The organism is Flintibacter faecis (assembly GCF_014287875.1).
Classification (GTDB): Bacteria; Bacillota; Clostridia; order Oscillospirales; family Oscillospiraceae; genus Lawsonibacter; species Lawsonibacter faecis_A.
Window position 1 is genome coordinate 1 of the sequence record NZ_JACOPN010000005.1, and the last position, 57,671, is coordinate 57,671.

The 57,671-nt window shown below is 64.3% G+C and carries 44 protein-coding genes, 1 rRNA gene and 1 other annotated feature (1 of these 46 running past the window's edge); of the genes, 20 read left to right on the top strand and 25 right to left on the bottom strand.

All coding sequences use genetic code 11. From position 1 onward, the window contains the following. From H8S55_RS07920 to glf, 7 genes are all read right to left on the bottom strand, one after another. Positions 1–102: ribosomal RNA gene (locus tag H8S55_RS07920) — 16S ribosomal RNA — on the bottom strand; the annotation flags it as partial. Positions 103–693: 591 nt separating this feature from the next. Beyond that, positions 694–1,746: a GerAB/ArcD/ProY family transporter gene (locus tag H8S55_RS07925; RefSeq protein WP_186878541.1), complete on the bottom strand. Its 1,053-nt coding sequence runs from the start codon at positions 1,744–1,746 to the stop codon at positions 694–696. A 24-nt stretch (positions 1,747–1,770) separates the two neighbouring features. Further along, complete coding sequence (locus H8S55_RS14495; RefSeq protein ID WP_207721809.1) at positions 1,771–2,820, bottom strand: Ger(x)C family spore germination protein; 1,050 nt, start codon at positions 2,818–2,820, stop codon at positions 1,771–1,773. Continuing rightward, complete coding sequence (locus H8S55_RS07935) at positions 2,817–4,331, bottom strand: spore germination protein (RefSeq protein WP_147563822.1); 1,515 nt, start codon at positions 4,329–4,331, stop codon at positions 2,817–2,819. Before H8S55_RS07935 ends, H8S55_RS14495 begins: the two co-directional genes overlap by 4 nt. Before the next feature lie 883 nt (positions 4,332–5,214). After that, positions 5,215–7,815, bottom strand: a complete 2,601-nt coding sequence (locus tag H8S55_RS07940) for a cation-translocating P-type ATPase (protein WP_186878543.1) — start codon at positions 7,813–7,815, stop codon at positions 5,215–5,217. 127 nt (positions 7,816–7,942) lie between these two features. Beyond that, positions 7,943–8,971, bottom strand: coding sequence for a glycosyltransferase (locus H8S55_RS07945; RefSeq protein ID WP_186878544.1), 1,029 nt, complete (start codon positions 8,969–8,971; stop codon positions 7,943–7,945). 59 nt (positions 8,972–9,030) lie between these two features. Next, positions 9,031–10,194 carry a UDP-galactopyranose mutase gene (gene glf / locus H8S55_RS07950; RefSeq protein ID WP_186878545.1) on the bottom strand — a complete coding sequence of 388 codons (1,164 nt, stop codon included), beginning with the start codon at positions 10,192–10,194 and terminating at the stop codon, positions 9,031–9,033. Positions 10,195–10,404: 210 nt separating this feature from the next. Continuing rightward, positions 10,405–10,635 (top strand) — a binding site (T-box leader). A 613-nt stretch (positions 10,636–11,248) separates the two neighbouring features. Between glf and ileS the strand changes: the two genes are divergently transcribed. The 10 genes from ileS (at position 11,249) to H8S55_RS08000 (ending at position 22,043) form a co-directional block, all read left to right on the top strand. Then, positions 11,249–14,020: an isoleucine--tRNA ligase gene (ileS, locus tag H8S55_RS07955; protein ID WP_186878546.1), complete on the top strand. Its 2,772-nt coding sequence runs from the start codon at positions 11,249–11,251 to the stop codon at positions 14,018–14,020. Between the two features lie 148 nt (positions 14,021–14,168). Beyond that, the gene (locus tag H8S55_RS07960) at positions 14,169–14,993 is read left to right on the top strand and encodes a purine-nucleoside phosphorylase (RefSeq protein ID WP_147563594.1); all 825 of its coding nucleotides are present in this window, start codon (positions 14,169–14,171) and stop codon (positions 14,991–14,993) included. Positions 14,994–15,020: 27 nt separating this feature from the next. Then, positions 15,021–16,325: an amidohydrolase family protein gene (locus tag H8S55_RS07965; RefSeq protein ID WP_186878547.1), complete on the top strand. Its 1,305-nt coding sequence runs from the start codon at positions 15,021–15,023 to the stop codon at positions 16,323–16,325. A gap of 44 nt (positions 16,326–16,369) precedes the next feature. Continuing rightward, complete coding sequence (locus tag H8S55_RS07970; RefSeq protein WP_207721810.1) at positions 16,370–18,037, top strand: putative polysaccharide biosynthesis protein; 1,668 nt, start codon at positions 16,370–16,372, stop codon at positions 18,035–18,037. 90 nt (positions 18,038–18,127) lie between these two features. Then, entirely contained in the window at positions 18,128–18,931 is an 804-nt protein-coding gene (gene mazG / locus H8S55_RS07975) for a nucleoside triphosphate pyrophosphohydrolase (RefSeq protein WP_186878548.1), read from the top strand. Positions 18,932–19,007: 76 nt separating this feature from the next. Further along, on the top strand, positions 19,008–19,301 hold the full coding sequence (locus H8S55_RS07980; protein ID WP_494545935.1) for an HU family DNA-binding protein: 294 nt from the start codon (positions 19,008–19,010) through the stop codon (positions 19,299–19,301). 475 nt (positions 19,302–19,776) lie between these two features. Then, positions 19,777–20,019 (top strand): RNA-binding S4 domain-containing protein, encoded by a 243-nt coding sequence (locus tag H8S55_RS07985; protein WP_186878549.1) that lies wholly within the window; start codon positions 19,777–19,779, stop codon positions 20,017–20,019. After that, positions 20,016–21,164, top strand: a complete 1,149-nt coding sequence (locus H8S55_RS07990) for an FAD:protein FMN transferase (RefSeq protein WP_366467640.1) — start codon at positions 20,016–20,018, stop codon at positions 21,162–21,164. The genes H8S55_RS07985 and H8S55_RS07990 overlap by 4 nt, the downstream gene beginning before the upstream one ends. Next, positions 21,161–21,538 carry a NusG domain II-containing protein gene (locus H8S55_RS07995; RefSeq protein WP_186878550.1) on the top strand — a complete coding sequence of 126 codons (378 nt, stop codon included), beginning with the start codon at positions 21,161–21,163 and terminating at the stop codon, positions 21,536–21,538. Before H8S55_RS07990 ends, H8S55_RS07995 begins: the two co-directional genes overlap by 4 nt. Then, on the top strand, positions 21,513–22,043 hold the full coding sequence (locus tag H8S55_RS08000) for a Gx transporter family protein (protein ID WP_243200527.1): 531 nt from the start codon (positions 21,513–21,515) through the stop codon (positions 22,041–22,043). The genes H8S55_RS07995 and H8S55_RS08000 overlap by 26 nt, the downstream gene beginning before the upstream one ends. A 105-nt stretch (positions 22,044–22,148) precedes the next feature. Here H8S55_RS08000 and secG read toward each other — a convergent pair whose 3' ends face one another. From secG to mnmG, 3 genes are all read right to left on the bottom strand, one after another. Continuing rightward, on the bottom strand, positions 22,149–22,379 hold the full coding sequence (secG, locus tag H8S55_RS08005) for a preprotein translocase subunit SecG (protein ID WP_227147136.1): 231 nt from the start codon (positions 22,377–22,379) through the stop codon (positions 22,149–22,151). A gap of 149 nt (positions 22,380–22,528) precedes the next feature. Further along, positions 22,529–23,422 carry an MBL fold metallo-hydrolase gene (locus H8S55_RS08010; RefSeq protein ID WP_147563601.1) on the bottom strand — a complete coding sequence of 298 codons (894 nt, stop codon included), beginning with the start codon at positions 23,420–23,422 and terminating at the stop codon, positions 22,529–22,531. 18 nt (positions 23,423–23,440) lie between these two features. Further along, positions 23,441–25,327 (bottom strand): tRNA uridine-5-carboxymethylaminomethyl(34) synthesis enzyme MnmG, encoded by a 1,887-nt coding sequence (mnmG, locus tag H8S55_RS08015; RefSeq protein ID WP_186878551.1) that lies wholly within the window; start codon positions 25,325–25,327, stop codon positions 23,441–23,443. Positions 25,328–25,901: 574 nt separating this feature from the next. Here mnmG and rpsO point away from each other — a divergent pair. Both rpsO and H8S55_RS08025 read left to right on the top strand, forming a co-directional pair. Further along, on the top strand, positions 25,902–26,168 hold the full coding sequence (gene rpsO, locus H8S55_RS08020) for a 30S ribosomal protein S15 (protein ID WP_147563604.1): 267 nt from the start codon (positions 25,902–25,904) through the stop codon (positions 26,166–26,168). Positions 26,169–26,355: 187 nt separating this feature from the next. Next, a complete protein-coding gene (locus H8S55_RS08025) occupies positions 26,356–28,506 on the top strand; it encodes a polyribonucleotide nucleotidyltransferase (protein WP_186878552.1) in 2,151 nt (716 codons plus the stop codon). A gap of 259 nt (positions 28,507–28,765) precedes the next feature. Here H8S55_RS08025 and H8S55_RS08030 read toward each other — a convergent pair whose 3' ends face one another. The 12 genes from H8S55_RS08030 to H8S55_RS08085 all read right to left on the bottom strand — a co-directional run bounded on the left by H8S55_RS08030 (position 28,766) and on the right by H8S55_RS08085 (position 43,118). Continuing rightward, positions 28,766–30,619, bottom strand: coding sequence for a glycoside hydrolase family 13 protein (locus H8S55_RS08030; RefSeq protein ID WP_186878553.1), 1,854 nt, complete (start codon positions 30,617–30,619; stop codon positions 28,766–28,768). Positions 30,620–30,681: 62 nt separating this feature from the next. Next, positions 30,682–31,620, bottom strand: a complete 939-nt coding sequence (locus H8S55_RS08035; protein WP_147563607.1) for a uridine kinase family protein — start codon at positions 31,618–31,620, stop codon at positions 30,682–30,684. Positions 31,621–31,657: 37 nt separating this feature from the next. After that, positions 31,658–33,163, bottom strand: a complete 1,506-nt coding sequence (gene hemZ, locus H8S55_RS08040; RefSeq protein ID WP_243200528.1) for a coproporphyrinogen dehydrogenase HemZ — start codon at positions 33,161–33,163, stop codon at positions 31,658–31,660. A 637-nt stretch (positions 33,164–33,800) separates the two neighbouring features. After that, positions 33,801–34,415 (bottom strand): MBL fold metallo-hydrolase, encoded by a 615-nt coding sequence (locus tag H8S55_RS08045; protein ID WP_186878554.1) that lies wholly within the window; start codon positions 34,413–34,415, stop codon positions 33,801–33,803. 110 nt (positions 34,416–34,525) lie between these two features. Then, complete coding sequence (dtd, locus tag H8S55_RS08050) at positions 34,526–34,960, bottom strand: D-aminoacyl-tRNA deacylase (protein ID WP_186878555.1); 435 nt, start codon at positions 34,958–34,960, stop codon at positions 34,526–34,528. 20 nt (positions 34,961–34,980) lie between these two features. Next, entirely contained in the window at positions 34,981–37,221 is a 2,241-nt protein-coding gene (locus H8S55_RS08055; protein WP_186878556.1) for a RelA/SpoT family protein, read from the bottom strand. 44 nt (positions 37,222–37,265) lie between these two features. Next, complete coding sequence (gene recJ / locus H8S55_RS08060; RefSeq protein ID WP_186878557.1) at positions 37,266–39,329, bottom strand: single-stranded-DNA-specific exonuclease RecJ; 2,064 nt, start codon at positions 39,327–39,329, stop codon at positions 37,266–37,268. A 252-nt stretch (positions 39,330–39,581) separates the two neighbouring features. Continuing rightward, positions 39,582–40,013: a flavodoxin gene (locus H8S55_RS08065; protein ID WP_186878558.1), complete on the bottom strand. Its 432-nt coding sequence runs from the start codon at positions 40,011–40,013 to the stop codon at positions 39,582–39,584. 79 nt (positions 40,014–40,092) lie between these two features. Then, on the bottom strand, positions 40,093–40,662 hold the full coding sequence (locus tag H8S55_RS08070; protein WP_186878559.1) for a DUF3793 family protein: 570 nt from the start codon (positions 40,660–40,662) through the stop codon (positions 40,093–40,095). A 346-nt stretch (positions 40,663–41,008) separates the two neighbouring features. After that, positions 41,009–41,596, bottom strand: coding sequence for a signal peptidase I (gene lepB, locus H8S55_RS08075; protein WP_227148139.1), 588 nt, complete (start codon positions 41,594–41,596; stop codon positions 41,009–41,011). Between the two features lie 125 nt (positions 41,597–41,721). After that, positions 41,722–42,762, bottom strand: coding sequence for a M56 family metallopeptidase (locus tag H8S55_RS14500; RefSeq protein WP_186878560.1), 1,041 nt, complete (start codon positions 42,760–42,762; stop codon positions 41,722–41,724). 2 nt (positions 42,763–42,764) lie between these two features. Further along, on the bottom strand, positions 42,765–43,118 hold the full coding sequence (locus H8S55_RS08085; RefSeq protein ID WP_186878561.1) for a BlaI/MecI/CopY family transcriptional regulator: 354 nt from the start codon (positions 43,116–43,118) through the stop codon (positions 42,765–42,767). A gap of 884 nt (positions 43,119–44,002) precedes the next feature. On the opposite strand from H8S55_RS08085, the gene H8S55_RS08090 reads away from it, so the two are divergent. The 5 genes from H8S55_RS08090 to H8S55_RS08110 all read left to right on the top strand — a co-directional run bounded on the left by H8S55_RS08090 (position 44,003) and on the right by H8S55_RS08110 (position 49,737). Next, a complete protein-coding gene (locus H8S55_RS08090) occupies positions 44,003–44,779 on the top strand; it encodes a TIGR00282 family metallophosphoesterase (RefSeq protein WP_186878562.1) in 777 nt (258 codons plus the stop codon). Positions 44,780–44,801: 22 nt separating this feature from the next. Beyond that, positions 44,802–45,545 carry a PaeR7I family type II restriction endonuclease gene (locus H8S55_RS08095; RefSeq protein WP_186878563.1) on the top strand — a complete coding sequence of 248 codons (744 nt, stop codon included), beginning with the start codon at positions 44,802–44,804 and terminating at the stop codon, positions 45,543–45,545. A 74-nt stretch (positions 45,546–45,619) separates the two neighbouring features. Beyond that, positions 45,620–46,411, top strand: a complete 792-nt coding sequence (locus tag H8S55_RS08100) for a DNA-methyltransferase (RefSeq protein WP_366467651.1) — start codon at positions 45,620–45,622, stop codon at positions 46,409–46,411. 39 nt (positions 46,412–46,450) lie between these two features. Next, the gene (locus H8S55_RS08105) at positions 46,451–47,533 is read left to right on the top strand and encodes a metallophosphoesterase family protein (protein WP_186878564.1); all 1,083 of its coding nucleotides are present in this window, start codon (positions 46,451–46,453) and stop codon (positions 47,531–47,533) included. Further along, on the top strand, positions 47,530–49,737 hold the full coding sequence (locus H8S55_RS08110; protein WP_186878565.1) for an ATP-binding protein: 2,208 nt from the start codon (positions 47,530–47,532) through the stop codon (positions 49,735–49,737). The genes H8S55_RS08105 and H8S55_RS08110 overlap by 4 nt, the downstream gene beginning before the upstream one ends. 232 nt (positions 49,738–49,969) lie before the next feature. On the opposite strand, the gene typA is transcribed toward H8S55_RS08110, so the two are convergent. Together typA and H8S55_RS08120 are read right to left on the bottom strand one after the other, a co-directional pair. Next, complete coding sequence (gene typA, locus H8S55_RS08115; protein ID WP_186878566.1) at positions 49,970–51,802, bottom strand: translational GTPase TypA; 1,833 nt, start codon at positions 51,800–51,802, stop codon at positions 49,970–49,972. 312 nt (positions 51,803–52,114) lie between these two features. Continuing rightward, on the bottom strand, positions 52,115–52,678 hold the full coding sequence (locus tag H8S55_RS08120; protein ID WP_186878567.1) for a hypothetical protein: 564 nt from the start codon (positions 52,676–52,678) through the stop codon (positions 52,115–52,117). Positions 52,679–53,269: 591 nt separating this feature from the next. Here H8S55_RS08120 and H8S55_RS08125 point away from each other — a divergent pair. After that, entirely contained in the window at positions 53,270–53,542 is a 273-nt protein-coding gene (locus H8S55_RS08125) for a hypothetical protein (protein ID WP_186878568.1), read from the top strand. 199 nt (positions 53,543–53,741) lie between these two features. Further along, the gene (locus H8S55_RS08130; RefSeq protein WP_186878569.1) at positions 53,742–55,268 is read left to right on the top strand and encodes a peptidoglycan DD-metalloendopeptidase family protein; all 1,527 of its coding nucleotides are present in this window, start codon (positions 53,742–53,744) and stop codon (positions 55,266–55,268) included. A 79-nt stretch (positions 55,269–55,347) separates the two neighbouring features. On the opposite strand, the gene H8S55_RS08135 is transcribed toward H8S55_RS08130, so the two are convergent. Continuing rightward, positions 55,348–56,022: a FadR/GntR family transcriptional regulator gene (locus H8S55_RS08135; RefSeq protein WP_186878570.1), complete on the bottom strand. Its 675-nt coding sequence runs from the start codon at positions 56,020–56,022 to the stop codon at positions 55,348–55,350. A 141-nt stretch (positions 56,023–56,163) separates the two neighbouring features. On the opposite strand from H8S55_RS08135, the gene ilvD reads away from it, so the two are divergent. Next, positions 56,164–57,671, top strand: the 5' portion of a protein-coding gene (gene ilvD, locus H8S55_RS08140; RefSeq protein WP_186878571.1) for a dihydroxy-acid dehydratase. Its footprint extends 154 nt past the window's final position; the window shows 1,508 of its 1,662 coding nt (coding positions 1–1,508); it begins with the start codon at positions 56,164–56,166; the stop codon falls past the right edge of the window.

Below are 57,671 nucleotides of genomic sequence, written 5' to 3' on the forward strand. Positions count from 1 at the left end.
GTCTTCTTGGCCGAAACCTCAAACACAGGAGTTCCGTTCGACTTGCATGTGTTAAGCACGCCGCCAGCGTTCATCCTGAGCCAGGATCAAACTCTCAATAAAATGGTATTTAAATGACCTCAAAGAAGCCAATCAAATCGATCTTATTGAAGCGTTCCTTGCTTCAAAGAAAATAAATTGACGTTGTTCCTTACAAGCTCTTTTCAAAGCTCTTTAAAAACAACCATCACCTTTTGGTGCTTCGTGTTTGTCACGTTGTTTAATTTACAAGGTACACGCTGCGTCCTGCAGCGGTTTTTAATGATATCACTTCGTTTTCCTTTTGTCAAGAACTTTTTTCAGAAGTTTTTCAACCTCTTCTCAAGTCCTCTCATCCGCCAGGTCCTTGAAGTTTTATCACCGTCGCTCTCGCAAGCGACTTATTTAGGATACCATACTCAGTTTGCCTTGTCAAGAACTTTTTCAAGCTTTTCAAGCTGTTTTGTTCTCGCTTCAGCTACTGTATTCGGTTTCCAAACGGGCTTTTGCTTGGGAACAGGTCCCTTGCTCAAAGCGCTTGCTTATATTATCAGAACCAGTCCCGTTTGTCAACTGTTTTTTTACAGGTTTTTTCCTCTTTTTTTACGTTTCTCCAGAACCGCCCCAATCTCCCGTTGATTCTCCCGCTCCACGCCTTTGTTTTCCCTCTGTATTCTACCCACTCTTGTGCACTTTTATCCATGTCCCCAGCAAAATGGGCATGACCAGTCCAGACCAAAGGTTCGCCCACAGGGCCAAATGCTCCAATCTCTCCATCTGCCGTCCGGGCAAGAACAGCGCTATCCCCGTGGCTAGTACCACTGCCGTTCGCCCTGTCCATTTTTCCTGCCGTTGCGGCGCGGCGGCCGCCAGCATGGCCCGCAGGGCAAAGGTCAACAGGCACGCCATGGTCACGTCCGCTATCACCCACAGGGCGGCTACCACGCTCTCCACCCGCTGAAAAGCCCCCTCCACCCCCACGCTCTTGGCCAGAGCCAGAAATGGGCTGTCCAGCCGCCCGGCCAGGGCGGGGCCCAGGCTGCCCAGGATCACCCCCTGGGTCAGGGCAAGGATCACACAGCCCAGGGCCGTCCGGCGACAGCTGCCCTTTCCATCCGATGGCATCTCCTCTGTGAGAAACGCCCAGCAGCTCCCCCAACCCAGCACCCCTGCCGCCGCGAAGCCGCTTTGAAGCACGGGCACAACGTCTCCCGTCCACAGGGGCAACAGCCGGACGGCCCGCACCTGGGGCAGGGACAGCAGGAGGATGGCTCCCCCCGTCACCGCCAGTACCAAGAAAAATAGCTGTCCTGCCCGGGCAAAGGCGGCCAGACTGCCCCCGGCCAGCCAGAACACCATTCCCGCCGCCGCCAGCAGGAAATAGGGCATCGCCCCATCCCGATAGCCGGAGGACAGCATCCGCCCGGCGCACAGCCGCAGCCGCAGGGCCAGCAGGGCCAGTGCCCACACCAAATATAGAAAGAGCACTCCCCAGCCAAACCGCGGCCCCAGACCGTCTAAAATTCCCCGGGCCAGGCCCTTATCCCCCGCCAGACGGGTGAGCAGGCACACGGACAGCAGGACCAGCGGGAGGGCCGCCAAGGGAGCCAGCCACGCCCCCCGGCCCGCGGAGAGGACCGCACCCGGCAGCAGCTCCGCCGCCGGGGCCAGCACCCCCGCCCACACCAGGACGGCCAGCTGCGTTCGGGACAGCGCACCTTTCTTCATTTCCGCTCCCTCCTCACATTTCCATCAGCCCCCGGGCAGGTCCGCCCGCACCGTCACCTCCGGTTCCAGTCGGGAGAACACCTCCGGCCAGTCCGACTCTAAGCTGCTCCACAGTCCCGGGTCGGACAGGGCGGCCCGGGGGCCCAGCTCGGCGCAGTCCGCTTTCCAGGCCCGCATCTGTTCCAGTGCCGAGGTGACCTCATGTTCCGCCAGCGATTCCAGACGTCGGCAGACCGTCTCCCGCTCCGTCTCGGACAGGGGGCCGTTTCCTTCCGCCAGCTCCGCCGTCACCCGGCAGGTGAGCCTCAGCCGTCCCTCCGACCCGGCAAACCGGCTGACCGTCTTGGCTCCGATGATCCGCGCCGCCGCCCGGCCACCGGGCAGGGCGATCTCCACCACCTCCGTCAGGGGGTGTCCCAGCAGCAGCGCAAGGCCCCTGGCGCTCTCTCCCTCTAAATACCCCGCCAGCTTGTCCCCGGCAAAGACGGCATAGCCCGCCGCCGTCAGCTCCGCCTCCCCCACGGTCAGGGCGGGAGCATAGGCGCACCCCCGCTCCAGCAGCTGGGTGTACATCTCCCCCACCCGCCGGGGCCGAATCGATAAGCCCCTCTCCCCGTCTGCGGCCAGGGTGGCCAGGCGGCTCTCCACCCCCCGGTCGCCCCCGGCTTCCAGAGCCGTCCGGGCAGTGTCCCCCCGGACGACCCACAGCCGGGCTGCCAGACTCAGCTGGGCATCCCGGGCCACATAGGCGAAGATATCCTCCACTCCCCGGCGGCTCTGTCCCTCCCCCAGCAGCAGCTGATCCACATAGCCAAAGAACACATACCGGTCGCTGCGGCTCTGGATGGCCTGAGCGGCGGCGCTGAGCGAACTGCCCTCCCCCCGCCACAGCCGGGCGGGCTGCTCCGGCGGCTGGGGGCCGGTGGCGGCGCTCATGGCCGGACCGCTCTCCCCCCGGTCCACCCCCATCACCCGCAGCAGGGCCATGTCCCCCATCTCGCGGGGCCTTGGGAGGGCACCGCATACAGCCAGCAGCAGGACTGCGGCCAGGGCCAAGCTCACCCCCCGCCTCACCGCTGGTTTCTCCGGTTCCGGGTGCGCTCTGCCCCGCCCCGCCATTTCAGGGTGGGCAGGGGCGGACGGATCAGGTCGGGCCCGCCCAAGTGTCTCCCCGGTCCGGCGGTAAAGGGGGCCAGATAGGCCACGCCAAAGCTCTCCAGCCCCGCCAGGTGATAGAGGAGCGCCACACAGCCCAGCACCAGGCCGAACAGTCCGCCCAGGCTGGACAGCACGGTCAGCCCAAAGCGCCACAGCCGCAGGGCGTTGCCAAAGTCCTGGGCGGGCATGGTGTACCCCGCCACCCCGGCGATGGCCACCGCAATGAGCACCGCCGGAGAGACGATATGGGCATCCACCGCCGCATTGCCCACCACCAGTCCGCCCAGAATGGACACCGTGGAGCCGATGGGCCCGGGCAGGCGCAGCCCCGCCTCCTGGATGATCTCAAATGCCAGAAGCATGATGAGTACCTCGAAGATGGTGGAGAAGGGCACCTCCTGCTTGGCGGCGACGATGGACAGGGCCAGCTTGCCTGGGATGGCCTCCGGGTGATAGGTCACCATGGCGATATACAGCCCCGGCAGCAGCAATGTGACGGCGGCGCAGAAATAGCGGATCAGCCGCAGCGCTGAGGCGGCCATCCAGTGATAGGCCCGATCCTGCCCCGTCTTGAAAAACTGATCCGCCGTCCCCGGAACCACCCAGCCCAGGGGGATGCCGTCGCACAGCAGGCCCACCCGGCCGTCCAGCAGCTCCCGGCAGAAGCGGTCGGGCCGCTGGGTGGATAAGATCAGCGGGAACGGACTGGATACGGCGGGGACCAGATACTCCTCCAGGTCCCCGGCGGACTCCACCCCGTCTATATCCATCTCGTCCAGCCGTTCCCCTGCCCGGCGCACGGTGTCCGGGTCGGCGATGTTCTCCAGCCATACCACATCCACCGGGGTCAGGCTCTGGCGGCCCACGATGTGCTCCTCCACCCGCAGCTCCGGGGCCCGCAGGCGGCGGCGCACCAGCGAGGTATTGGTGCGCAGGCTCTCCACAAAGGAGTCCCGGGCCCCCTTCAGGGACGGCTCGTTCTCCGGCTCCCCCACCGAGCGTTTTTCCTCCGTGGACACCGGAACGGTGAGGGCCGCCCCCTCCCCCGGAAGGAACAGGGCGCAGCAGCCCCCCACCAGGTCTGTGGCCACCTGGTCCAGGGTGGTCCGCCGGTGTACCTGTTGGGCGTACAGGGCCCCCTGCCGCAGGTGCTCCAACAGTTCCCCCTCAGGGACCCGGGCCAGGCGCTCGTCCTGGGCCAGGGGGCGGAGGACATAGTCGTTGAGCCGCTCGGTCCGGGCCATGCCGTCGATGTAGCACACTGTCAGCGTCCGTTCCCCCGCCCCCGCCAGACAGACTGTCCGGGTCTGATAGTCGGCGCACCGGTCAAACACCCGGCCCAAATTCTCCAGGCACAGGGGCAGGGGGATGCGGGGCTCCCGCCGGGGATGGGGCCGGTCCGGGCTCTGCTTTGGCGATTTGGACATAAAAAAGCCCTCCCTTTTTCAGTTAGGCGTTAGGAGTGATGAGATCGGAGTTTCATCACCCTCTAAGTCTGCCGGAAAAGGGAGGGGATTATGCATTGTAAAAAAGCCTTCCCCCGGGGGGGAAGGTGGCATGGGCGAAGCCCATGACGGATGAGGGGAACGCCATCGACATTTGAGCATCTCCGAAAATACAGGCCAAAGCCTTCGCCCCGCAGGGGAGCAGGTGGCATGGCGCAGCCATGACGGATGAGGGGGACCACGGGGGTGCGGAATCCCTCAGTCAGCTTCGCTGACAGCCCCCTTTCACAAGGGGGCCAAGGGACGGGGGTTACGGATTGCCACGTCGGCCCGTTGGGTCTCCTCGCAATGACAGGCTTTTTTGACAGTCTCAAAAAGTATGTCGTTGTGCTGATGCTGTCAAGTTATGTCATTCCGAGGAGCGAAGCGACGTGGGAATCCGCATCCCCGTCCCTTGGCTCCCCCACAGGGGGAGCTGGCACGGCGAAGCCGTGACTGAGAGGGCGGGCGGCCACAGGCCGCCCCTACAAGAGGGCCGGCGATATTTGCCGTAGGGGCGGCCTTTGGCCGCCCGCCGTCGGCGTACAAAGCTTTCCGGGCAGATGGGGACATCCGCCCCTACGGAATATGACGAACCTCGTCCGTAGGGGCCGCTGTCCACAGCGGCCCGCCCTCGGCGGATGCACCCACGGGGGTCCCCCTCATCCGGCCCTGCAGGCCACCTTCCCCCCGGAAGGGGGAAGGCTAAATACGTTCCCACGCAACCGCTCAAAGCCCTTCGGCGTTCCCCTCATCCGCCCCCTTCGGGGGCACCTTCCCCCAGGGGAAGGCCAACTCCTAACTCCTAACTCCTAACTCATCCCTCCTAACTCCTAACTAACTTCGCTCCCTCGCAGATGGGGATGGGCGCTGCGGCCAGAAGGAGCACCGCCAGCCACTGCCGCCCGTCCATGGGCAGCACAGAGAACACCCCCTGCAGGGGCGGCAGGAGAAGCACGGCCAGCTGCAGCAGCATCCCGGTGACGAAGGCCCGGACCATGGCGGGGTTAGACAGGGGGCCCATGCGGAAGAGGGACTGCTCCTCGCTGCGGACATTGAATGCGTGGAACAGCTGGCACATGGTCAGGGTGGCAAAGGCCATGGTGTTGGCCGCCGCACCCTCCAGCCCCGGGTGCCCCAGGCGGGTGAGCCCTAAGAAATAGGCCGCCAGGGTCAGCCCTCCCACCATCAGCCCCTGCCAGGCCAGGCGCAGGGAGAACCGCCGGTCAAACAGCTCCGCCCGGGCATCCCTTGGCCGCTGCTCCATCACTCCCTCCTCCACCGGCTCCACCCCCAGGGCCAGGGCGGGCAATGAATCCGTCACCAGATTCAGCCACAGCAGCTGCACCGGGACCAGGGGCATCTGCCCCAGGTCCAGCAGGGTGGCGATGAAAATGGTAAAGATCTCTCCGATGTTGCAGGAGAGGAGGTAGTGGATGGCCTTGCGGATGTTGGAATAGATGCCCCGTCCCTCCTCGATGGCAGAGACGATGGTGGCAAAGTTGTCGTCGGTGAGGATCATGTCCGCCGCACCCTTTGCCACGTCGGTGCCCGCCCGGCCCATGGCACAGCCGATGTCCGCCGCTTTCAGGGCCGGGGCATCGTTCACCCCGTCCCCCGTCATGGCCACGACGTGCCCCCGCTTCTGCAGGGCCTTGACGATACGGGTCTTGTGCTCCGGGGCCACCCGGGCAAAGACGGCGGTATGCTCCACCGCCCGCTCCAGCTCCTCCCTGCTCATCCCCTCCAGCTCCGCCCCCGTCAAAATCTTGTCCCCCGGGCGGCCCAGGTCCAAAGCACGGGCCACGGCGGCGGCGGTGGCCCTGTGATCCCCGGTGATCATCACCGGGCGCACCCCCGCCATATGACACCGGGCCACGGCGGCCCGGGCCTCTGGCCGGGGCGGGTCCATCAGGCCGAACAGCCCTAAAAAGGTCAGCTGCTCCTCCGCCCCCTCTAAACTTTCCCCGGGGGAGCGCTCCAGTCTCCGGCTGGCCACGGCGATGACCCGCAGGGCTCGGCCGGCCATGCTGTCGTTCACCTCCAGCACCCGCCGCCGCTCCGCCTCCCCCATGGGTCCCGTGGGCCCGGCACTGCACCGGGGCAGCACCACGTCGGGGGCCCCTTTGACATACAGCACCCAGCCGCCTCCCGGGCCGGGATAGAGGACGGACATCCGCTTTCGCTCTGAATCAAAGGGGGCCTCCCCGGCCCGGGGCCGGCGGCTCTCCAGCTGCCGCTGGTCCACCCCCTCCCGGGCGGCTGCCTCTACCAGGGCGGTCTCGGTTGGGTCCCCCTCCGCCGCGGGCGTGCCGCCGCTCCAGCTGAGCCTGGCGTCGGAGCACAGCGCCCCTGCCGTCAGGGCCTCCCGCCGCGCTCCCCCCTGGGGCACCCACAGTTCCTTCACCGTCATGCGGTTCTGGGTCAGGGTCCCCGTCTTGTCCGAGCAGATCACCGACGCACAGCCCAGGGTCTCCACCGCGGGCAGGCGCTTGACGATGGCCCCCCGCCCCGCCATGCGCTGCACCCCCATGGCCAGCACAATGGTGACGATGGCGGGCAGCCCCTCGGGTATTGCGGCCACGGCCAGGCTCACCGCCGTGAGGAACATGCCCAGCAGCTCCTTTCCCTGGAGCAGCCCCAGGCCGAACATCACCCCGCACACCGCCAGGCACAGGAAGGACAGGGTCTTGGAGATCTCGGCCATTTTCTTCTGAAGGGGTGTCTGGCTCTCTCCCTCCTCCAGCAGCAGCCCGGCGATGCGGCCCACCTGGGTGTCCATGCCCACCGCCACCACCATGGCCCGGCCATGGCCCGCCGTGACCATGGTCCCGGACAGGAGCAGATTGGCCCGGTCCCCCAGGGGGGTGTCCGGGTCCAGGCCCTCCCGTGGGGATTTCTCCACCGGGGCGGACTCCCCTGTCATGGCCGACTCATCCGCCCGCAGACGGGTACTCTCCAGCAATCGGGCATCCGCCGGGACCTGGTCCCCCGCCTGGAGCAGGATCACATCCCCCACCGCCAATGCCGCGGCGGGCAAACGCTTCTCTTTCCCGCTTCTGATTACCAACGCCATGGGGGCGGACAGGTCCCGCAGCTGCTCCAGGGCCTGGTGGGCGTGGTCCTCCTGGGTGACGGACAGCACCCCGTTCACCGCCACGATGATGAGGATGATGGCCCCGTCCAGCCAGTCCCGGCCCCCGCTGGCCGCCAGAGACAGCCCCGCCGCCGCCAGCAGCACCAATATCATGGGGTCCTGCAGCTGCCCCAGCAGCCGCAGCAGCAGGGGCGGACGCCGGGGCGGGGAAAGCTGGTTGGGCCCGTCCCGCTCCAGCCGCCGGGCGGCCTCCCCGTCAGAGAGCCCCTCCGGTCCGCTGTCCAGCTTCTCCATCACCTGCCGCGCCGTCATGCTGTGCCACCGCTCCATGTCTCCACGCTCCTTCCCTTTGTGGCACACAGTATACCCCCAGGCCTGTCCTGTTTTTTGCAGAATCCTGACAGGGGCGCAAAAAAGCGGCGGCCGCCCGAAACAGCGGCCGCCGCAAACATGCAGCTCAGTTAAACTTGTATATCTTTCTCGCCAGGCGGTACAGCCCCACCGACAGCCTCCGGCCCTGATAGCCGGGGAAGGCGGTGAAGGCGGACACGGCCCGGTATTTCATCTTGTGGTACAGCCCGGAGTCCACCGTGCGCAGATACTCCCACAGCTGGGTGCGCTTGCCCAGAGACTCGGGGGTGTCCTCGATGACCAGGAAGATGGAGGAGATGGCCATCATCATGGCCAGATAGCTCATCATATACCGGCCCAGCTTGTGGTGCTCGGCACAGACCTTGCGCAGGTCGTGGGACTTCATCATGTAATAGGTGACCCGCAGCTGCTGGTCCACCCGGGTGACCATCACCTTCTCGTTCACCGACTGGTCGGCCCGGCCGATGAAATAGCGGTACAGGTCCACATCCAGATAGTAGATGTTCTTCACATGGGGCAGGGGCTGATAGACAAAGATGTTGTCCACATAGAACGTGTGCTTGGGCAGCTCCAGATCGCAGTCCCGCAGCAGCTGGGTGCGATAGATGACCGAGTGCATCAGCAGATACTGGGAGGGGCGGAAGCGCCCGATCTGTTCCCAGCCGAACACCTTGTTTCTGGGAAACACGTTGCGATAGTCCATCACCCGCTGGGTGTTGTCCTCCACATGCTCATAGACATAGTTGCACACCATCATGTCCACCAGCCTGTCGTCCCGGACGAACTGGCGCAGCTTGTCCAGGGCCTTGTGCAGGGAGGGCACATCCACCCAGTCGTCAGAGTCCACTACCTTATAGTAAATGCCCCGGGCGTTGCGGATGCCCTGGTTCACGCCCTCGCCATGGCCGCCGTTCTCCTGGTGGATGGCCCGGACGATGTCGGGGTACTGCTCCTGATACCGGTCGCAGATGGCCGGGGTCTTGTCTTTGGTGGAGCCGTCGTCCACCAGAATGATCTCAATGTCGTCGCCCCCCTGCAGCAGGGTGTCCACGCAGTGCTCCATGTAGGCCGCCGAGTTGTAACAGGGGACGGCAAAGGTGATCAGCTTATCCATGTCGTTCTCTCCTTGCATCTTGCAATTTTCAGGGCCGGTCTCTCCTCCGGCCCGCTGGCTCAAAGCCGCTCCGCCAGGTCCAGGGCCCGGGCGGCGATGGCATCCATGTTGTAATACTGATACTCCGCCAGGCGGCCCAGCAGGTGCAGGTTGCCAAAGTGCTCGGCCAGGCCGCGGTACCGGTCATACAGGGCCCGGTTGGCCGGGTTGATGATGGCATAGTAGGGGATCTCCCCCAGAATGCCGCCATAGGCCTTGGAGTATTCCTTCACAATGGTGGTCTTGCCGGGCAGCACCTGGCCGGTGAGGTGCTTAAACTCCGTGATGCGGGTATACTCCCGGTCCACGGTGTAGTTCACCGTGCCATAGCCCTGAAAATCGTCCCGGGGCAGGGTCTCAAACTGGAAATTCAGGGTGCGGTAGGGCAGGGGACCGAAGCGGAAGCGGAACAGCTCGTCTGCCTGACCGGTGTAGACCACCGGGCCGGCAAAGGGCTCCCCGTCCACTCTCAGCGTGTCGCCGGACACGTCCAGCCGCTCCAGGGCATCGCAGCCCAGCTCCACGGTGATGTTGGGGTGGGCAAGCATCCGCTGGAACATGGGGGTATAGCCCTCCAAGGGCATCCCCTGATAGGCGTCCTGGAAATACCGGTCGTCCCTTGACAGGAACACGGGCACCCGGGCGGTGGTGGCCGGGTCGATCTCCTCCGGCTTCTGCCCCCACTGCTTCATGGTGTAGTGGACGAAGACGTGCTCATAGACATAGTCGGCCAGGGCGGCGATCTCCGGGTCGGCGTTCTGCCGCAGCTCCAGAATGGTCACCTTTTTCTCCGGGCCATAGGCGGCGATGAGCTTGTCCCCCAGGCGCTTGCCCTCCTCCATGCCGAAGGCCGTTTCCAGGGAGGTGAGGTTAAAGGGCACGGGATAGGTCATCCGCCCGCCCCTGTCGTCGGGGATGTTGGCGATGACCCGGTGGCGATAGTCCCGCCACTGGGTAAAGCGGGACAGCCAGTCGAACACCCGCTTGTCGTTGGTGTGGAAGATGTGGGGGCCATATTGGTGGATCAGAATGCCCGCCTGGTCGGGCCGGTCATAGGCGTTGCCCGCCACGTGATCCCGCCGCTCCAGCACCAGCACCCGGCGGCCCTTCTCCGCCAGCGCCCGGGCCGTGACCGCTCCGGCATAGCCTGCGCCCACCACCAGCGTGTCAAATGTCTGTTTCAATCTTGTCTGCCGCCTTTCCGCGCCGGAGCTTAAACTGCCGGCGGTGATCTGCTTCGATCTGCTTCGATATTAAGTGGAGCATAGTATATCACACTTTTGTGAAAAAAGGAATTAAATTTCCTTGAAGATTGTGGAGATATTCTCTCCGGCAGTCCCACTTTTCCCTTGACATTCCCCCGGGATACAGATAAGATAATAGGGCAAATACCGACATATGCGCGGATGAGGACAGTAACCCCTCCCGCTCCCGAGCAGAGAGCCGCCGTTTGGTGCAAGGCGGACGGGAGCCAAGGGGCGAACATCACCTCGGAGCAGAGGGCTGAACCTTTTTCAGTAGGCCCCTCCGGCGGCCCCCGTTACCGGGCAGACCTTGAGTGGCCGTCTAAATTCAGGCGGCAAGAAGAGTGGTACCGCAGAGGACGTTACGCCTTTGTCTCTTACATCGTAGGAGACAGGGGCGTTTTTTGTTGGGGAATTTTTATTGCGCGTAAAATACGCTGTCATTGCGAGGAAGGGCGCAGCCCTGACGCGGCAATCCGTTCCCCAGTCCAGCAGCCTCCCTTGTGAAAGGCCGATTCCCCTTATCAAGGGGAAATGTCCCGAAGGGACAAAAGGGATAGGGCTAGGTGGCACGGGCGCAGCCCGTGACGGAAGGATTCCGACCACAGGAAAGCTATCCTAGAAACGGAATCCCTCAGTCATCGCTTCGCGATGCCAGCCCCCTTTGACAAGGGGGCCAAGGGACGGTGGTTACGGATTCCCACGTCGCTTCGCTCCTCGGAATGACAGAAACGGGTTTATTGACACGCTCGGCTCCCCCGAAGGGGGAGCTGGCACGGCGAAGCCGTGACTGAGAGGGCGGGCGGCCACAGGCCGCCCCTACGGCAAATATCGCCGGCCCTCCTGTAGGGGCGGCCTGTGGCCGCCCGTCGGCGGCGTATGCACCCCCGTGGTCCCCCCTCATCCGCCCCCTGCGGGGGTACCTTCTCCCCTGCGGGGCGAAGGCTTAAAAATTGTGCATCATAACCTTAACGATATAAAAAGGAGAACGGACATGGATTACAACAAGACCATCAACCTGCCCAAGACCGACTTCCCCATGCGGGCCGGTCTGCCCAACCGGGAGCCCGGGATGCTCCAGCGCTGGAACGATATGGACCTGTACAACGAGATGCTGAAGAAGAACGAGGGCAAGCCCCGCTTCGCCCTGCACGACGGCCCCCCCTTCTCCAACGGCAACCTGCACATGGGCCACGCCCTGAACAAGTCCATCAAGGACTTTATCACCCGCTCCTATGCCATGCGGGGCTACTACACCCCCTATATCCCCGGCTGGGACAACCACGGCATGCCCATCGAAAGCGCCATCATCAAGCAGAACAAGCTCAACCGCAAGGCCATGTCCGTGCCCGAGTTCCGCACCGCCTGCCACGAGTTTGCCCAGCACTATATCGACGTGCAGATGGAGGGCTTCCGGCGCATCGGCGTTCTGGGCGACTGGGAGCACCCCTATAAGACCATGGACCCCGGCTTCGAGGCCGAGGAGGTGAAGGTCTTTGGCAAGATGTACGCCAAGGGCTATATCTACAAGGGTCTCAAGCCCGTGTACTGGTGCTATCACGACGAGACCGCCCTGGCCGAGGCGGAGATCGAGTATCAGGACGACCCCTGTACCACCGTGTATGTGAAGTTCCCCATGCACGACGACCAGGGCAAGCTGAGCCACCTGGACAAGAGCAAGCTGAACTTCGTCATCTGGACCACCACCATCTGGACCCTGCCCGGCAACCTGGCCATCGCCCTCCACCCCAGCGAGAGCTATGCCGTTGTGAAGAACCATGAAAACGGCGAGATGTATATCCTGGCCGAGGCCCTGGTGGAGAAGGTGATGCAGGTGGCCGGCATCGCCGACTACTCCATCGTGGAGACCCACGAGGGTGCCTTCTTCGAGAACATGCTGGCCGACCACCCCTTCCTGCCCAAGACCTCTCGCCTGGTGCTGGCCGACTATGTCACCATGGACTCCGGTACCGGCTGCGTCCACACCGCCCCCGGCTTCGGCGCGGATGACTATCAGACCTGCCGCCGCTACAACATGGAGATGGTGGTTCCCGTGGATGACCGGGGCCGCCACACCGACTACGCCGGCAAGTACGCCGGTCTGCGGGTGGAGGAGTCCAACCCCATCATCCTGGAGGACATGAAGCAGTCCGGCGCTCTGCTGGCCAGCGAGGAGATCGTCCACAGCTATCCCCACTGCTGGCGCTGCAAACACCCCATCATCTTCCGGGCCACCCCCCAGTGGTTCTGCTCCGTGGACTCCTTCAAGGACGAGGCCTGCGCCGCCTGCGACGATGTGCGCTGGGTCCCCGCCTGGGGCATCGACCGGATGAAGAGCATGATCCGGGAGCGTGCCGACTGGTGTATCTCCCGTCAGCGCCGGTGGGGCCTGCCCATCCCCGTGTTCTACTGCGCCGACTGCGGCAAGCCCATCTGCACCGACGAGACCATCGCCGCCGTCAGCAAGCTGTTCGGCGAGAAGGGCTCCAACGCCTGGTACGAGATGGAGGCCGCTGACATCCTGCCCCAGGGCTTCCCCTGCCCCCACTGCGGCAAGGCCGCCGGCTTTACCAAGGAGGAGGACACCCTGGACGGCTGGTTCGACTCCGGCTCCACCCACTTCGCCTCCATGAAGAAGGACCAGGGCTTCTGGCCCGCCACCATGTATCTGGAGGGCCTGGACCAGTACCGCGGCTGGTTCCAGTCCAGCCTGCTCACCGCCGTGGGTGCCTTCGGCCAGGGCGCGCCCTTCCAGGAGTGCGTCACCCACGGCTGGACCGTGGACGGCGAGGGCCGTGCCATGCACAAGTCCCTGGGCAACGGCGTGGACCCCGCCGACATCTTCAAAAAGTACGGTGCCGACCTGCTGCGCCTGTGGGCCGGTTCCGCCGACTACCATGTGGACGTGCGCTGCTCCGATGCCATCTTCAAGCAGCTCAGCCAGAACTATCTGAAGTTCCGCAACACCGCCCGCTATTGCCTGGGCAACCTGGCCGGCTTCGACCCTGACCAGCTGGTGGCCCCCCAGGATATGCTGGAGCTGGACCGCTGGGCCGTCACCAAGCTCAACCAGCTGACGAGCCAGTGCTTCGCCGCCTATGACAACTACGAGTTCCATGTGGTCTCCCACGCCATCAACGACTTCTGCGTGGTGGAGCTGTCCAGCTTCTATCTGGACATCATCAAGGACCGCCTGTACTGCGACGAGACCGACGGGCTCTCCCGCCGCTCCGCCCAGACCGCCCTGTGGCTGATCCTGGACACCATCACCAAGCTGTTTGCCCCCATCCTGGCCTTCACCTGCGACGAGATCTGGCAGGCCATGCCCCACAAGGAGGGCGACGACGGCCGGAACGTGGTGCTCAACCAGATGAACCAGCCCTTCGCCGGCTATGCTCTGGACGAGGACACCATGGCCAAGTGGGACAAGATCATCTCCGTTCGCACCGCCGTGAACGCCGCCCTGGAGAGCGCCCGCGCTGAGAAGAAGATCGGCAAGAGCCTGGAGGCCCAGGTCTCCGTCACCGTCCCCGCCGAGGACGCCTTCCTGGCCGAGATGAACGCCGACGAGCTGGCCGACCTGTTCATCGTCTCTCAGGCCGACCTGACCGCGGGCAGCGAGCTGAGCGTGGCCGTCGCCCCCGCCCAGGGCGAAAAGTGCCAGCGCTGCTGGAAGCACCACCCCCTGGTGGGCTCCGATGCCAAGCACCCCGCCCTGTGCCCCCGCTGCGCCAAAGTGGTCGCCGCCCTGAATATTGAGGAGTAAGCGCAAAATCATCTTAACCCTCAAGGGGACGGTTCCTGTGATCTCAAAATCGCAGGAACCGTCCCCTTGCTGCTCTGCTTTTGTTGCATTTGCCCCGGCTTTGGTGTAGAATAATGCCACTTAACTTAGCAGAAGGGAGAATCCCCCTATGACCTATACCATGCAGCAGTACGAGGAGAGCGCCCAGGCCATCCGGGCCCGCCTGAACGGCTTTGTTCCCAAGGTGGCCATGGTGCTGGGCTCCGGCCTGGGCTTTTTGGGCGACCAGGTGGAAAACCCCATCGCCATCGACTATCACCACATCCCCCACTTCAAGGCGTCCACCGCCCCCGGCCACAAGGGCCGCCTGGTGTGCGGCATGCTGGACGGCCAGGCCGTGGCCGTGATGCAGGGCCGGATGCACCACTACGAGGGCTACTCCTACGAGGAGGTGTCCTACGCCGTGCGGGTGCTGCGCCTGCTGGGCTGCGACACCCTGGTGGTCACCAACGCCGCCGGCTGCGTCCGCCAGGACTGGCACGCCGGGGAGCTGATGCTCATCACCGACCAGATCAAGATGTTCTCCCCCTCCCCCCTGCGGGGAGAGAATCTGCCCCAGTTTGGCCCCCGCTTCCCCGATGCCTCCCACCTGTACAGCCCCCGGCTGCAGCAGCTGGCCCGTGAGGCCGCCCGGGACCTGGGGCTGACCCTGCGGGAGGGCGTCTACTTCTACTGTTACGGCCCCCAGTACGAGACCCCCGCCGAGATCCGGGCCGCCCGCATCCTGGGGGGCGACGCCGTGGGCATGTCCACCGCACCGGAGGTCATCGTGGCCGCCCACTGCGGCATGGAGGTGCTTGGCCTGACCCTGCTGTCCAACATGGCCGCAGGCATTCTGGATCAGCCCCTGTCCGAGCAGGAGGTGCTGGACGCCGCCGAGGCCGCCCGGGAGACCTTCTCCGGCCTGGTCCGGGCCTGTCTGCCCAAACTCTGATTTCTTTGCCGCTGTTTGGAGGTTTTTATGTCCATTCTCTTTGAACACGTCACCGCCGTGACCATGGACCCCGCCGCCCCTGTGCTCCGCAACGCCTTTGTGCTGGTGGAGGGTACGGCCATTTCTCAGGTGGGCCATACCCGCCCCCAGGGGGCGTTTGACCGGGTGGTGGACTGCACCGGGAAAGTCATGATGCCCGGTCTCATCAACGCCCACACCCACCTGCCCATGACCCTGATGCGGGGCTATGGCGGGGGGCACGATCTGCAGCACTGGCTCAACGACTATATCTTCCCCGCCGAGGACAAGCTGGACAGCGCCAGCGTCCGGGCGGGCACCCTGCTGGCCCTGGCCGAGCTCATCGCCGGGGGCGTGACCTGCGTGGCCGATATGTATTACTTCTGCCCGGACATCGCCCAGGCGGTGGCCGACAGCGGCATCAGCGCCAACATCAGCCGGTCTGTCACCTGCTTCGGCCCGGTGGATGACCCGGAGAATTACTATGCCTGCCGGGAGCTGAACGCCTTCCGGGAGCAGTGGCACGGCTTTGACAGCGGACGCATCCGGGTGGATGCCTCCATCCACGCCGAGTATACCTCCTTCGCCGCCCCCAACATGTGGGAGTATCTGGGCCGCTATGCCGCCGACCACAAGCTGGGGATGCAGGTCCACCTGTCCGAGACCCGGTCAGAGCATCTGGAATGCATGGCCCGCCACGCCGGCAAGACCCCCTTCGCCGTGCTGGACGACTATGGCGTGTGGCAAAACGGCGGCGTGGCCGCCCACTGCGTGTGGGTCAGCCAGGATGACATGGAGGGCATGGTCCGCCGGGGGGTCACCGCAGTCCACAACCCCGTGTCCAATTTAAAGCTGGCCTCCGGCGTGGCCCCGGTGCCCCGGCTGCTCCGGGCCGGGGTGAACGTGGCCCTGGGCACCGACGGGGTGGCCTCCAACAACAGCCACGGTATGTTCGAGGAGATCAAGCTGGCCGCCCTGCTCCACAAGGGGGTCTCCCGGGACCCCACGGCGGTGTCCGCCCGCCAGGCCCTGGAGATGGCCACCATCAACGGGGCGCGCGCCCTGGGCCGGAACACCGGCTGCATCGCCCCCGGGCTGGATGCCGACCTCATTCTGGTGGACTTCACCCACCCCGGCCTGACCCCCTGCCACGACCCAGAGGAGAATCTGGTCTTTTCCGCCCACGGCAGCGACGTGGTCATGAATATGGCCCGGGGCAAGGTCATATATGAAAACGGAGCCTTCCTCACCCTGGACCTGGAGGACATCCGGGCCCAGCTGGAGGGCTATGCCCTGCCCCGCATCTTCGGCTGACAGCCGCCAAACGCGCCGGTTCTCCGGCGGAAGGAGAGATATCCATGGCCCAACGTGATCCGGCCCCCAGGCGGGTGGCCCAGACGCAGAAGCAGAACAGCTTCTTCGGCGGCGCGGCGATCTTAGCCGCCGGCATTCTCATCGTCAAGCTCATCGGCATGTTCTATAAGATCCCCCTCATCAACATCATCGGCGAGGCGGGGGCTGCCGACTTTAACAACGCCTATAATATCTATGCCGTGCTGCTCACCGTGTCCACGGCGGGTCTGCCCGTGGCCGTGTCCAAGCTGGTCAGCGAGGCCAACGCCCTGGACCGGCGCAACCAGGTCCGGCGGACCTTCCGCCTGGCGCTGGTGCTGTTTCTCGCCCTGGGACTTGTCTCCTTCCTGGTGATGTTCTTCCGGGCGGACGCCCTGGCCGGGATGATGAACGACTCCAAGGCCGCCGCCGGCATCCGGGCCCTGGCCCCCGCCGTGGTGTGCGTGGGCTGTCTGGCCGCCCTGCGGGGCTATTCCCAGGGCCACAGCAACATGGCCCCCACCTCCGTCTCCCAGATCATCGAGGCCCTGTGCAAGCTGGTGGTGGGCCTGGGGCTGGCCTTCTGGCTGGTGAAGCAGGGCAAGGACCCGGACGTGGCCGCCGCCGGTGCCATCACTGGCGTCACCGTGGGCACCGTGGTGGCCCTGGCGTATATGGTGCTGGACTTTCTCCTGTCCCGTGGCCGGGAGGACACCCGGGGCACCGACCGGCCGGACAGCGCCGGGAGCATCCTGGCCAATATCCTGAAGATCGCCGTGCCCATCACCCTCAGTTCGTCCATGGTGGGCATCGTCACCGTGATCGACTCCTCCCTGGTGCAGGGCCAGCTGCAAAGCGCCCTGGACCTGACGGAGCAGGCCAGCCGCACCCTGTACGGCAACTACTCCGGCGCCCTGAACATCTATAACCTGCCCACCTCCCTTATGGCGGCCATCACCGCATCCGTCATTCCGGCGGTGTCCGCCGCTCTGGCCCGGCGGGACCGGCGGGGGGCGGCCCGGATCACCGGCTCGGCCCTGCGCATCACCGCCCTGCTGTCCTTCCCCATGGGGGTGGGCCTGTTCGTGCTGGGCACCCCCATCATCCGCCTGCTGTTCCCCAAGCTGAACGTGGCGGTGGCCGGCCCCCTGCTGTCCACCCTGGGCATCGCCACCCCCTTTGTGTGCATGGTGCTGGTGTGCAACTCGGTGCTCCAGGCCCACGGCTTTATCAACCTGCCCGTCATCGTCATGGTGCTGGGGGGCATCGTGAAGATCGTGAACAACTATAATTTGGTGGGGGCCATCGGCATCGCCGGAGCCCCCGTGGGCAACATTCTCTGCTTCGGTCTGGCCCTGGTGCTGGACCTGGTGGTCATCACCCGGGTCATCCCCAACCGGCCCCGGCTGCTGCCCATCTTTGCAAAGCCCGCCATCGCCTCCGCCGTCATGGGCGGGGCGGCCTGGGCAGTATACGGTCTGCTCTCCCGCATCCTGTCCTCCGAGCAGGTGGACCAGGCGGGGCAGACCGTCCGGGCGGTCAGCCGCATGGGCAACGCCGCCGGCATCCTCCTGGCCATCGCCGTGGCCGGGGTGGTCTATCTGGTGCTGGTCATCGCCCTGCGGGCCATTTCCCGGGACGACCTGGCCCTGATGCCCAAGGGGGATAAGCTGGCCCGACTGCTGCGCCTGTAACAAACAAACGGAGCCGTGGAAGCAAAAAACCACGGTTCCCCGATGTTTGTCCACAAAAAACCAAAAATCTCTTGATAAGGAAGCGAAACTGTGGTAGATTTTGAATGTAAGCCCCGCTACGACATCCAGGACCTGCTCCGCATCATGGAGCTGCTGCGCAGTCCCGACGGCTGCCCCTGGGACCGGGCCCAGACCCACCAGTCCATCCGCCGGAACATGCTGGAGGAGGCCTATGAGGCCGCCGAGGCCATTGACGAAAACGACCCTGTCCACCTGAAGGAGGAGCTTGGCGACGTACTGCTTCAGGTGGTCTTTCACGCCAGAATGGCCCAGGAGGCCGGCTGGTTCGACTTTGACGACGTGGTAAACGGCGTGGCCCAGAAGCTGGTCTTCCGCCACCCCTATGTCTTTGGGGACGGCCAGGCGGCGGATGCCGACGGGGCCCTGAACGCCTGGGAGCGCCAAAAGCGGCAGGAGAAGGACCAGCGCACCACCGCTGACGCTTTAAACGCTGTGGCCCGCTCCCTGCCCGCCCTGATGCGGGCGGAAAAGATCCAGGAAAAGGCCCGGAAGGCGGGCTTTGACTGGGACTGCATCGGCCCCATGCTGGACAAAATAACCGAGGAGGCCCAGGAGCTGCGCCAGGCGGTGGACGAGCACAGCAACATCGAGGAGGAGCTGGGCGACCTGCTCTTCGTCACCGCCAAGGCCGGGCGCTTTTTGGGCCTGGACAACGAGCTGGCCCTCCATGCCGCCTGCGAAAAATTCATCCGCCGCTTCCGCACCGTGGAGCAGCTGGCGGACAAGCCCCTGGATCAGCTGGATGTGCCCGCTCTGGAGGCCCTGTGGCGGCAGGCCAAGGCCCGTGAGCGCCAGGAACAGCCCCAGGGCTGAAACTTACGACACTTAGAATTCTCCCTTCGGGCGGATGATAAGTATATTCACGACATGCGCCCCGGCGCTGTCTCACATGCACAGGAGGAAAACGACTATGAATAAGACTGAACTCATTGCCGCTGTCGCCGAGAAGGCGGAGCTTTCCAAGAAGGACGCTGAGGCCGCTATCACCGCCATGGTGGATGCCATCACCGGTGCGCTGAGCCAGGAGGAGAAGGTCCAGCTGGTGGGCTTTGGCTCTTTCGAGGTGAAGGTCCGTGCCGAGCGCCTGGGCCGCAACCCCAAGACCAAGGAGGAGATCCACATCCCCGCCTCCAAGACCCCCGTGTTCAAGGCCGGCAAGGCCCTGAAGGATGCCGTAAAGTAATCAAAAAACACAAAACGGGGACGCAGAGAGCGCGTTCCCGTTTTTGTATTTTGGGACGGGGGAGACGGATTGCCACGTCAGGGCTGCGCCCTTCCTCGCAATGACAAGGGTCGAGGGCCTGTCATTGCGAGGAGCGCAGCGACGCGGCAATCCGTACCCCAAGCCTTCCCCCTCCCAGGGGGCCGATTCCCCTTGTCAAGGGGAAATGTCCCGAAGGGACAAAAGGGATAGGGAAGGTGCCCCCGCAGGGGGCGGATGGGGGTGGGTATCGTCAATGCGGTGGTCATCGTGGGCGGACACAGAGGTCCGCCCCTACGGCATGTTACGATGGCTCTTGTAGGGGCGGACCTCCGTGTCCGCCCGTCGTTGGCGTATGCACCCCCGTGGTCCCCCTCATCCGTCATGGCTACGCCATGCCACCTTCCCCCCTGTGGGGGGAAGGCTTTGATATGCACAACAGAAAGGAGCAACGAACATGCGACTGGACAAATGGTTAAAGGTCTCCCGGCTCATCAAGCGCCGCACGGTGGCCAACGAGGCCTGCGACAACGCCCGGGTGACGGCCAACGGCCGACCGGTGAAGGCCAGCTATGACGTGAAGGTGGGCGACGTGCTGGAGCTGCGCTTCGGCGAGCGCACCGTGAGGGTAGAGGTGCTGGTGGTGGCGGACAACGTGGGCAAGAACGATGCCGCCGCCATGTATCAGGAGGTGCTGTGAGCCGCCCCCGCCGTTTTGCGGCTCTGGCCGTTCTGACGGCCCTGCTGCTGACCCTGCCCGGCTGCGGCAGGCAGACGGTACAGGAGTCCGCCCAGGTGCTGACCATGGACACGGTGATGACCCTCACCGTCTATGGCACGGACAAGGCCGCCTGTCAGGCCGTGCTGCGGGATGGGGAGGACATGCTCTATGATTGGAACCGGCACCTGTCCGCCACCGGATCAGCCGACAGCGACGTCTATGCCCTGAACCACGCGGAGGGCCGGCCCGTCCCCCTGGGGGAGGATACGGCCCAGCTGCTGGGCCGTGCCCTGGACTTGTGCGCCCTGACGGACGGGGCGCTGGATGTCACCGCCTACTCCGCCGTGGAGGCCTGGGGCTTTCCCGGAAACAACGACTATCGGGTGCCGGCTCAGGCCGAACTGGATGCGCTGGCGGCCAAGATCGACTATACCCGGGTGAAGCTGGACCGGGACTCCGGTCAGGCCAGCCTGCCCGACGGCATGGAGCTGGACTTAGGCGCAGTGGCCAAGGGCTGGGCGGGGGACCAGCTTGCCCGGCTGGTGCGGGAGACCGAGGGGGTGGACGGGGCCCTGTTGAATCTGGGCCAGAGCACCATCCAGACCGTGGGGGCCAAGCCGGACGGCTCGGCCTGGCGCATCGGCATCCAGGACCCCCTGGGGGAGGGCACCGCTCTGGCCGAGCTGACGCAGCAGGCTGCCCGGACCGGCGATGCCTCCCAGGCCCCCGCCATCCAGACGGAGCAGGGCAGCTATCTGGGGGTGCTGGAGCTCACCGACCGGGCCATGAGCACCTCCGGGGGCTATCAGCGCTGCTTTGTCCAGGATGATGAGATCTACTGGCATATCCTGGACCCCAAAACCGCCGCCCCCGCCCGGTCCGGTCTGGCCTCCGTCACCGTGGTGGCGGACAGCGGCCTTTTGTGCGACGGCCTGTCCACCGCCCTGTTCGTCATGGGCCTGGACCGGGGCGTTCAGTTCTGGCAGACCTGGCGGGACCACAAAGACGTGAGCTTTGACTGCATCTTCATCACTGACGACGGCTCCGTCTACCTCACCCCAGGCCTGGCGGATGCGTTCACCCTGGCCGACGGCCAGAGCCGGGAGGTGACCGTGCTGTCATGAAGCGGCCTGTCAAGCTCACTCTGGCGGCCCTGATCCTGGTCTGCGCCGGGTCTGTCGCCTGGCTGCTCCTGGCCCCCGGCCGGACGGACCACCCGGTGGCTGTGATCACCCTGGATGGGGAGGTTTTAGACGAGATCGACCTGACGCAGGTGCAGGAGCCCTACTCCTTCACCGTCACGGGGAAGGACGGCCTGACCAACACGGTCCTGGTGGAACCGGGGCGCATCCGGGTGGAGAAGGCCGACTGCCCCGACCAGATCTGCGTCCACCAGGGCTATATCTCCGACGGCAGCCAGCCCATCGTCTGCCTGCCCAACCGGCTCATCATTCAGATCCAGGGGGGAGGGGATGCCCTTGATGCCGCAGCGGGATGACAAACAGCAAAGCGGCACGGCCCGCCTGACCCGGCTGGCCCTGCTCACCGCCATCGCCCTGACCATCTTTATGGTGGAGGCCCAGCTGCCCGTGCTGGTGCCCATCCAGGGGGTGAAGCTGGGCCTGGCCAACATCGTCACGGTGTACGCCGTCTTTGCCCTGGGGCCGGGGGATGCCCTGCTCATCCTCCTCAGCCGGGTGTTTCTGGGGGCGGTGTTCTCCGGCCAGATGATGACCCTGTTCTATTCCCTGGGGGGCGGACTGCTGGCCTGGCTTGTCATGTGCCTGCTCCGCCCGGTTTTCCACAGGGAACACCTGTGGCTGTGCAGTCCCGTGGCCGCCCTGTTTCACAACCTGGGCCAGCTGCTGGTGGCCGCCGCCATCATGGAGACCTGGGCCGTGCTGGCCTATCTGCCCTATCTGGCCCTGTCCGGGGTCATCACCGGCCTGTTCACCGGAGCGTGCGCCCAGCTGCTGATCGGCAGATTGGAAAAGCTGCATTAAAAAACTTTCCACAATTCTCCCGGGAATTGTGGAAAGTTTTTCTGTTTTCTCTGTTTTTGGACAGGAAAATGCCCCGTCCGGCCGGACGGGGCATTTTGGCGCATATTACTGAATGACACACAGGGCCAGGGTGAGGATCACCCACAGGATGGCCACCCACTTGGTAGCCTTGGCCAGCTTGGCGTCCATGGTCTTGGCCTTGTTCTTGGACAGGAAGGTATCTGCCATGCCGGAGATGGCGCCGGACAGACCGGCGCTCTTGCCGGACTGGAGCATGACGATGGCCACCAGGACCAGAGAACACAGTACCTGAATCACCGTGATTACCAGATTCATTGCTTTCATCGTTCCTTTCAAAGCCCTGTGGGCCGGTTATTGCAAAGCCCGTCCAGACATCTGGACGCAGTTTAAAGCATACCACAGTTTTTTCCCCGGCGCAAGCCCTTATCCAGGAAAATTCCGCTCCCGGGGCTGTTTTTGTGGGGTCAAGGCCGGTAAAACCGGCTGATGCCCCGGCTGGACATCACGTCCAGCAGCCCCTCGTCCTGCAGAAACTCCAGAAACAGGCGGATGTTCCGCTCGAACCGCAGGGCCCGGGTGGGCTTTTTGGTGTAGAGCTGATAGTGGGCGCACACGGCGTGGGTGATCTCGCACATGGCCATGGGCCGGGTGATCATCTCTAAGATCTCCCCCGCCCGCTGCTGGATCAGGGCCAGGTTGTCGTCGATGAGGGGCAGAAACTCCTCCCGGGAGCAGATATCCCGGTGGGCGATGATATACTTGTCACACTTCAGGGGCCGCAGCCGCTCCCGGCTCTGGTTGGCCTCGGCGTGGTTTAAGTTATAGGGCAGCTTAGAGCCCATAAATTCCCGGCTGAGCATGGCATCCCCGGTGTAGCACACATTGTCCGGCGTGACGGTGGAGATGTGGCCGGGGGAATGGCCCGGGGTGGGGATGATGCGAAAATCCGCCCCGGCAAAGTGGAAGCTGCCCTCCGTCTCCGGGATGAGCACGTCCGGGGTGTGGATCATCACGCCCGCCTCCCGCTCCACCGTCTGGGGGGACAGGTTGAGAAAATAGCACTTCAGCGTGGTGACCGAGCGGCACATGCCCGCCTCGCCGGCAGTGAGGGCCACGGGGATGTGATACTTCTCCTGAAAATACCGGTTGTTTCCGCAGTGGTCCACATGGGCGTGGGAGCACAGGATGCCCACGGGCTCTAAGTCGTTTTTCAGCAGCGTCTGCTCCAGGGCCTCCCCCTCGCTTTTCAGGCCGGTGTCCAGCAGGATCACATGGCGCTCGTCCAGCTTGTAAAAGGGGATCAGGCCCATGGCCTCCACCACCCAGGTGTTTCCCTTCACCTGTGTCAGTCCCATCATGTCCGTCTCTCCTCCTCTTTAGTGGGTGGCATTCTCTGCCTGCTTGAGATAGATCATCAGCACGGCCACGTCCGCCGGGGACACGCCGGACACCCGGCTGGCCTGGCCCAGATTGCGGGGGCGGATGTCCTGCAGCTTCTGCCGGGCCTCCATGCGCAGGCCGTGGATGGACAGATAGTCCATGTCCCGGGGCAGGACCCGGTCCTCCAGGCGGCGCATCTCCTCCACCTGGCGCAGCTGGCGGTCAATATACCCGGCATATTTGATGGTGATCTCCGCCTCCCTCGCCACGGCGGGGTCCAGGGCGGGACGGTCCGGGTCAAAGGGGGCCAGGGCGGCATAGCTCAGCCGGGGGCGGCGGATGAGGTCGGCCAGCCGGGCCCCGTTCTTTACCTCGGTCTCCCCGCAGCCCTCCAGCAGGGCATCCAGCGCGGGGGAGGGGGCCACGCCGGTGTGCTCCAACCGGCGCACCTCCCGGTCGGCGGCCTGATATTTGGCCAGCGTCTTTTCATACTGCTCCTTGGACACCAGACCCAGCTCATAGCCGATGGGGGTCAGGCGGCGGTCGGCGTTGTCCTGGCGGTGGAGCAGGCGGTACTCCGTGCGGGAGGTCATCATGCGGTAGGGCTCGTTGGTGCCCTTGGTCACCAGGTCGTCCACCAGCACGCCGATGTAGCCCTGATCCCGGCGCAGGATCATGGGGGGCCGGCCCAGCAGCTTTAAGGCCGCATTCACCCCGGCCACAAAGCCCTGCACCGCCGCCTCCTCATAGCCGGAGGAGCCGTTGAACTGCCCCGCTCCGTACAGGCCGGGGACCACCTTGCTCTCCAGCGTGGGCTGCAGCTGGGTGGGGTCCACGCAGTCATACTCGATGGCATAGGCGCAGCGGGTCATCTCCGCATGCTCCAGCCCCGGGACGGTGTGGAGCATCTCCACCTGCACCTGCTCGGGCATGGAGGAGGAGAAGCCCTGGATATACAGCTCCTCGGTGTTCAAGCCCATGGGCTCGATAAACAGCTGGTGGCGCTCTTTATCCGGGAAGCGGACGATCTTGGTCTCGATGGACGGGCAGTACCGGGGGCCCACCCCCTCGATGGTACCGTCGTACAGGGGGGAGCGGGCCAGGTTCTCCCGGATGATCCGGTGGGTGTCGGCATTGGTATAGGTGAGCCAGCACACCGCCCGGTTCTCCGGCGGGGTCCGGGTCTGAAAGGAGAAGGCCAGCCCCTCGTCCTCCCCGGGCTGCAGCTCCATTTTGGAAAAGTCCACGCTGCGGGCGTTCACCCGGGGGGGCGTGCCCGTTTTAAAGCGGCGGATGGACAGTCCCAGCTCCACCAGCCGCCGGGTGAGGGGCAGGGCGGCGGCCAGCCCGTCAGGGCCGGAGTCCCGCACCACGTCCCCCACGATGGTCCGCCCCCCCAGATAGGTCCCCGTGGCGATCACGGCGGCCCGCACGGTATACTCCGCCCCGGTGTGGGTGACCACGGCGGACACCGCACCCTGCCCGTCGGTGCGGAGATCCACCACCTCCGCCTGTTTCACCCACAGGTTCTCCTGCAGCTCCAGGGTGTGCTTCATCACCTGCTGATAGGCCCGGCGGTCGGCCTGGGCCCGCAGGGACCACACGGCGGGGCCCTTGCCCCGGTTCAGCAGCCGGTATTGGATGCAGGCCTTGTCTGCCGCCCGGCCCATCTCGCCCCCCAGGGCATCCAGCTCCCGCACCAGATGGCCCTTCCCCGTGCCGCCGATGGCGGGGTTGCAGGGCATATTGCCCACTGCGTCCAGGTTCACGGTGAAGCACAGGGTACGCAGTCCCATGCGGGCGCAGGCCAGGGCGGCCTCGATGCCCGCATGTCCTGCGCCCACCACGGCCACGTCAAATTGTCCGGCAAAGTAAGTGTTCATACGCATCGTATCCTCTTTCGGAGTCTCAAGGGGCAAAGTCCCCCATGCTGCTGCTATTTTACCACGTCTGTCCCGCCGGGGCAAGTGCGCCCGGCGCTGCCCCCGCCCTTCCGTATAACTTTCACAATTCTTCCTTTTATTTTCACACTCTGTTTCACTAGTGTGCAGATATGCAGGGGCTGTTTTTTCTGGCATACTGAAAAATACCTTTCGGAAAAGGGTATCCTGTGCAGCAAAACTTAATACGGATTGCCGCGTCGCTTCGCTCCTCGCAACGAGAGATACCAAAGGCTTCTGCACCGTCGATCCGGCGCGGGAACCAATCTGCTGTCATTGCGAGGAGGGCATCGCCCGACGCGGCAATCCGTTTTTCACCCATCCCCCGGAATTTCCACGAAATTGTGTTTTTTCCCTTTACAGCCGGGCAGAATTATGATATAGTAGCCCAGCATGATAATTGCGTTTTCATGCCCACTCTCCTCGTTGCGGGACACGGCCCGGGCAACAGTCCGGGGCTTCACCCACCTGCTACGCGGAAGATCGGGCAAACAAACATGAAAGGTGGAAATTTCCCATGATCCGTAAGGACGAAAAGACGGCCGTTATCCTGGCCAACCGCACCCACGAGAACGACACTGGCTCCCCCGAGGTCCAGATCGCCATCCTGTCCGCCCGCATTGCCGAGCTGACCGAGCACCTGAAGGTGCACATCCACGACAACCACAGCCGCCGCGGTCTGTACAAGATGATCGGTAAGCGCCGCAAGCTGCTGGATTATCTGATGGACAAGGATATCGAGCGTTACCGTGCCATCATCGCCAAGCTGGGCATCCGTAAGTAAGTTTTGTGTCTCATAGGGCAGCGCGCCTATCGTGCTGCCCTATGTTCACATCCTGCGCCATTTTACCACCGCCGGAGCGACCCGCTTTTTTAGCAGTTGGACCTGGACCGCAGCCCGCCCTGCGGCCCGGCTCCAAGTGCTAAAGGGTCGGCGCGCTCCGGTGGACCACCGGAAAAGGAGTGTTTTTATGTCGACTATTATCAAGCACAAGCAGTTCCCCAAGAACAAGAAGTGGACCATGGACCTGTGCGGCCGTCCCCTGACCATCGAGGTGGGCAAGGTGGCCGAGCTGGCCAACGCCGCCGCCATGGTCACCTATGGCGAGACCACCGTGATGGTGGCCGTCACCGTGGCCCCCCGTCCCCGTGACGGCGTGGACTTCTTCCCCCTGTCCGTGGACTTCGAGGAGAAGCTGTACGCCGTGGGCCGCATCCCCGGCTCCTTCATGCGCCGTGAGGGCCGCCCCTCTCTGCCCGCCGTGCTGGCCAGCCGCCTGATCGACCGGCCCATGCGCCCCCTGTTCCCCTATGACTTCCGCAACGACGTGTGCATCACCTGCACCGTGATGAGCGTGGATCACGACTGCTCCCCCGAGGTGGCCGCCATGATCGGCGCTTCCGCCTGCGTCAGCTATTCCGAGATCCCCTTCGCCGGCCCCATCGGCTGCCTGGAGGTGGGCTATGTGGACGGCCAGATCGTGCTCAACCCCAACCAGGAGCAGCGCAAGACCTCCCGCATGGATGTCACCGTGGCCGCTACCCGGGAGAAGGTGGTCATGATCGAGGCCGGTGCTGACGAGATCCCCGACGAGATCATGTACGCCGGCATCGTGAAGGCCCACGAGGAGATCCGCAAGCAGATCGACCTCATCGACCAGATCGTCGCCGAGATCGGCAAGCCCAAGATGGAGTACGAGCACGCCCAGTTCAATCAGGAGCTGTTCGACAAGATCACCACCGAGTTCATGGACGAGGCCAAGGCCGCCATGGACACCGACGACAAGAACGTGCGCGAGGAGCGCTGGAACGCCATGATCGACCACTGGCACGAGAAGTATCTGGAGGAGTATCCCGATATGGATCAGTACCTGGAGGAGTTCACCTATAAGTTCCAGAAGAAGATCGTCAAGGCCTGGCTGCTGGAGGGTCACCGGGTAGACGGCCGTGCCAAGAACGAGATCCGTCCTCTGGCCGCCGAGGTTGGCGTGCTGCCCCGGGTCCACGGCTCCGGCCTGTTCACCCGCGGCCAGACCCAGGTCCTGTCCGTGGCTACCCTGAACACCCTGTCCGCCTGCCAGAAGCTGGACACCATCTGGGAAGAGGAAGAGAAGCGCTATATGCACCACTACAACTTCCCCCCCTACTCCGTGGGCGAGGCCAAGGCCCCCCGTTCCACCAACCGCCGTGAGTACGGCCACGGCGCTCTGGCCGAGCGGGCTCTGGTGCCCGTGCTGCCCAGCGTGGACGAGTTCCCCTACGCCATCCGCGTGGTCAGCGAGGTGCTGTCCTCCAACGGTTCCACCTCTCAGGGCTCCATCTGCGGCTCCACCCTGGCTCTGATGGACGCCGGCGTGCCCATCAAGGCCCCCGTGGCCGGCATCTCCTGCGGCCTGATCCAGGACGACGACGGCTCCTTCCAGACCTTCATCGACATCCAGGGCGTGGAGGACTTCCACGGCGAGATGGACTTTAAGGTGGCCGGCACCAAGTCCGGCATCACCGCCATCCAGATGGACCTGAAGAACGACGGTCTGACCCACGAGATCATCAAGGAGGCCCTGGAGATCACCCGGGATGCCCGCTTCGCCATCCTGGACGAGGTCATGCTGCCCTGCATCTCCGCCCCCCGGGCCGAGGTCAGCCGCTTCGCCCCCAAGATGATCACCATGAAGATCGAGCCCGACCGCATCCGTGAGGTCATCGGCAAGGGCGGCTCCGTCATCCAGAAGATCACCGCCGAGTCCGGCGCCCAGATCGACATCGAGGACGACGGCACCATCCACATCGCCTCCCCCGATGCCGCCAGCTGCGACACCGCCAAGAAGATGATCGAGACCATCGTCTTCGTCCCCGAGGTGGGCGGCCTGTACTACGGCAAGGTGGTCCGCATCCTTCAGTTCGGCGCCTTTGTGGAGCTGGCCCCCGGCAAGGACGGCATGGTCCACATCTCCAAGCTGGCTGACCGCCGGGTGGAGAAGGTGGAGGACGTGGTGAACATCGGCGACATGATCTGGGTCAAGGTCACCGACATCGATGACAAGGGCCGTGTCAACCTGTCCTACAAGGATGCCCTGAAAGAGATCAAGGCAAAGAAAGAGGCCGGCGAGCCCATCAAGTAAGAGCTCCCCTTAGAGAAACCAAATCCCGGAAGAGCAGTGCTCTTCCGGGATTTTCAGCGTGTCGATAAACCCTTTTCTGTCATTCCGAGGAGCGCAGCGACGTGGGAATCCGTAACTCAAAAACCGAAAATATGCTGATAACCATGGCTTTTTGAAACGGATTGCCACGTCGGCCCGTTGGGCCTCCTCGCAATGACAGGCTTTTTTGACAGTCTCCAAATCCCGGAAGAGCTTCAACTGCTCTTCCGGGATTTTTGCATTATTTCATCAAAAGAACCGCCCCGCTGCGGGGGGGCAGGGTGATCTGGACCCCCGCGTCCTCCTCCAGGGGGGAGAGGGCGGGTGTGCCGGCCAAAGGACTGGCCGTTTTTCCCGGCAGGGGCAGGGTGACGGGGGCGTCCCCCGCATTGCAGACGCACAGGAGCTCCTCCCCGTCGTCCGCCCGGGCAAAGGCCAGCAGGGGGCCCTCCGCCGCCACATAGCGGATGGTGCCCCGGCGCAGGGCGGGGTGGTCCTTGCGCAGGGCACCCAGCTGCTTGAACCATCCCAGCAGCTCCCCGTCCTCCCGCCCCCAGGGGTAGGGGCGGCGGTTGAAGGGGTCCTCAAAGCCCTCCATGCCCGCCTCGTCCCCATAGTACACCGTGGGGGAGCCGGGGAAGCAGAACAGCAGCAGCGCCGCCGAGCGCAGGCGCTCCTTGGCCATGCGCAGGGCATCCCCCTCCAGCCGGAAGGAGGCCCGCCAGTCCCGGGACTGGTCCCGCCGCTCGCCTCCCGCCCCCAGCAGGGTGAGGATGCGGGGGGTGTCGTGGGTGCCCAGGGAGTTCATGGCGGAGTAGAAGGCGAAGGGGGGATAGTTCTCCCGGATGGTCTCCATGCTCTGGACAAAGTCCTCCGCCCTGCCCCCGGAGAAATAGCTCAAAATGGCGCTGCGCAGGGGATAGTTCATCAGCCCGTCGCAGTGGCCGCCCAGGATGTGCTTGCGCCGCACGCCATAGGCGACCTTGGTGGAGCCGTCCTCCCACACCTCGCCGATGACCACCGCCGAGGGCTTTTCCGCCCGGGCGGCGGCGTGGATGCCGGCCACAAAGTCGTCGGGCAGCTCGTCGGCCACGTCCAGCCGCCAGCCGTCCGCCCCCGCCCGCAGCCACCGGCGGACCACGCTGTCCTCGTCCCCGAAGATGAACCGGCGATAGCCGGGGTCGGACTCGTTCACGGCGGGCAGGGAATAGATGCCCCACCAGCTCTCATACCGGTCGGGCCAGTGGATGAACTGGAACCAGCTGCGATAGGGGGAGTCCCAGCTCTGGCAGGCTCCCACATCGGGATAGAAGCCGTCGCCGTTGAAATACCGGCTGACATAGCCCGTGTGGTTGAACACCCCGTCCAGCATCACCCGCATTCCCCGCCTGTGGGCCTCGTCACACAGGCGGGAGAAGTCCTGGTTGCAGCCCAGCATGGGGTCGATGCGGTCGTAGTCCGCCGTGCCGTAGCGGTGGTTCTCCGCCGCCTCGAAAATGGGGTTGAAGTACAGGGTCTCCACCCCCAGGTCCTTCAGATGGTCCAGCTTGCTGATGACCCCCCGAAAGTCCCCGCCGAAGAAGTCCCGGTTGCGGATCTCCCCGTGCTCGTCCGGGCGGTAGACCGGCTCGTCCGCCCAATCCTGATGGACGGTGCGTCCGCCCACCAGACCGGCGGGGTCGGGGATGCGGCTGCGGCAGAAGCGGTCCGGGAAGATCTGATAGGTCATCCCCTCGCCGAACCAGGTGGGGACGGCCTCCTCCCCCTGATAGACGGTGAGCTGATAGGGCCCCAGCTCCGCCCGGCGGCCGTCCAGCCCCTCCAGCACAAAGGAGTACCAGATCAGGCCCACATAGGTGCCCACGTCCAGCGTCCCCCGGAACTGGTCCACCCCCAGCCGGCTGTCCACCCAGGGGAGGGGGACGGTCTGCTCCTCGTTGTTCCGGCTCTCGAACCGGGCGGTGAGCCGTCCCCGGGAAAAGCCCCCCGCCCGGGGCGGGCGGAGGGTAAAGGACACCACAGTCCCCGAGGGGACTGCGCCATATGGGTTTTTGAAATTCAAGTCCCGGGGGTCAAAAATAACCGAATCGGTCATAGGGCATCTCTCCAAAGTAGAATACGAGCCTTCCCCACGCAGGGGGGAAGGCAAATTTTGATTCAATGATACTGATAACTCCCCCCGCCGATGAACTCCCGCAGCAGGGAGTCGGGGGCGACCAGCTTGGGGTCGATGGGCTCGAACCAGTGGAAGGCATCGATCAGCTCCAGCAGCTCGTCGTGGCGGGGGTTGTCTTGGGGCACCGAGCGCAGCAGGGGAGCGGCGTAGTTGGCCATCACGGACACCTCGTAGGGCAGGGAGGAGTCGAACACGATGTCCGCCCGGTTTTTATAGGGGGAGATGTACAGCTTCTCCCCCCGGCGCACGTTGGCCCACCGGGCCATGGTGTCGGCCACTCCGGTGCCCCGGAAGCTGTAGTCCCGCACCGCCCGGCGGACCAGGCGCATCCAGGTGCCCTTAAAGCGCAGGGCGGAGCCCTCGTTCACGTTGGACCGGGCGGAGATATACAGCTTGGCGGTCTCTGGGTGCCGCCCGGCGATGTCGTCGTTCAGGGCGTGGATGCCCTCGAAGATGACGATCTCGTTTTTCTCCAGCTTCAGGGGGGTGCCCAGGCTGTCGTTGCGCATCTGACGGGCAAACTCAAACCGGGGGATCAAGACGGGCTCCCGCCGGGACAGGGCGGCAAAGTGCCGGTCCAGCAGGTCCATGTCCAGGCACAGGGGGGACTCGTAGTCCAGCTCCCCCTCCGGGGTGCGGGGGGCGGTTTTGGGGTCCACGTCCTTGAAATAGTTGTCCATGGCCACCGCATGGGAGTTCACCCCCCGGCGGCGGAGCTCCTCGGCGATCTTCATGGCCGTGGTGGTCTTGCCCGAGCCGGAGGGGCCGGACAGCAGCACGATGGGGCTCTTGTCCAGATTGCCCAGAATGCGGTCCGCCGCCAGGGATACCCGCTGGGCATAGGACTGGTCGCACTCGGCCAAAAATTCCGCCACGTCGGTGCGGATGCTCCGGTTGATCTCCTGTAACTGATATGCCATGGTGAAAAACTCCTTTTTCAGGCAGGTCCTGCCGGGGTCAGCCGCCATAGAACGAGACGATCTCGTCTTTCTGGGCCAAAATCTTGTCCCGGGCGGCCAGATAGTCGTGGGGATACTTGGGGTTGGGCAGACGGAGGATGCGCCCCGCCGCCGGGTCCACCAGCTTGGTCACGCCGCCGCCGCCGATGGACACCACCGTCTGCAGCTCCTCCATCATCACGATGTTATAAAGGCTCTCGGTCCCCGGCCTGGCCCAGCCCACATTTTCCAGCGAGCCGGACATATATTTCTGCCGGTACAGGTAATAGGGGGCATAGCCCGCCCCCCGCAGAGCGTCCAGAGAGAAGTCCAGCATCCGGGCCACCTGGTCCCCGCCGGGGATCACGTCCCGGCGCTCCATCAGGGTGGAGCCCTTTTTCAGGGCCAGGGTGTGGACGGTGACATTCTCCGGTCCCATGGCCAGCACCCCCTCCAGGCTGCGCTGAAACCCCTCAAAGCTGTCCCGGGGCAGTCCGGCGATCAGGTCCATGTTCACACAGGCAAACCCAACGTCACGGGCCAGGGCAAAGGCCGTTTGAATATCCCCCGCCCGGTGGCGGCGGCCAATGGCCTGGAGCACCTGGTCCTCCAGGGTCTGGGGGTTGATGGAGATGCGGCCGATGCTGTGGCGGGCCAACACCTCCAGCTTTTCCCGGGTGATGGTGTCCGGGCGGCCGGCCTCCACGGTGTACTCGATGCAGCTCTGCAGGGGCAGGGACTGCTCGCACCGGGCCAGCAGCCGGTCCAGCTGGTCAGCGGACAGGGTGGTGGGGGTGCCGCCCCCCATGTAGAAGGAGCGCACCGTCAGCCCCGCTGCGTTCAGCGCTCTGCCAGTAGCATCTACTTCTTCCAGCAAAAGCTGGAGATAGGGCTCCACCAGCTTCAGCGTCCGGCCCACGTCAGCGGAGACGAAGGAGCAATAGGCGCAGCGGGTGGGGCAGAAGGGGATGCCCACATAGACGGAGACCTGCTTTTCTCCCAGCTGCCTTTGGGCGGCCAGGGTGGCCCGGGCGCAGTCGGCGGCCAGGGCGGCCCGGACGGGGGAGACCCGATATTCCCTCTCCAGCTGGGCGATGGCCTCCGTCTCTGTAGCCCCGGCGAGCATGGCCCGGGTGGGCAGCTTCACCGGGCGCACCCCGGTGAGAGCCCCCCAGGGTGGTTCCTGGCCCAGCAGGGCGCACCCGGCCTGGTAAAAGGCCATTTTCAGGGCGTGCTGCACCACATGATAGACCTTCTCCGGGCTTTGGTCCAGGGCATCGGCGGGGAAATCGCTCTCCCCCCGGGCGGACTGTTCGCCACGAAAGACCTCCGCTGCAAGGCGGGCGGTCTCTCCCTCCACTGCCAGGGAAAAGACGGCGGCGTTGTCCCGATCCAGACTATGCCCGTTATCCTCGGGATATTCCGGCCGCTCCCCGGGAAACAGGGTGAGCATCATCTGCTCGGCGGCATAGTGATAGCGCTCCGGGCTCCAGTTTACGGTTCCCGGCTGCAAATATAGCTTCAATGGGTCACCTTCTTTGTGATTCGCAGCAGGCCCTCTCCGCCCAGTGTGCGCACTGGGCACCTCCCCCAAGGGGGGAGGCAGGGGAGACGGATTGCCACGTCGCTGCGCTCCTCGCAATGACGGGGCAAAGAACTTGGCTCCCCCTATGGGGGAGCTGGCACGGCGTTAGCCGTGACTGAGAGGGCTGTCCCCAGCGGCCCGTGACCGTCAAAACAGGCATCGTCCGGGCGGATGAGGACATCCGCCCCTACTGCGCTCCTCGCAATGACGGGGCAAAGAGCTTGGCTCCCCCTATGGGGGAGCTGGCACGGCGTTAGCCGTGACTGAGAGGGCTGTCCCCAGCGGCCCGTGACCGTCAAAACAGGCATCGTCCGGGCGGATGAGGACATCCGCCCCTACTGCGCTCCTCGCAATGACAGGGCAAAGAGCTTGGCTCCCCCTATGGGGGAGCTGGCACGGCGTTAGCCGTGACTGAGAGGGCTGTCCCCAGCGGCCCGTGACCGTCAAAACAGGCATCGTCCGGGCGGATGAGGACATCCGCCCCTACTGCGCTCCTCGCAATGACAGGGCAAAGAGCTTGGCTCCCCCTATGGGGGAGCTGGCACGGCGTTAGCCGTGACTGAGAGGGCTGTCCCCGTCAGTGCATCATCGCTTCCCGCAGGAAGGGGTTGCTCCGCCGCTCCCGCTCCAGGGTGGAGGTCACGTCGTGGCCGGGGCAGACGTGGTAGTCCCCGGGCAGCTGCCCCAGCTTTTTCAGGGAGGTCATGATCTCCGCATAGCTGCCCCCCGCCAGGTCGGTGCGGCCGCAGGAGCCGGCGAACAGGGTGTCCCCGCAGAAGAGCACGTCCCCCACCTTCAAGGTGACGGAGCCCTTGGAGTGGCCGGGGGTGTGGAGCACCTGGATGGTCATATCCCCCAGGGCAAGGGTGTCCCCCTCGTCATAGAATTTCAGGCCGGGGATCTGCCCGGCCAGGGGGAACAGCTGGCTGCCCGCCCCGTTGGCATCGGCCCTGTGGATATAGATCTCCGCCTGGGGCAGGGCCTTGTGCAGCTGGGGCACGGCGGTGGTGTGGTCATAGTGGCCGTGGGTCAGCAGAATATACTTCACATCCACGCCGTCGTCCTCGATCACCTGAAGGATGCGCCCGGCCTCGTCACCGGGGTCGATGATGGCGGCCGCACGGGCCTTCTCGTCCTCCAGAATATAGCAGTTGGTCCCGATGGGACCCACCTGAAGCACCTTTACTTCCATGGGAAACCCTCCTCTTGAATGAGTATGAAAGCCTTCCCCTGGGGGAAGGTGCCCCGAAGGGGCGGATGAGGGGAACGCCGAAGGGCTGTGGGCCCTTTCGTCACCCCTGTTTATAAATCAAACAAAATGGTCACCGGCCCGTCGTTCACCGACGACACCTGCATGTCCGCACCGAACTGGCCGTGCTCCACGGCAAAGCCCCTGGCCCGGCACTGGTCCAGAAAGCGCTCGTACAGGGGGATGGCCAGGTCGGGCTTGGCCGCCTTGGAAAAGCCGGGGCGGCGGGAGGAGGTGTCGGCATACAGGGTGAACTGGGACACCACCAGCAGCGCCCCGCCCACCTGAGACAGGTCCCGGTTCATCTTGCCGTTTTCGTCCTCGAACACCCGCAGGTTGCAGACCTTTTCGGCCAGCTTGTCGCACACGGCCTGGGTGTCCTCCGGCCCCACCCCCAGCAGGACCAAAAAGCCCCGGTCAATGGCACCCACCGTCCGGCCCTCGATGGCCACGGCGGCGGAAGCTACTCTTGTCACAACAGCGCGCATGTCAGCGCTCCTCTCACTTCTTATTTCCCCGTGCTTCTGGCCACGTGGTAGACGCCCTGGATGTTGTTCAGCTTGTTGATGACGGCGCTGAGTTCGGCCTTGTCCTGCACCTCCACCACGATGTTCACGGCGGCGTGGCCGTCGGACATAGAGCGGGCGGACAGGGCGGTCACCTTCACCTTGGCGGCGGACAGGGCCATGGCCAGGTCGATGGTCAGGCCGTCCCGGTCCTTGGCGGACAGCTCCAGGGCGGTCTTATAGTTGGGCAGCTTGCTGTTGACCCAGGAGACCTTCACCCAGCGGTCGGCCTCCTCGGGCTTGCGCTTGTCCGGGGCGGCGTTGGGGCAGTCGGCCCGGTGGACGGACACGCCATAGCCCCGGGTGATAAAGCCGATGACCGGGTCGCCGGGGACGGGGGTGCAGCACTTGGCGAACTTCACCAGACAGTTGCCCAGCCCCTCCACGATGATGCCGGAGTCGGTGTGCTTGTTCGACCCGGTGAGGGCGGCCTCCTCCACCTGATTGCTCACGCCGGGGACGATCACGCTCTCCGCCGTGGTCTTGGCAGCGGCGGCGGCCTTCTCCGCCTGAAGCCGGCCCAGGCGCAGCAGCTCGTCCTTGGCCCGGGCCACCGCCTTGGTGGCGGTGGTGCCGCCGTAGCCGATGGAGGCGTACAGCTCATCCAGGGTGCCGCAGCGCACCTTGCGCAGGATATGGGGCAGATTCTCCTCGGCAGTGATGGCCGACAGGGCGATCTTCATGTGCTTCAGCTCGGCCTCGAAGGCGGCCCGTCCGGTGGCGATGTTCTCCTCCCGGCGCTCCTTCTTGAACCACTGGCGGATCTTGTTTCTGGCCTCGTTGGACTTGCAGATCTTCAGCCAGTCCCGGCTGGGGCCCTTGGCGGCCTTGGAGGTCTGCACCTCTACAATGTCGCCGTTGTGCAGGGGATAGTCAAAGGGGACCATCCGCCCGTTCACCCGGGCTCCCACCATGCTGTTGCCCACGGCGGAGTGGATGTTATAGGCAAAGTCGATGGGGGTGGCCCCGGCGGGCAGGCTCTTCACGTCGCCGTTGGGGGTAAAGACGAACACCTCGTCGGCGAACATGTCCACCTTCAGGGTGCGGACGAACTCCTCCGCATCGGTGTCCTGCTGGCTCTCCAGCAGCTTGCGCACCCACTCGAACTCGTGCTCGCTGCCCAGCTGCTTGTTGGCCAGGCCCTGCTTATACTTCCAGTGGGCGGCCACGCCGTATTCCGCCGTCTGGTGCATCTCCCAGGTGCGGATCTGCACCTCGAAGGGGATGCCCTCCCGGCCGATGACCGTGGTGTGGAGGGACTGGTACATGTTGGGCTTGGGCGTGCCGATATAGTCCTTAAAGCGGCCCAGCACCGGCTTGAACATGTCGTGGATGCAGCCCAGCACGTTATAGCAGCCGGGGATGTCGTCCACGATGACCCGGAAGGCGTACAGGTCGAAGATCTCGTCCAGGGTCTTGTTCTGGGTGTACATCTTCCGATAGATGGAGTAGATGTGCTTTACCCGGCCATAGACGGTGGCGTGGATGCCCTCCTGCCTCAGGCGCTGCTGGATCTTATGCTGGATGCCCGCCATAAACTCCTCGTGGGCGGAGGAGCGCTCGGCCAGCTCGTCCTCGATCTCTTTATAGCCCACCGGGTCCAGATAGCGCAGGGACAGGTCCTCCAGCTCCCACTTCAGCTTTTGCATACCTAAGCGGTGGGCGATGGGGGCGTAGATCTCCATGGTCTCCAGCGATTTCTCCCGCTGCTTTTTGGGGGACTGATACTCCATGGTGCGCATGTTGTGCAGCCGGTCGCAGATCTTGATGAGGATGACCCGGATGTCCTGGGCCATGGCCATGAGCATCTTGCGCAGATTTTCCATCTGCTCCTCTTCTTTAGAGACATACTGCACCCGTGTCAGCTTGGTGACCCCCTCCACCAGGGCGGCCACAGGCTCGCCGAACTTTTTGGCGATGTCCAGGTGGCTGGTGGGGGTGTCCTCGATGCAGTCGTGGAGCAGAGCCGCAATGACGCTGTCCACGTCCAGCCCCAGGTCGGCCACGATCTCGGCCACGGCCAGGGGGTGGATGATATAGGGCTCGCCGCTTTTGCGCAGCTGGCCGTGGTGGGCCGTGTCGGCAAAGGTAAATGCCTCGAACAAACGCCTGGTGTCCAGGTTGGGCGTATACATGGCCACCTTATCTTCCAGGGCGTGATACCGTTCCAAAATAGGGTCCATACTCTCTCCTCTCGCTGCGCCGGAAAAACGCGCTCCCCTTCGCCTTACAGGCGGTCCTCCGCTGCCCGGCGCAGGCGCAGCAGCAGGGCAGAGGACTCTAAGTCCACCTTGTGCTCCAGCCGGTGGAGCACCACCCGTACCCGGTCTGTCTGCCGGTCCAGGTCGATGAGGCCCCGCTCCTCCAGCACCTCCAGACACACCAGGGTGCGCACCGGGGCCTCTCTCCGGCCGGATGCCCGTCCGGCCCCCCGGGCGATGTGGGGCAGGCTGTCCTCCATGGTCAGGGCGCTGCCGCAGCGCCGTTCCAGCCAGCGCCACAGGCCCACAAACTCCGCCCGCTGGGGCAGCAGCAGCTCGGCCTCCCCCGGGGAGAGGGTCTCCCCCCGGGCAAACTTTTCATACACGTCCCGCTCCAGCTGGGCCCGGCTGGGAGCGGGGCGCAGGTCCATCACCTGCAGCTGCACCGAGCGCAGCCCCCGAAACTCGTTGATCTGGGGGCAGAAGGCCACGTCCAGCCGGCTGCCCGGCTCCAAATCCAGGCCGGAGCCGTCGTTGGAAAACCAGATGGCATCCAAAGGCACCCCCCGGGACTCCAGCCGCAGCTTTAAGTGCCGCCCCCGGCCCACCGCCGCGGCGCTGACCACCTGGGCCCCCGGCAGCACCAGCACAGGGCGGGGGTTGCCTGCCCCCCAGGGCTCCAGCAGGTCCAGGTCCTCCACCGCCTGGACGGTGAGCGCCTCTGGCTGCACAGCGGCATCCGCCTCCAGGCAGCTGGCGGTCTGCTTGGGGGCGGCCTCCACCGCCTGGCACAGGGCGCGTGAAAGGGCGGGGATGTTCTCCTCCCGCACGGTAAAGCCCGCCGCCATGGCGTGGCCGCCAAAGCTCTCCAGCAGGGGGGCGCAGCTCTGCAGCAGCTGGAACAGGTTCACGCCCCCCCAGGACCGGCAGGAGCCCTTGCCCATGCCCTGATCCAGGCAGATCATGAAGGTGGGGCAGCCGAACTGCTCGGCCAGGCGGGAGGCCACGATGCCCACCACCCCCTGGTGCCACTGCTCATCCGCCAATACGATGGCCCCGGACTGGGGCTGCTGCGTCAGGCGCTGGACGCACTGCTGGAAGATGTCCCCCTCGATGGCCTGGCGCTCCCGGTTTAAGTCGCACAGGGTCCGGGCCAGCTCCTCCGCCCGGTCCGGGTCGTGGGTCAGCAGCAGCTCCAGCGCCACCTCCGCCCGGCCCAGACGACCGGAGGCGTTGATCCGGGGGGCCAGGGCATAGCCCACGGTGACGGAGGTCATGGGCCGCTCGACAAGGCCGGCGCATTCAATGAGCTTGGCAAAGCCCAGCCGCCGGGGCGGGTGCAGGTCGTCCAGCCCCTGGCGGACGATGGTGCGGTTCTCCCCCGTCATGGGCATCACGTCGGCCACCGTGCCCACGGCGGCCAGGTCCCGGTACCGCCGGAACACGTCTCCGGCTCTGTCCGGTCCCGCCACCGCCATGGCCAATTTCAGGGCCACGCCCACCCCGGCCAGGCCCTTGAAGGGGTAGGGGCAGTCGGGCCGGTGGGGGTCCACCACTGCCGCTGCCCGGGGCAGGCGGTCTTTACAGGCGTGGTGGTCGGTGATGACCAGGTCCACCCCCAGCTCCCGGGCATAGTCGGCCTCGTCCAGAGCGGTGATGCCGCAGTCCACCGTGATGATAAGCCCCACCCCCTGGCGGGCCTGGGCGGCCACGGCCTCCCGGTTCAGGCCATAGCCCTCCTCCAGCCGCCCGGGGATATAGGGCTGCACATTGGCCCCCAGGTCCAGCAGAAACTGGGTCAGCAGGCAGGTGGAGGTGATGCCGTCCACGTCATAGTCGCCGTAGACGGTGATGCGCTCGCCGTTCTTCACTGCTTTTCGCACCCGTTCTGCAGCCCGGTCCATGTCCCGCATGAGCATGGGGTCCAACAGGGGCTCGGCCTGGGGGGAGAGGAGCCGCCGGGCATCCTCCGGGTCCGTCACCCCCCGGGCGGACAGCACCGCCGCCAGCAGGGGGGACAGGCCGCTCTCCTCCAGGGTCCGCCGCCCGTCGGGGCAGGGGGGAGCCACGCTCCACGCCTTGAATTTCACATGCCTCGCCCCCCTTTCTGCCCCGCCGCCCATTCCCGGGCGGTCTTCGGGTATTTTAACTTATCCATTATAGCATATTTCCCACAATTTCATCAAGCTAAAATCCGGCCAAACCCATTCGATGGCCCGGAAAAGCACAGGACCGCCGCCCGGACTTGATTGCCCGGGCGGCGGTCCTGCTGGAACGATGATCTCATATGCAGCGCAAGCGGAGGATGGTCCGCTTTTTTGAGGAAGGAGAGGGGAGAGGGCTCAGAACCCGGCGAAACCGGCGCCGAACTGGCGGCACTGCTCCAGGCCGTCGTCGTCGGGGGTCTCGTTGATGATCAGGCCCTCGCCGTGATACAGGCTGGCGTTGGCGTCGTCCACCCGCTGCTGCCAATCCCGCATCCACTGGCCGTCGCCCCAGCCATAGGAGCCGAACAGGGCCACCTTCTTGCCGCCCAGGCGGCCCTCCAGCTGGGTGAAGAAGGGCTCGAACTCGCTCTCCTCCAGCACCTCAGCCCCCATGGCGGGGCAGCCCAGGGCCAGCTTGTCATACTCCAGGGCCTGGTCCACGGTGATCTCGCTCACCTGCTTCACGTCCACCTCAGCTCCGGCGCTCTCAGCGCCTTCGGCGATGGCGTTGGCCATGGCCTCGGTGTTGCCGGACATGGACCAATAGATCACGGCGATCTTGCTCATAAGAAAAACCTCCTGCGATAAAAATTCACATGATAAATATTTGTAAGCGCCCAGTGGGCGGTCACAGCGGAATAAAGGATCAGGACACGGCGGGGAACACCCGGGAGAGGGGGATGCCCCGGTCCACTCGCTGGGTCAGGGCATCCCGGCAGCGGTGGAAGGCGGCAAAGCGCCGGGCGGCCTCCTCCACGTTGTCATATACCTTCCAGGGGCCGCACAGCTTGCAGTGGCGGCCGCCGTCCCGGAGAAAGCCCTCCACATCCCCCGGGGGATAGCCCAGGAACAGGCCGATCTCGTGAGGGAACTCCCCGCCCTGAAGTCGGCGGCGGAGATGGGCCAGCATGGCCTCGGTGTCCCGGCTTACCGGATAACCCGCCCTGTCCAGCATCTCCCGCACTTTGGGTTGAGCCAGCCAGCAGTCCAGCCGGCGGGGCCGGAAGATCAGCAGCAGGGTCCGTCCCCGGCGGGCTCCCAGCACATACAGGCGGATGCCCCGGCTGGACAGCAGGTCGGCATAGTGGGAGAGCAGGTCGGCCCCCTCCCGGCCCTCCACCGTCCAGGTGAGCAGGTCGGCGGCCTTGATACCCGCCAGGGATGGGGCACAGTGCCAGGCCAGGGTCTGTTCAAACCGATAGTGAAGCGGGGACATAGGGCGGCCTCCTTTATAATTAGCATATGCTAACTATTATGTTAAAAAGCAAGCGCTTTATGCGCCCATTCAAAAGTTAGTCATTGCTAACTACTGTACGAGGATACCACATCCACCCACAGCTGTCAAGAGAAAAATAAAAAGTCAGCCCGGGGCGGGGCTGACCATGAAGTGCGAGATCGTTTATCGCCGTTACGTTCCAAAGCCTTCCCCTAGGGGAAGGTCAGCGTGTCAATAAACCCGTTTCTGTCATTCCGAGGAGCGCAGCGACGTGGGAATCCGTTCTCCCGTCCCCCTTGCCTCCCCCTTTGGGGGAGGTGCCCCGAAGGGGCGGAGAGGGCAGTCCTCACAGCACCCCCGCCTTATTCAGGGGCCACAGGGCCAGGACGGCCCGGCCCAGGACATAGCCCTCGTCCACGGGACCCAGGCGCTCGTCCCGGCTGTCGGTGGAGCCGTTGCGGTTGTCGCCCATGAGGAACAGCTGGCCCTCCGGCACGTCCCAGTGGGTCTGGCTCATGGTGTAGCTGGCGGGGAAGTACATGGTCTCTTTGATATAGGGCTCGTCCAGGGGGGAGCCGTCCACATACACCGTGCCGCTGGCATAGTCGATGTCCACCGACTGACCGCCCACGGCGATGACCCGCTTGACGATGGCCCGGTCATCCAGAAACGTGGCCGTCTTCTTGTTCACGACCACAATGTCCCCCGCCTTGGGGTGATAGCCCAGGGACCAGACCAACATCATCTCCCCGTCCTGCAGGGTGTTGGTCATGGACTCCCCATCCACCTGGGTCAGCCGGGCAAAGCAGTTGAACAGCAGCACCGCCGCCAGGATACAGCCCATGACCATCTGGAGCCAGTCGAATAGATCAGCTCCGGGGAGCTTCGGCTCCTCCGCTCCGTCCTGCCCGCAGGCGTTTATCTCTTCCGCCAAAAAAAGGACCTCCTCGCCGAAAACCGGGCACGCCCGGCGCTTTTCAGAAATTGTCCTTATTATAAGCGCTGCCGGAAAAAATTGCAACGGGGGCGGCCGTTTTCCTCCGGCTGCCTGCGGCGCAATCAGCCCGCCCAGCCCCCGGTAAAGAAAAACAGGATCAGCAGCACAGACAGCACCAGAGACAGGGGCTTTTTCCACTCCTTTTCCGGCTTCCAGGCGGCGGCCCGGCGGATGCGGATGGCGGCGTCGCACTCCCCAAAGGCGGACACGCTGCCCCACAGGTGCCGCCCGGCGGCAAGCTCGGTGAGCATCCGGGCGTACTCCCGCCGCCCCTCCGGCTCCAGCTGGTTCAGCACCGCCCGGTCGCAGGCCAGCTCCATGTCCCGGTTGGTCAGGCGATAGGCCGCCCAGTGCAGGGGGCTCCACCAGAACAGAGCCATGGAGATGGCATTGGCCATCTTCCACCAGGGGTGGCGCATTTTGATGTGTTCCCCCTCGTGGCGCAGTACCAGCCCCATCCGCTCCGGGGGCAGCTCCCGCTGCAGACAGATCACATACTGAACGCCGTCCCCCGCCCCCGTGTCGTGGCCCCGGCGGACAAAGCTGGTGGGCAGACCGTCACACAGCCGCACCGCCACCGTTTTGGGGTCCAGGCCAAACTCCGCCACGCTCTCCGGCGGCAGCCGCTCCCCCTGTTGGCCCAGGCATTTCAGGCGGCCCTCCGTCCGGGTGCTCCAGACCAGCACCGCCGCCACCATACCTAGCCACACAAGGCCGATGGCCATCATCTGCCCCTGGGACAGCGGGCAGAAAATTTTCACCCCGCCGGGCAGGGCCAGGGTGTCCTGTGCCCCCTCCGTCCAGGGGGCGGGCAGGATGGCGGGGGTCTGGCTGGGCTCCTCCAGCCGCAGGCGCAGCAGTCCCCGGAAGGTCCAGGGCAGCACTTTCACTCGGCCATACAGGCACCAGATATAGGCGGTATAGCTGCAATACCACCCGAAGGACCACAGCCGCACCCGGTCCCGGGGCTCCAGCAGGGGGTTGGTCACGGGACGCAGCAGAATGATGATCCCAAAGGTCAGGGCGGTGATCACGCCCACGCTGAAATACATGTTGGCCACGTCATAAAACAGCATCAGGCACGTTTTCCAAGCAGCGTTCACAGTCACCCCTCCCATGTGGTCCGGTCGATCAGCTCCTTCAGTTCCTCCGCCTCCGCCGGGGTCAGTTTTCTGCCCCCAAAAAAGGCGGCCAGGAAGGGGGACAGCCCCCCGGCCCGGCGCTCCAGCTCCGCCCCCTCCGCCCGGATGACCGCCTCCCGGGTGAGCAGGGGGGTGACCACCGTGTCACGGTGGTCCACCGTCCCCTTGTTTTTCAGGCGGCGCAGGACGGTATAGGTGGTGCTCTTGTTCCACCCCAGCCGCTGGGCGCACAGCTCCACCAGCCGGGCGGAGTGGACCGCACCCGTCTGCCACAGGATCTCCATCAGCTTGTATTCCCCGTCAAATAGCTTTTCCATGGGACCGCCTCCTACCGCCTCCTTTAGTTTATTATGATAAACCTATCTTCTGATTGTAGTTTATCAGAGTAAACCAGTTTTGTCAAGCGCCTTCCACCGGGGGAAGGCTATGTTCGCCCGCACAATGCCTTCCCCTGAGGGAAGGTGGCACGGCGCAGCCGTGACGGATGAGGGGAAGGCCATCGACATTTGAGCGCTCCCGACGGAGCGGCTATAGCCTTCGCCCCGCAGGGGAGAAGGTGGCATGGGCGAAGCCCATGACGGATGAGGGGGACCACGGGGGGACGGAATCCCTCAGTCACGGGCTGCGCCCGTGCCAGCTAGCCCTATCCCTTTTGTCCCTTCGGGACATTTCCCCTTGATAAGGGGAATCGGCCTTTGACAAGGGAGCCTGATGATGCGTAACAGCAGCCCCCCTTGTGAAAGGGGGGAGGGCCGCAAAGCGGCGGGGGGATTCCGGGCCGCTGGGGACAGCGGCCCCTACGAAATCTATCGTAACCCGGCGTAGGGGCGGATGTCCCCATCCGCCCGTTCGATGGCCTCCGCACCCAACGAGACCCACCCTCATCCGGCCCTACGGGCCACCTTCCCTATCCCTTTTGTCCCTTCGGGACATTTCCCCTTGATAAGGGGAATCGGCCCCCTGGGAGGGGGAAGGCTTTATCCGTTCTGACGCAACGGCTCAAAGCCCTTCGGCGTTCCCCTCATCCGCCCCAGTGTGCCCACTGGGGCACCTTCCCCCAGGGGAAGGCTAACTCCTAACTCCTAACTCCTAACTCCTAACTCCTAACTCCTAACTCCCCACATTGCCACCACCCCAAAAATCGGCTATAATAGCTCTATCCCCGCTCAGCAGGCGGGATGATTTGAAGGAGGACACAGCTATGCTTTTGAATATACTGGCCGTTGGCGACGTGGTGGGCGAGGGCGGCCTGGACATTCTCTCCCGCCGTCTGGACGGGCTGCGGCAGGAGACGCAGGCCAACTTTGTGGTGGTCAACGGGGAGAACGCCTCCGGCGTGGGCATCACCCCCGCCCAGGCCCGGCGCATTCTGGAGGCCGGGGCCGACGTGATCACCCTGGGCAATCACACCTGGAACCGGCTGCAGATCGGGGACTATCTGGACAAGGAGGCGCGCATTCTCCGCCCCGCCAACTACGCCGGGCGGGTGCCGGGCCGGGGCATGGGCATCTACCCCTGCAAGGGGCTGCGCATCGCCGTTCTGAATCTGATGGGCCGGGCGGAGCTGAACTCCAACCTGGACAACCCCTTTAAAATGGCCAACAGCCTGCTGCGCAGCGGCGGCTCCGACCTGGCCCTGGTGGACTTCCACGCCGAGGCCACCAGCGAGAAGGGGGCCATGGGCTGGTTTTTGGACGGCAAGGTCCAGGCCGTGTGGGGCACCCACACCCATGTGCCCACCGCCGACTGCCAGATCCTGCCCCGGGGCACCGGCTTTGTCACCGACTTAGGGATGACCGGCCCCAGCCGCTCGGTTTTGGGCATCAAGCCGGAGAACTCCATCAACCTCTTCATGGGCGGCCTGCCCCGGCGGTATGAAGAGGCGGAGGGCAACTGCAAGCTCAACGCCTGCCTGTTCACCATCGACACGGAGAAAAAGCGCTGCACCGGCGTCCGCCGGGCGGATATTCAGGAGTGAAGCGAGGAAAGGAGCCAATACTATGAATGCCATCCAGCTTCCACCAGATTTAGAACAGCAGATTTTTGAAGCGGTCCACTTTTTCTGGTCAACTCGCTTCGGCCAGATCAAAAAGCAGACCGTGATTGGAACGAGAGACCAAGGAAACCGCGGTGCGGTGACCGGCGGCAAACAGCTTGACGGATTCGTTGCGCTGATACGCAATCTGCTCATCCAAAACGGGGTGCCGGAGCACTGTATTTTTGTGGACACAGATTTGGAACTTCCCGGGTATTTCCGCCCCAACAAGAAATGGGACCTACTGGTAGTTGACAAAAACGAACTGGTCATTGCCATTGAATTCAAAAGTCAAGTGGGACCGTCTTTCGGCAATAACTTTAACAACCGCACTGAGGAGGCCATGGGCACAGCCCTGGATATCTGGACCGCCTATCGGGAAGGCGTGTTCGGCGCTCAGCAGGCACCGTGGCTCGGCTATTTTATGGTGCTGGAAGATTGCGCTAAATCTAAGGAACCCGTCCGTGTGAGATCTCCTCATTTCCCTGTGCTGCGTGAATTTCACAATGCTTCGTATCAGAAACGCTATCAGATATTCTGTGAAAAACTTCTGCGGGAGCGACAATACTCCGCCTCTTGTCTTATGTCAACTTCATGTTCGGATGAGGCAGTTACATACGGTTTTCTCGGCGAACACTTATCATTTGATATGTTTATCACCTCCATGCTGAGCGCAGCATTGGCACACTTTTTTCAACGGGGGCATTGATCTTGACAAATCAGCTTCTCTATCACGGGGATGCCCGAGACCTCAGCTATATTCCAGACCGAAGTGTCCACCTGGTGCTGACTTCTCCGCCCTATTTCAATCTAAAAGAATACCGCTGCGGAAAAAACCAGTTGGGAATGCTGAACACCTATCAGGACTTTATAAACGAACTGGAAAAGGTTTGGCAGGAGTGTTACCGGGTTTTGGTCCCCGGTGGGCGGATCGTCTGTGTGGTCGGTGATGTATGCCTGTCCAGACGCAAATATGGCCGTCATGTGGTCATGCCGCTCCATTCTGACATCGCCGTCTCCTGCCGCAAAATCGGTTTTGATAATCTAAACCCTATCCTCTGGCACAAAATATCCAATGCGACCTTCGAGGCAAACACCAGCAGTTCTATTTTAGGAAAACCCTATGAGCCCAACGCCATCATCAAAAACGATGTGGAATATATCCTGATGGAACGAAAACCCGGCGGATACCGAAAGCCTACAGAACAGCAACGCATCGACAGCAAGATTCCAAAGGAAGATTTTCAGAATTGGTTCAGCCAGATATGGGAAATGCCAGGAGCCTCCACAAAGAATGGTCACCCGGCCCCCTTCCCCCTGGAGCTTGCCAACCGTCTGGTAAAAATGTTTTCCTTCACGGGAGACACTGTGTTGGACCCCTTCTGCGGAAGCGGCACAACTATGCTGGCCTCTGCTGGCAATGGTCGGAACAGTATCAATGTGGAAACAGAGGTCTATTACTGTGAACACACCATAAAGCGGATTCGTTCCGCATCAAAAACACTCCCGGACCATCAATTTGAGTATATCGATTTAAGCCACGAGCCGGACACATATCCGAAAGATTGCGTGTAGCATGCTAGATTACGTTAGGGAAGGACACGAAAAAACACCATGCTGAACATCATTCACGGGGCGGACTTCCATCTGGACAGCCCCTTTTCCGGCCTCAGCCCGGAGCGGGCGGCCCAGCGGCGGGGGGAGCAGCGGGACCTGCTGACCCGTCTGGCCCAGCTGGCCCGGGAGAAACAGGCCGACCTGGTGCTGCTGTCCGGCGACCTGATGGACGGAGAGACCGTCTATCGGGAGACGGCCCAGGCCCTCTCCCAGGCATTGGGCGGCATCCCCTGCCCGGTGTTCCTGGCCCCGGGCAACCACGACTGCTATAGCCCCTCCTCGGTGTACGCCACCCTGGACTGGCCGGACAACGTCCACATCTTCACCACCCCCGCTGTGGAGGGGGTGGACCTGCCCCAGTTCAACTGCACCGTCTATGGCCGGGCCTTCTGTTCCCCCCACGAGACGGGATCCCCCCTGGCCGGCTTTCAGGCGGCGGAGGACGGACGGCTGACGCTGGCCTGTCTCCACGGGGACACGGCCCCCGGCAGCGGCTACGGCCCCATCTCCCAGGAGGAGATCGCCGCCAGCGGCCTGGACTATCTGGCCCTGGGCCACGTCCACCAGCACAGCGGCCTGCAGCGGGCGGGGCGGACCGCCTGGGCCTATCCCGGCTGTCCCGAGGGCCGGGGCTTTGACGAGCTGGGGGAGAAGGGCGTGCTGCTCCTCCACGCCCAGCCGGGACAGGTGACGGGGGAGTTCGTCCCCCTGTGCCGCCGCCGGTATCAGGACATCCGGGTGGACGTCACCGGCTCTGACCCCCTGGACGCCGTGCTGAACGCTCTGCCCCCGGCCACGGAGGAGGACATCTATCGCATCACCCTTACCGGGGCCTGCACCGCCCCGGATCTGGCCAGACTGCAGCGGGCCCTGGCCCCCCGGTTCTACGGTCTGACCGTGCGGGACGAGACCCGACTGCCCCAGGACCTGTGGCAGCGGCGGGAGGAGGACAGCCTGACCGGGCTGTTCCTTCGGGAGATGGAACAGCTCTGCGCCAAACGGCCCGACGACCCCGTCTGCCGTCTGGCCGCCCGCTTCGGTCTGGCCGCACTGGAAAACGGGGAGGACATCTGCCCATGAAAATTAGAACCATGACCGCCATCTTCGGCAAGCTGGACCGGGCCCGGCTGGAGCTGGGGGACGGTCTGAACCTGATCTGCGCCCCCAACGAGGGGGGAAAATCCACCTGGTGCGCCTTCTGGCAGGCCATGCTCTATGGCTTCGACACCCGGGAGCGGGACCGGAAGGGCCATCTGGCGGAGAAAAACCGCTATCAGCCCTGGTCCGGGGCCCCCATGGCCGGGGAGCTGGAGGTGGAGTGGCGGGGCCGGGATATCACCATCCGCCGGGGCCCCAAAAACGGCGCACCCTTCGCCGCCTTCTCCGCCGTGTACACCGGGACGGAGGAGCCGGTGCCCGGTCTCACCGCCGACACCTGCGGGGAGCTGCTCACCGGCGTGGGCCGGGAGGTATTTCAGCGCTCCGCCTTCCTGGGCAGCGGGGGAGACCTGTCCGTCACCGCCGCCCCAGAGCTGGAGCGGCGCATCGCCGCCCTGGTCTCCTCCGGCCAGGAGGACGTGTCCTTTTCCCAGACCCAGGCCCGCCTGCGGGAGTGGCTCAACCGCCGCCGGGTGAACAAGAGCGTGGGCCAGATCCCCAAGCTGGAGCAGGAGCTGTCCCAGGTGGAGGAGCAGGCGGAAGCGCTGTCCGCCCTGTGCGGGGAGATCGCCCGCCTGGAGGAGACCGTCCGCACCCTGGAACGGGAGCGGGCCGATGCGCTCTCCCGTCTCCGCCGCAGCCGTCTGGCCGCCCAGAATCAGCTGGACCAGACCCGGCAGGAGGCCCGTTCCGCCCTGGACGAGGCCCAGGAGCAGCTGGAGCAGCTGGAGCAATACGGCCCCCTCCCGCCGAAAGACCGGCTGAAGCAGGCCCAGGGGGAGCTGCAATACTTAAAAGTGCTGGACGAGGAGATCCGCCAGGCCGAGGCCGACCACAAGGCGGCGGAGGACCACTATGTCCAGACCCAGATCGCCATCCAGGACCAGCACTTCCCCGGCCTCACCGGGGAGGAGGCTCTGGCTCAGGTCCACAAGGACCTGGACCAGCACCGCTGCTGTCTGGCCCGCGCCAAAAAGAAAGCCCTGTGGGCCAAGCTCCTGCCCCTGTTGGGCCTGCTGGCCGCTGCGGGCAGCGGGGCGGCAGGTTATTTTGTCCAGAAGCAGCCCGTAGGCCTGCCCCTGGCCGCCGGAGCAGCCGTATTTGTGCTGACCCTGATCTTCTCCGGGGTCTGCCGGAGCAAGGCTCGGGGGCTGAAAGACCGGGGAGAAAAAATTCTGGCCCGCTATGGGGTCGGTGACCCCGACGCTCTGCTGCCCCTGGCGGAGGACTATCAGGCCCGCCGCCGTGCTGCCGACCAGGCCGCAGAGCAGCTGAAAGCCGTCCGGGGGGCTCTGAATGACCGCCGGGCCCGGCGGGAGAACAGTCAGGCCGATCTGCTGCGCTTTGCCCGCTCCTTTGCCCCCCAGGTCAGCAGTCTGTTCGGGGTATCTGCCGCCCTGTCCAGGGCGCTGGGGCTGGACCACGAAGCGGAGCTGGCCCGCCAGCGGGTGGCCGAGCGCCGCCGCCGCCTGGACGACCTGCCCCAGCAGGCGGGGGGAGCCGCCGTGCAGGACGACCCCGCTTTGACCCGCGCCGCCGCCCGGCTGGACCAGGCCCGTCAGGCGCTGGACCAGGCCCTGGGCCGTCAGGCCGCTTTGGGCGACCCAGCCGCCCTGTGCGCCCGCCGGGAGCAGCTTCAACAGCAGCTGGAGCAGCGGCGGCAGGAGCACCAGGCCCTCACCCTGGCCCTGTCCGCACTGGAGCAGGCCAACGCCCGGCTGCAGGAGCGGTTTTCCCCCGCCCTGAACCGCCTGGCCGGGGAGTATCTCTCCCGGCTCACCGGGCAGCGCTACCGCCGGGTGTCCTTCACTCGGGAACTGGAGGGCTCTGCCGCCACGGCGGACGACCTGTCCCCCCGCAGTGCCCTGTCCCTGTCCCGGGGCACGGCGGACCAGCTGTACCTGTCCCTGCGCCTGGCGGTGTGCCGCCTGTGTCTGCCGGAAAAGCCCCCCATCGTGCTGGACGATGCCCTGGCCGCCTTTGACGACCAGCGCCTGGGGTATGCGCTGGACCTGCTCCGGGAGCTGGCAGAGGACCAGCAGATCCTTCTCTTCACCTGCCACCGGCGGGAGGGTGCGCTGCTGGCGGGCGACCCCGCTGTAAAGCAGCTGACGCTGCAGGCGTAACCGCAGAAAACGAAAGACCCCCGCTGTCCTTCCGGTGCGGAAAGACAGCGGGGGAGTTGTTTTTGCAGAATCAGCCGCCCGTCGTTGGCGGACCAGATATTGCGGGCGGATAATATCCGCCCCTACTTGCGTTGATGCTCTGTAGGGGCGGATGTCCTCATCCGCCCGAACGATGGCCCTCCAGGCACTGCGGGCCGCTGAGGACAGCGGCCCCTACGTGCAATGACAAGGCTTAGCCGTTCTTCTTCTTGGACGCCTCGCGCATACGGGCGCTGTGGTCCAGCAGACGCTTGCGCAGACGCAGGTTCTCGGGGGTGCACTCCAGCAGCTCGTCGTCAGCCAGGAACTCCAGGCACTGCTCCAAAGACAGGGTCTTGGGGGTGACCAGGCGCAGGGCATCGTCGGAGCCGGAGGCGCGCATGTTGGTCAGCTGCTTCTTCTTGCACACGTTGACGGAGATGTCCTCCTGCTTGGGGCACTCGCCCACGATCATGCCGGCATATACGGGGACGCCCGCGCCGATAAACAGGGTGCCCCGCTCCTGGGCGTTGAACAGGCCGTAGGTCACGGCCTCGCCCGTCTCAAAGGCCACCAGGGAGCCGGTGGACCGGCGCTGGATCTCGCCCTTCATGGGGGCATACTTCTCAAAGACCGAGGCCATGATGCCCTCGCCCTTGGTGTCGGTCAAAAACTCGTTGCGATAGCCGAACAGGCCCCGGGAGGGGACCAGGAACTCCAGCTTGGTGCGGTTGCCCACGGGGTTCATGGACAAAAACTCACCCTTGCGGGAGCCCAGCTTCTCCATCACCGCGCCCACGCAGTCGTTGGGCACATCGGCCACCAGGCGCTCCACGGGCTCGCACTTCACGCCATCGATCTCCTGGAACAGCACGCGGGGGGGAGAGACCTGGAACTCATAGCCCTCCCGGCGCATGGTCTCCATCAGGATGGACAGGGACATCTCGCCCCGGCCGGCCACATTGAAGGAGTCGGTGGAGTCCTCCACCTCGGTCACCCGCAGGGACACGTCCTTCAGGGTCTCCCGGAACAGGCGGTCCCGGATCTGGCGGCTGGTGACGAACTTGCCCTCCCGCCCGGCAAAGGGGGAGTCGTTGACGGAGAAGGTCATCTCGATGGTGGGGGCGGAGATCTTCACAAACTCGATGGGCTCCACAGCCTCGGGGGCGCAGATGGTATCGCCGATGGTCACGTCGCCGATGCCGCTCATGGCGATGATGTTGCCGGCGGTGGCCTCCTGCACGGGGACCTTGGCCAGACCGTCAAACTCATACAGGGCGGTGGCCTTGGCCTTCTTGGCGGGGGAGTCGGGGTCGTGATAGTTGCACACGGCGATCTCCTGGTTCTGCTTGATGGTGCCCCGCTCGATGCGGCCGATAGCGATGCGGCCCACAAACTCGCTGTAGTCGATGGAGGAGACCAGCATCTGGAAGGGCTGGTCTACGTCGGCCTCGGGGGCGGGGATATAGTTGATGATGGTCTCGAACAGGGGCTTCAGGTCGGTCCCGGGCACGTCAGGGGAGTAGGAGGCGGTGCCCTGGCGGCCGGAGCAGAACAGGGTGGGGGACTCGAACTGCTCGTCGGTAGCGTTCAGGTCCAGCAGCAGCTCCAGCACCTCGTCCATGACCTCGTGGATGCGCTGGTCGGGGCGGTCGATCTTGTTCACCACCACGATGACCCGGTGGCCCAGCTCCAGGGCCTTGGACAGGACAAAGCGGGTCTGGGGCATGGGGCCCTCGGCGGCGTCCACCAGAAGGATAACGCCGTTGACCATCTTCAGGATGCGCTCCACCTCGCCGCCGAAGTCGGCGTGGCCCGGAGTGTCCACGATGTTGATCTTCACGTCGCCGTACTGCACGGCGGTGTTCTTGGCCAGAATGGTGATGCCCCGCTCACGCTCCAGGTCGTTGGAGTCCATGACGCGGTCCACCACGGTCTGGTTTTCCCGGTACACGCCGGACTGCTTCAGCATTTCGTCCACCAGAGTGGTCTTGCCGTGGTCTACGTGGGCGATGATCGCTACGTTTCTCAGCTTTTCGTTACGCACGATATTGGCACCTCGAATTCTCAAAATTGCGTTTCAGCATGTGTTTCAAATTTTAGACGGGATATTATACCCCTAATTCCGAAAAAACGCAACGCCTTTCCCGCAAAAAAGACGGCCCCTCCACGAAAAAAAGCAAGGTGTTCCAGAAAAAAGGACGGATTGCCACGTCGGGCTGCGCCCTCCTCGCAATGACAGAAAATTGGCCGCTGCGTGAAAACGGAAGACTTCCTGTTCTTGTCATTGCGAGGAGCGAAAGTGACGTGGCAATCCGTCCTCCCCCCATAGAAAAACCGCCCCCCTCGATGCCAATCCTCACGCTCTGCCCTTTTTAAGGTATCTCCGTCCCCACCACACCGCAATGCCCAGCACCACTGCAGCTCCCAGCAGCAGGGGAGTACTGCTCACGGAATGCTGATAATGGACAAAGATGCTCTGTCCCGTCTGACTGTGGACTCGGGGTGTTTTGGGCAGCAGGACGAACCGGGCCGTGCCCTCCAGCTCTTTGGCAAAGAGACCGGCCTTGTCCAGGGGTGCCGACCAGGCCACGCGGCCCTGATACGCCTCTCCCGGTCTGCCGGTCTGATCATACTGCGCCCCGTCGGCCCGATGCTCGCTGACGAAGGACCCGGCATAGGTGTCCCGGCCCGAATCCCAGGTCACCGTGATCTCATCGTCTCCCCGATGCCGGGGCCGCCCGGGGTTCCAGACATAGTCCACCCGGACCTCTGTCTGGGCCACCTGCCCCGTCTCCCCGTCATACTCCTCCTGGGTGGACAGGGTCAGGGCCAGATGGGCGTTCTGCTCCGTCTCCGCAGGCTCCAGCCCCCGGCGGGTCTCATAAAAATATAGGGTCTGCTCCGTCGTATAACAGGCCATAGGCCCTCCTTTCCCCGCATGGCGGGTGCTTCTGATTGGATTGTATCATGATTTTTGTGTTTTGTATAGAAGAACGGCAAATTTAGCCTTCCCCTGGGGGAAGGTTGAGACTGTCAAAAAAGCCTGTCATTGCGAGGCCGATTCCCCTTGTCAAGGGGAAATGTCCCGAAGGGACAAAAGGGATAGGGAGGCCCAACGGGCCGACGTGGCAATCCGTTCCTACTGCGGGTGCTGCGCCGACGGCGGGCCGCTGGGGACAGCGGCCCCTACGGACAAGGTTCGTCACATTCCGTAGGGGCGGATGTCCCCATCCGCCCGGAATCCCCCGCCCCTTGGCTCCCCCCGTGGGGGAGCTGGCACGGCGATAGCCGTGACTGAGAGGGCAAGACCGCCCTCTCGGGGCCGGCTCTTTACGCCCCATCTCGAAACTTTGTTCTAAAATCACCTTGACAAGCTCGAACAGATGTTGTATTCTCATTCCAGAACATTTGTTTCGACAAAATTCGTCGCTGTCCGGTTTTTGGGACAGGGCTTCGGGTACTCTATTCCCATCAAACGGCCCCGATGCGGGGGATAAGGGAGGAACGGCAGATGCAGACGATACAGGCTTCCAGAACCTATATGATGTGCGCCCGGGATAAGGTGGTGGACCTGGGGGAATACCGCCGCAGTCTGGCCGACTGCTGGTCCGTCCAGACAGGGGCCCCGGCGGAGCCCCCGGTCCCGGCCATCCCCGTTCTTGTTTCCCGGCCCCGCCGCCGGGGGAGCCGCCTGCGCCGGTGCGCCCTGGCCATGGACCTTCTGGCCAGCCTGGGGGTGGTGGCCATGACCGCCGCCTTCACCTTCTGGGTGCTGGCGATCTGACCGCTTTCGGCAAAATATCCCCTCGTTCACAAAAGGTTTTCAATTTGGTCTTAAATTTTTCCAGAAAACAGCCCTCTCCCCTCCGGCACAGGGTTGACGGACCGGGAAAAACCGTGTATAGTACGATTGTTACCGAATTGTAACTCTTTTTGAAGGCCCCACCCAGCGGCGGGGCCAGACACGATGAACGAGGCGGAACATGGAACATAATTTACAAGACCGGCAGACCGGCCTGTGGGCCCGGCTGCGAGAGCGGGCGGCAGCCTGGAACGACCCGGAAGCCCGCCAGCAGCGGGGCCGCCTGGCGGGACAGCGGCGGCGGCTGGCCCGGGATTGGGCCCGTATCCATCTGCGCCGGATGGCCCACCGGACCCACGGCTCCCTGGCCATTCACCAGGCCGTCGGCCCAGTCTCTTTTCTGGTGGTGTCCGCCGCCCTGGGGGTGGCGCTGACTCTGACCACCCTCTATACCCCCAGCTATGCCGTCACGGTGGACGGAGCGCCGGTGGGCGTGGTGGCCGACCGGGACGTGGTGGACCGGGCCATTGCCGATGTAGAGGCCCAGGGCTCCTCCCTGCTGGGCTATGACTATCAGGTCCAGGGGGACATCGGTTATCAGTTTGCCCTCACCCTGAAAACCGACCTGAACAGCCAAAATCAGATCGAGGACTATTTCTACAGCCAGCTCAACGACGTGAGCGTCCACCTGCGCAAGTGCGAGGTGGTGGTGGACGGTCAGGCCGTGGGCGTGGTAAAGGACGAGACCGCCCTGCGGGACATGCTGGACGACCTGAAAAACCAGTATGTGAACGAGAACACCACCTCGGTGGAATTCATGCAGGACATGTCTATCCAATACGTCTACGCGGCAGACAGCGTGCTGACCACTGAGGAGATGCAGGCCGCCCTCCAGTCCAGCGGAAACGGCTCCGGCACCTACACCGTGGTGAAGGGGGACACCTTCAACGGCATCGCCTACGCCAACAACATGTCCATCAGCGACCTGAAGGCCCTGAACCCCGGCGTGGACATCAACCGCCTGATGATCGGCGACGTGCTGAACGTGAAGGCCCAGACCCCGGTGCTGTCTGTCAAGACCACCGAGCACCAGGTGTACACGCAGGAGATCGAGTGCCCCGTAGAGACCCGGGAGGACAGCTCCATGTACAAGGGCACCTCTAAAATCGTCACCCAGGGCGTGAAGGGCGAGGCAAAGCTGGAGGCCGACGTGACCTATGTCAACGGCCAGGAGCAGCAGCGGGACATCCTGTCCAATGTCACCGTGCGGGAGCCAACCACCACCATCAAGGCCGTGGGCACCAAGGAGAAGCCCAAGACCGCCTCCACCGGCTCCTTCTCCTGGCCCATCTCCGGGCGCATCAACTCCTATTTCGGCGGGCGGTACATCTTTGGCCGGTACAGCTATCACTCCGGCATCGACATCGCCGCAAGCTATGGGGCCAGCATCCGGGCTGCCGACGGCGGCAAGGTCACCTTCGCCGGGTACAAGGGCAGCTATGGCAATCTGGTGGTCATCACCCACGACAACGGCACCCAGACCTATTACGGCCACAACTCCTCGCTGCTGGTATCCGCCGGACAGAAGGTATCCAAAGGACAGGCCATCGCCCGGGCGGGCAGCACCGGCCGCTCCACTGGCACCCACTGCCATTTCGAGGTCCGGGTCCGGGGCTCCGCCGTCAATCCCCTGAACTATCTGCGATAACCTCCCCACAAGCACAGACCACCCCTGAACTGACCGGCCGGTCAGTCCAGGGGTGGTTTTTTGCGCAGAGCTTCTCTTTTTACGCGTCCTCCACGCCCAGCTCCTCCACGGCGTGGCGCATGTGGATGGCCATGGCGTGCTCGGCCCCCTCGCCGTCCCGCTTTCGGATGAACTCCAGCAGCAGGGCGTGGTCCTGCAGGGTGATCTGGGCCAGGGCCTCCTTGTGCGCCCCGGCGGCGATGGCCGTCTCCACCGCCCGGTCGATCATGGGCAGCAGGCGCATCATAAATTCGTTGTGGGCCGCCCGGACGATGGCGGCGTGAAAGGCCCGGTCCGTCCGAGTGCGGTCCGCCCCACGGCGGATGCAGTCGGCCACCGCCTCCCCCTGCGTTAAGATGTCCTCCAGCTCCCGCTGGGTGGCCCGGCGGCAGGCCAGACGGGCGGCCCGGGGCTCGAAGATGGTCCGCAGTTCAAACAGATCCCGCAGCTGGCCCCTCACCCGGGCCAGGTCATCAAAGCCGAAGTCCTCCACTTGGGCCGCCTTTTGGGTGACAAAGGTGCCCCGGCCCCGGCGCACCTCCACCACGCCCTGGACCAGCAGGGCCCGCAGGGCCTCCCGCAGGGTGGCCCTGCTCACCCCCAGCTGGGCGGAGAGCTCCACCTCGTTGGGCAGCTTCTCCCCGGGCCGGAACCGCTTTTCCACCGCGATCCAGCTGTACAGCGTCTTTCCCGCCTGCTGGGACAGATTTCCCATGGTCCATTCCTCTTTTCTCTTGACAATTCTGAATCACATGATATAACATGTAGTCAGACAATGCAATAGTTATCAGACAACTATTTTCTCCCGGGATGTCTCCCACTTCCCGAGGGACTATTTTGAGGAGGAGTTTTTTGTATGCGCTCTGACGTTGTGAAAAAAGGCATCCCTGCCGCTCCCAACCGCTCTTTGCTCTATGCCCTGGGCTATACCAAGGAGGAGCTGGAGCGCCCCCTGATCGGCGTGGTCTGCTCCTATAACGAGATCGTCCCCGGCCACATGAACCTGGACAAGATCGCCCAGGCGGTGAAGGCCGGCATCCGGGCCACCGGGGGCACCCCCGTGGAGTTCCCCGCCATCGCCGTGTGCGACGGCATCGCCATGGGCCATGTGGGCATGAAGTATTCCCTGGTCACCCGGGACCTCATCGCCGACTCCACCGAGGCCATGGCCATGGCCCACCAGTTCGACGGCCTGGTGATGATCCCCAACTGCGACAAAAACGTGCCCGGCCTGCTTATGGCCGCCGCCCGGGTGAACATCCCCACCATCTTCTGCTCCGGCGGCCCCATGCTGGCCGGCACCCTGAACGACGGCCGCCGCACCTGCCTGTCCCACATGTTCGAGGCCGTGGGCGCTTACTACGCCGGAAAGCTGGACGAGGCCGGGGTGGAGGAGTATGAGAACGCCGCCTGTCCCACCTGCGGCTCCTGCTCGGGCATGTACACCGCCAATTCCATGAACTGCCTCACCGAGGCCATCGGCATGGCCCTTCGGGGCAACGGGACCATCCCCGCCGTCTATTCCGCCCGGCTGCGCCTGGCCAAGCACGCGGGCATGAAGATCATGGAGCTGGTGGAAAAGAACATCCGGCCCCGGGACATCATGACCCAGGCCGCCTTCCACAATGCCGAGACCATCGACATGGCCCTGGGCTGCTCCACCAACACCATGCTCCACCTGCCCGCCATCGCCCACGAGTGCGGCATCCAGCTGTCCTTTGACATGGCCAACGAGATCTCCGACCACACCCCCAACCTGTGCCACCTGGCCCCCGCGGGCAACACCTATATGGAGGACCTGGAGCGGGCCGGCGGCGTGTACGCCGTGATGGCCGAGCTGGCCAAGAAGGACCTGATCGACACCGGCCTGCTCACCTGCACAGGCAAGACCATCGCCGAAAATCTTCAGGGCGTGGTCAACCGCGACCCGGAGATCATCCGGCCCATCGACGACCCCTACACCAAGACCGGCGGCATCGCCGTACTCAAGGGCAACCTGGCCCCCGACGGCTGCGTGGTGAAGCAGTCCGCCGTGGCCCCGGAGATGATGGTCCACCAGGGCCCCGCCCGGGTGTTCAACAGCGAGGACGAGGCCATCCAGGCCATCTACGACGGCAAGATCGTCGCCGGCGACGTGGTGGTCATCCGGTATGAGGGCCCCAAGGGCGGCCCCGGTATGCGGGAGATGCTCAACCCCACCTCCGCCATTGCGGGCATGGGCCTGGACAAGGACGTGGCCCTCATCACCGACGGCCGCTTCTCCGGCGCCACCCGGGGCGCATCCATCGGCCACGTCTCCCCCGAGGCGGCCAGCGGCGGCCCCATCGGCCTGGTGGAGGAGGGCGACCTCATCTCCATCAACAT

What these genes read in the sequence shown, in the direction of transcription:
- H8S55_RS08095 (WP_186878563.1), top strand. Translation starts at nt 44,802, where the DNA reads ATGAATGCCATCCAGCTTCCACCAGATTTAGAACAGCAGATTTTTGAA.
- secG (WP_227147136.1), bottom strand. Translation starts at nt 22,379, where the DNA reads ATGAATCTGGTAATCACGGTGATTCAGGTACTGTGTTCTCTGGTCCTG.
- H8S55_RS08105 (WP_186878564.1), top strand. Translation starts at nt 46,451, where the DNA reads ATGCTGAACATCATTCACGGGGCGGACTTCCATCTGGACAGCCCCTTT.
- H8S55_RS07980 (WP_494545935.1), top strand. Translation starts at nt 19,008, where the DNA reads ATGCACAGGAGGAAAACGACTATGAATAAGACTGAACTCATTGCCGCT.
- mnmG (WP_186878551.1), bottom strand. Translation starts at nt 25,327, where the DNA reads ATGAACACTTACTTTGCCGGACAATTTGACGTGGCCGTGGTGGGCGCA.
- H8S55_RS07925 (WP_186878541.1), bottom strand. Translation starts at nt 1,746, where the DNA reads ATGAAGAAAGGTGCGCTGTCCCGAACGCAGCTGGCCGTCCTGGTGTGG.
- H8S55_RS07960 (WP_147563594.1), top strand. Translation starts at nt 14,169, where the DNA reads ATGACCTATACCATGCAGCAGTACGAGGAGAGCGCCCAGGCCATCCGG.
- H8S55_RS08135 (WP_186878570.1), bottom strand. Translation starts at nt 56,022, where the DNA reads ATGGGAAATCTGTCCCAGCAGGCGGGAAAGACGCTGTACAGCTGGATC.
- H8S55_RS08055 (WP_186878556.1), bottom strand. Translation starts at nt 37,221, where the DNA reads ATGGACCCTATTTTGGAACGGTATCACGCCCTGGAAGATAAGGTGGCC.
- H8S55_RS08070 (WP_186878559.1), bottom strand. Translation starts at nt 40,662, where the DNA reads ATGTCCCCGCTTCACTATCGGTTTGAACAGACCCTGGCCTGGCACTGT.
- H8S55_RS08000 (WP_243200527.1), top strand. Translation starts at nt 21,513, where the DNA reads ATGCCCTTGATGCCGCAGCGGGATGACAAACAGCAAAGCGGCACGGCC.
- H8S55_RS08110 (WP_186878565.1), top strand. Translation starts at nt 47,530, where the DNA reads ATGAAAATTAGAACCATGACCGCCATCTTCGGCAAGCTGGACCGGGCC.
- H8S55_RS08090 (WP_186878562.1), top strand. Translation starts at nt 44,003, where the DNA reads ATGCTTTTGAATATACTGGCCGTTGGCGACGTGGTGGGCGAGGGCGGC.
- dtd (WP_186878555.1), bottom strand. Translation starts at nt 34,960, where the DNA reads ATGCGCGCTGTTGTGACAAGAGTAGCTTCCGCCGCCGTGGCCATCGAG.
- rpsO (WP_147563604.1), top strand. Translation starts at nt 25,902, where the DNA reads ATGATCCGTAAGGACGAAAAGACGGCCGTTATCCTGGCCAACCGCACC.
- H8S55_RS07940 (WP_186878543.1), bottom strand. Translation starts at nt 7,815, where the DNA reads ATGGAGCGGTGGCACAGCATGACGGCGCGGCAGGTGATGGAGAAGCTG.
- H8S55_RS07945 (WP_186878544.1), bottom strand. Translation starts at nt 8,971, where the DNA reads ATGGATAAGCTGATCACCTTTGCCGTCCCCTGTTACAACTCGGCGGCC.
- H8S55_RS08010 (WP_147563601.1), bottom strand. Translation starts at nt 23,422, where the DNA reads ATGATGGGACTGACACAGGTGAAGGGAAACACCTGGGTGGTGGAGGCC.
- H8S55_RS08035 (WP_147563607.1), bottom strand. Translation starts at nt 31,620, where the DNA reads ATGGCATATCAGTTACAGGAGATCAACCGGAGCATCCGCACCGACGTG.
- H8S55_RS07995 (WP_186878550.1), top strand. Translation starts at nt 21,161, where the DNA reads ATGAAGCGGCCTGTCAAGCTCACTCTGGCGGCCCTGATCCTGGTCTGC.
- H8S55_RS08030 (WP_186878553.1), bottom strand. Translation starts at nt 30,619, where the DNA reads ATGACCGATTCGGTTATTTTTGACCCCCGGGACTTGAATTTCAAAAAC.
- H8S55_RS08125 (WP_186878568.1), top strand. Translation starts at nt 53,270, where the DNA reads ATGCAGACGATACAGGCTTCCAGAACCTATATGATGTGCGCCCGGGAT.
- ileS (WP_186878546.1), top strand. Translation starts at nt 11,249, where the DNA reads ATGGATTACAACAAGACCATCAACCTGCCCAAGACCGACTTCCCCATG.
- H8S55_RS08130 (WP_186878569.1), top strand. Translation starts at nt 53,742, where the DNA reads ATGGAACATAATTTACAAGACCGGCAGACCGGCCTGTGGGCCCGGCTG.
- H8S55_RS08045 (WP_186878554.1), bottom strand. Translation starts at nt 34,415, where the DNA reads ATGGAAGTAAAGGTGCTTCAGGTGGGTCCCATCGGGACCAACTGCTAT.
- H8S55_RS07985 (WP_186878549.1), top strand. Translation starts at nt 19,777, where the DNA reads ATGCGACTGGACAAATGGTTAAAGGTCTCCCGGCTCATCAAGCGCCGC.
- H8S55_RS07970 (WP_207721810.1), top strand. Translation starts at nt 16,370, where the DNA reads ATGGCCCAACGTGATCCGGCCCCCAGGCGGGTGGCCCAGACGCAGAAG.
- H8S55_RS08065 (WP_186878558.1), bottom strand. Translation starts at nt 40,013, where the DNA reads ATGAGCAAGATCGCCGTGATCTATTGGTCCATGTCCGGCAACACCGAG.
- H8S55_RS07935 (WP_147563822.1), bottom strand. Translation starts at nt 4,331, where the DNA reads ATGTCCAAATCGCCAAAGCAGAGCCCGGACCGGCCCCATCCCCGGCGG.
- H8S55_RS08085 (WP_186878561.1), bottom strand. Translation starts at nt 43,118, where the DNA reads ATGGAAAAGCTATTTGACGGGGAATACAAGCTGATGGAGATCCTGTGG.
- H8S55_RS07965 (WP_186878547.1), top strand. Translation starts at nt 15,021, where the DNA reads ATGTCCATTCTCTTTGAACACGTCACCGCCGTGACCATGGACCCCGCC.
- H8S55_RS08025 (WP_186878552.1), top strand. Translation starts at nt 26,356, where the DNA reads ATGTCGACTATTATCAAGCACAAGCAGTTCCCCAAGAACAAGAAGTGG.
- H8S55_RS08120 (WP_186878567.1), bottom strand. Translation starts at nt 52,678, where the DNA reads ATGGCCTGTTATACGACGGAGCAGACCCTATATTTTTATGAGACCCGC.